This window comes from Staphylococcus saccharolyticus (assembly GCF_900458815.1).
Lineage (GTDB): Bacteria > Bacillota > Bacilli > Staphylococcales > Staphylococcaceae > Staphylococcus > Staphylococcus saccharolyticus.
Map to the genome: position 1 here is coordinate 230,686 of NZ_UHDZ01000001.1, position 57,671 is coordinate 288,356.

Annotated in this window: 33 protein-coding genes, 1 tRNA gene and 20 pseudogenes (2 of these 54 only partly in view); 34 read left to right on the top strand and 20 right to left on the bottom strand. The window is 31.3% G+C overall.

All coding sequences use genetic code 11. The features are described 5' to 3' along the window. From hisA to hisIE, 3 genes and pseudogenes are all read left to right on the top strand, one after another. A protein-coding gene (gene hisA / locus DYE57_RS00950) for a 1-(5-phosphoribosyl)-5-((5-phosphoribosylamino)methylideneamino)imidazole-4-carboxamide isomerase (protein ID WP_115312539.1) crosses the window boundary here: on the top strand, positions 1–36 show its final stretch. The gene continues 669 nt to the left of window position 1, outside the view; 36 of the gene's 705 nt are visible here — the last part of the coding sequence; its start codon lies off the left edge, out of view; it ends in the stop codon at positions 34–36. Continuing rightward, positions 33–656 (top strand): annotated as a pseudogene (gene hisF / locus DYE57_RS00955) (imidazole glycerol phosphate synthase subunit HisF); the annotation flags it as partial. The gene hisA and the pseudogene hisF, both read left to right, overlap by 4 nt. Positions 657–704: 48 nt before the next feature. Continuing rightward, a pseudogene (hisIE, locus tag DYE57_RS00960) lies at positions 705–1,340 on the top strand (bifunctional phosphoribosyl-AMP cyclohydrolase/phosphoribosyl-ATP diphosphatase HisIE). A gap of 105 nt (positions 1,341–1,445) precedes the next feature. Here hisIE and DYE57_RS00965 read toward each other — a convergent pair. After that, positions 1,446–2,106 (bottom strand): annotated as a pseudogene (locus DYE57_RS00965) (arylamine N-acetyltransferase); the annotation flags it as partial. A gap of 447 nt (positions 2,107–2,553) precedes the next feature. On the opposite strand from DYE57_RS00965, the gene lip reads away from it, so the two are divergent. Next, positions 2,554–4,689: a YSIRK-targeted triacylglycerol lipase gene (gene lip / locus DYE57_RS00970; protein WP_115312540.1), complete on the top strand. Its 2,136-nt coding sequence runs from the start codon at positions 2,554–2,556 to the stop codon at positions 4,687–4,689. 202 nt (positions 4,690–4,891) lie between these two features. Here the strand turns inward: lip and icaC are convergent, their stop codons facing one another. The 4 genes and pseudogenes from icaC to icaA all read right to left on the bottom strand — a co-directional run bounded on the left by icaC (position 4,892) and on the right by icaA (position 8,260). Further along, on the bottom strand, positions 4,892–5,962 hold the full coding sequence (icaC, locus tag DYE57_RS00975; RefSeq protein ID WP_115312541.1) for a polysaccharide intercellular adhesin biosynthesis/export protein IcaC: 1,071 nt from the start codon (positions 5,960–5,962) through the stop codon (positions 4,892–4,894). Beyond that, positions 5,949–6,819 (bottom strand): annotated as a pseudogene (gene icaB / locus DYE57_RS00980) (intercellular adhesin biosynthesis polysaccharide N-deacetylase). The gene icaC and the pseudogene icaB overlap by 14 nt, the downstream one beginning before the upstream one ends. Before the next feature lie 3 nt (positions 6,820–6,822). Continuing rightward, positions 6,823–7,122: an intracellular adhesion protein IcaD gene (gene icaD, locus DYE57_RS00985; protein ID WP_115312542.1), complete on the bottom strand. Its 300-nt coding sequence runs from the start codon at positions 7,120–7,122 to the stop codon at positions 6,823–6,825. After that, positions 7,086–8,260 (bottom strand): annotated as a pseudogene (icaA, locus tag DYE57_RS00990) (poly-beta-1,6 N-acetyl-D-glucosamine synthase IcaA). The gene icaD and the pseudogene icaA overlap by 37 nt, the downstream one beginning before the upstream one ends. 184 nt (positions 8,261–8,444) lie before the next feature. On the opposite strand from icaA, the gene icaR reads away from it, so the two are divergent. Next, entirely contained in the window at positions 8,445–9,002 is a 558-nt protein-coding gene (gene icaR / locus DYE57_RS00995; protein ID WP_115312543.1) for an ica operon transcriptional regulator IcaR, read from the top strand. Positions 9,003–9,494: 492 nt separating this feature from the next. Beyond that, on the top strand, positions 9,495–9,884 hold the full coding sequence (locus DYE57_RS01000; protein WP_232619706.1) for a cell surface protein: 390 nt from the start codon (positions 9,495–9,497) through the stop codon (positions 9,882–9,884). Between the two features lie 221 nt (positions 9,885–10,105). Here the strand turns inward: DYE57_RS01000 and DYE57_RS01005 are convergent. Next, positions 10,106–11,745 (bottom strand): annotated as a pseudogene (locus DYE57_RS01005) (IS1182 family transposase). Between the two features lie 221 nt (positions 11,746–11,966). Beyond that, a tRNA-Thr gene (locus tag DYE57_RS11780) sits at positions 11,967–12,056 on the bottom strand. Positions 12,057–12,634: 578 nt separating this feature from the next. On the opposite strand from DYE57_RS11780, the gene DYE57_RS01015 reads away from it, so the two are divergent. After that, positions 12,635–13,804 carry an MFS transporter gene (locus tag DYE57_RS01015; RefSeq protein ID WP_115312544.1) on the top strand — a complete coding sequence of 390 codons (1,170 nt, stop codon included), beginning with the start codon at positions 12,635–12,637 and terminating at the stop codon, positions 13,802–13,804. Between the two features lie 125 nt (positions 13,805–13,929). Here DYE57_RS01015 and DYE57_RS01020 read toward each other — a convergent pair. After that, positions 13,930–14,211, bottom strand: a pseudogene (locus tag DYE57_RS01020) (5'-nucleotidase C-terminal domain-containing protein); the annotation flags it as partial. Here DYE57_RS01020 and DYE57_RS01025 point away from each other — a divergent pair. The 6 genes and pseudogenes from DYE57_RS01025 to DYE57_RS01050 all read left to right on the top strand — a co-directional run. Next, positions 14,201–14,944: pseudogene (locus DYE57_RS01025) on the top strand (accessory Sec system translocase SecA2); the annotation flags it as partial. The pseudogenes DYE57_RS01020 and DYE57_RS01025 sit on opposite strands and share 11 nt — an antisense overlap. 19 nt (positions 14,945–14,963) lie before the next feature. Then, positions 14,964–16,458 (top strand): annotated as a pseudogene (gene gtfA / locus DYE57_RS01030) (accessory Sec system glycosyltransferase GtfA). Further along, positions 16,451–17,790 (top strand): annotated as a pseudogene (gene gtfB, locus DYE57_RS01035) (accessory Sec system glycosylation chaperone GtfB). Before gtfA ends, gtfB begins: the two co-directional pseudogenes overlap by 8 nt. Positions 17,791–17,890: 100 nt before the next feature. After that, on the top strand, positions 17,891–18,238 hold the full coding sequence (locus DYE57_RS01040) for a magnetosome magnetite crystal formation protein family (protein ID WP_115312546.1): 348 nt from the start codon (positions 17,891–17,893) through the stop codon (positions 18,236–18,238). Positions 18,239–18,480: 242 nt separating this feature from the next. Further along, complete coding sequence (locus DYE57_RS01045) at positions 18,481–18,828, top strand: hypothetical protein (protein ID WP_115312547.1); 348 nt, start codon at positions 18,481–18,483, stop codon at positions 18,826–18,828. A gap of 164 nt (positions 18,829–18,992) precedes the next feature. Next, a pseudogene (locus DYE57_RS01050) lies at positions 18,993–19,451 on the top strand (peptide-methionine (S)-S-oxide reductase). A gap of 107 nt (positions 19,452–19,558) precedes the next feature. On the opposite strand, the gene DYE57_RS01055 reads toward DYE57_RS01050, so the two are convergent. Continuing rightward, positions 19,559–19,915: a hypothetical protein gene (locus DYE57_RS01055; protein WP_115312548.1), complete on the bottom strand. Its 357-nt coding sequence runs from the start codon at positions 19,913–19,915 to the stop codon at positions 19,559–19,561. A 13-nt stretch (positions 19,916–19,928) separates the two neighbouring features. Continuing rightward, positions 19,929–20,971 (bottom strand): annotated as a pseudogene (locus DYE57_RS12670) (LLM class flavin-dependent oxidoreductase). 281 nt (positions 20,972–21,252) lie between these two features. Between DYE57_RS12670 and DYE57_RS01065 the strand changes: the two are divergent. The 4 genes and pseudogenes from DYE57_RS01065 (at position 21,253) to DYE57_RS01080 (ending at position 25,135) form a co-directional block, all read left to right on the top strand. Further along, the gene (locus tag DYE57_RS01065) at positions 21,253–22,428 is read left to right on the top strand and encodes an MFS transporter (RefSeq protein ID WP_115312549.1); all 1,176 of its coding nucleotides are present in this window, start codon (positions 21,253–21,255) and stop codon (positions 22,426–22,428) included. Between the two features lie 156 nt (positions 22,429–22,584). Further along, a pseudogene (locus DYE57_RS01070) lies at positions 22,585–23,259 on the top strand (flavin reductase family protein). Between the two features lie 222 nt (positions 23,260–23,481). Next, a pseudogene (locus DYE57_RS01075) lies at positions 23,482–24,426 on the top strand (NADP-dependent oxidoreductase). 19 nt (positions 24,427–24,445) lie between these two features. After that, positions 24,446–25,135 (top strand): annotated as a pseudogene (locus DYE57_RS01080) (type 1 glutamine amidotransferase domain-containing protein). 258 nt (positions 25,136–25,393) lie between these two features. Here the strand turns inward: DYE57_RS01080 and DYE57_RS11785 are convergent. The 3 genes and pseudogenes from DYE57_RS11785 to DYE57_RS01090 form a co-directional block, all read right to left on the bottom strand. Next, positions 25,394–25,570 carry a hypothetical protein gene (locus tag DYE57_RS11785; RefSeq protein ID WP_165417839.1) on the bottom strand — a complete coding sequence of 59 codons (177 nt, stop codon included), beginning with the start codon at positions 25,568–25,570 and terminating at the stop codon, positions 25,394–25,396. Between the two features lie 291 nt (positions 25,571–25,861). Continuing rightward, complete coding sequence (locus tag DYE57_RS01085; protein ID WP_256728371.1) at positions 25,862–26,140, bottom strand: LysR substrate-binding domain-containing protein; 279 nt, start codon at positions 26,138–26,140, stop codon at positions 25,862–25,864. 485 nt (positions 26,141–26,625) lie between these two features. Continuing rightward, positions 26,626–26,925 (bottom strand): annotated as a pseudogene (locus DYE57_RS01090) (OsmC family protein); the annotation flags it as partial. A gap of 237 nt (positions 26,926–27,162) precedes the next feature. Here DYE57_RS01090 and DYE57_RS01095 point away from each other — a divergent pair. Further along, entirely contained in the window at positions 27,163–29,196 is a 2,034-nt protein-coding gene (locus DYE57_RS01095) for an LPXTG cell wall anchor domain-containing protein (protein ID WP_115312551.1), read from the top strand. 144 nt (positions 29,197–29,340) lie between these two features. Here the strand turns inward: DYE57_RS01095 and DYE57_RS01100 are convergent, their stop codons facing one another. Continuing rightward, complete coding sequence (locus DYE57_RS01100) at positions 29,341–31,323, bottom strand: amidase domain-containing protein (protein ID WP_115312552.1); 1,983 nt, start codon at positions 31,321–31,323, stop codon at positions 29,341–29,343. Between the two features lie 285 nt (positions 31,324–31,608). Here DYE57_RS01100 and DYE57_RS01105 point away from each other — a divergent pair, with 285 nt between their 5' ends. Next, the gene (locus DYE57_RS01105; RefSeq protein WP_115312553.1) at positions 31,609–34,467 is read left to right on the top strand and encodes a YhgE/Pip domain-containing protein; all 2,859 of its coding nucleotides are present in this window, start codon (positions 31,609–31,611) and stop codon (positions 34,465–34,467) included. A gap of 253 nt (positions 34,468–34,720) precedes the next feature. On the opposite strand, the gene manA is transcribed toward DYE57_RS01105, so the two are convergent. The 3 genes from manA to DYE57_RS01120 all read right to left on the bottom strand — a co-directional run bounded on the left by manA (position 34,721) and on the right by DYE57_RS01120 (position 39,571). Then, a complete protein-coding gene (gene manA / locus DYE57_RS01110; RefSeq protein WP_115312554.1) occupies positions 34,721–35,656 on the bottom strand; it encodes a mannose-6-phosphate isomerase, class I in 936 nt (311 codons plus the stop codon). A gap of 16 nt (positions 35,657–35,672) precedes the next feature. Next, a complete protein-coding gene (locus tag DYE57_RS01115; protein WP_115312555.1) occupies positions 35,673–37,616 on the bottom strand; it encodes a fructose-specific PTS transporter subunit EIIC in 1,944 nt (647 codons plus the stop codon). An 83-nt stretch (positions 37,617–37,699) separates the two neighbouring features. Further along, a complete protein-coding gene (locus DYE57_RS01120) occupies positions 37,700–39,571 on the bottom strand; it encodes a BglG family transcription antiterminator (protein ID WP_115312556.1) in 1,872 nt (623 codons plus the stop codon). Positions 39,572–39,933: 362 nt separating this feature from the next. Here DYE57_RS01120 and DYE57_RS01125 point away from each other — a divergent pair. Next, positions 39,934–41,911 (top strand): annotated as a pseudogene (locus DYE57_RS01125) (type I restriction endonuclease subunit R, EcoR124 family); the annotation flags it as partial. Positions 41,912–42,045: 134 nt separating this feature from the next. Here DYE57_RS01125 and DYE57_RS01130 read toward each other — a convergent pair. Further along, positions 42,046–42,180 (bottom strand): beta-class phenol-soluble modulin, encoded by a 135-nt coding sequence (locus DYE57_RS01130; RefSeq protein WP_115312557.1) that lies wholly within the window; start codon positions 42,178–42,180, stop codon positions 42,046–42,048. A gap of 293 nt (positions 42,181–42,473) precedes the next feature. On the opposite strand from DYE57_RS01130, the gene DYE57_RS01135 reads away from it, so the two are divergent. Next, entirely contained in the window at positions 42,474–43,253 is a 780-nt protein-coding gene (locus DYE57_RS01135) for a (S)-acetoin forming diacetyl reductase (protein ID WP_165417838.1), read from the top strand. A 215-nt stretch (positions 43,254–43,468) separates the two neighbouring features. Here DYE57_RS01135 and DYE57_RS01140 read toward each other — a convergent pair whose 3' ends face one another. After that, positions 43,469–43,822, bottom strand: a complete 354-nt coding sequence (locus DYE57_RS01140) for a hypothetical protein (RefSeq protein ID WP_115312559.1) — start codon at positions 43,820–43,822, stop codon at positions 43,469–43,471. Positions 43,823–43,918: 96 nt separating this feature from the next. Here DYE57_RS01140 and DYE57_RS12765 point away from each other — a divergent pair, with 96 nt between their 5' ends. Next, entirely contained in the window at positions 43,919–44,032 is a 114-nt protein-coding gene (locus tag DYE57_RS12765) for a Csa1 family protein (RefSeq protein ID WP_115314104.1), read from the top strand. A gap of 324 nt (positions 44,033–44,356) precedes the next feature. After that, entirely contained in the window at positions 44,357–44,521 is a 165-nt protein-coding gene (locus DYE57_RS12675) for a Csa1 family protein (RefSeq protein WP_130547813.1), read from the top strand. A gap of 305 nt (positions 44,522–44,826) precedes the next feature. On the opposite strand, the gene DYE57_RS01155 is transcribed toward DYE57_RS12675, so the two are convergent. Continuing rightward, complete coding sequence (locus DYE57_RS01155) at positions 44,827–45,330, bottom strand: chromate transporter (protein WP_115312560.1); 504 nt, start codon at positions 45,328–45,330, stop codon at positions 44,827–44,829. Between the two features lie 268 nt (positions 45,331–45,598). Here DYE57_RS01155 and isaB point away from each other — a divergent pair, with 268 nt between their 5' ends. From isaB to DYE57_RS01210, 11 genes and pseudogenes are all read left to right on the top strand, one after another. Further along, complete coding sequence (gene isaB / locus DYE57_RS01160) at positions 45,599–46,081, top strand: immunodominant staphylococcal antigen IsaB family protein (protein WP_115312561.1); 483 nt, start codon at positions 45,599–45,601, stop codon at positions 46,079–46,081. A gap of 593 nt (positions 46,082–46,674) precedes the next feature. After that, positions 46,675–47,621: pseudogene (locus DYE57_RS01165) on the top strand (M20/M25/M40 family metallo-hydrolase). A gap of 629 nt (positions 47,622–48,250) precedes the next feature. Next, positions 48,251–49,732: pseudogene (locus DYE57_RS01170) on the top strand (M4 family metallopeptidase). 592 nt (positions 49,733–50,324) lie between these two features. Then, on the top strand, positions 50,325–50,786 hold the full coding sequence (locus tag DYE57_RS01175; RefSeq protein WP_115312562.1) for an arginine repressor: 462 nt from the start codon (positions 50,325–50,327) through the stop codon (positions 50,784–50,786). 338 nt (positions 50,787–51,124) lie between these two features. Next, positions 51,125–52,360 (top strand): arginine deiminase, encoded by a 1,236-nt coding sequence (gene arcA / locus DYE57_RS01180; protein ID WP_115312563.1) that lies wholly within the window; start codon positions 51,125–51,127, stop codon positions 52,358–52,360. Positions 52,361–52,473: 113 nt separating this feature from the next. Then, complete coding sequence (argF, locus tag DYE57_RS01185) at positions 52,474–53,481, top strand: ornithine carbamoyltransferase (protein ID WP_115312564.1); 1,008 nt, start codon at positions 52,474–52,476, stop codon at positions 53,479–53,481. 306 nt (positions 53,482–53,787) lie between these two features. Then, positions 53,788–55,218 (top strand): arginine-ornithine antiporter, encoded by a 1,431-nt coding sequence (arcD, locus tag DYE57_RS01190; protein ID WP_115312565.1) that lies wholly within the window; start codon positions 53,788–53,790, stop codon positions 55,216–55,218. A gap of 409 nt (positions 55,219–55,627) precedes the next feature. Further along, positions 55,628–56,314 (top strand): Crp/Fnr family transcriptional regulator, encoded by a 687-nt coding sequence (locus DYE57_RS01195; RefSeq protein WP_115312566.1) that lies wholly within the window; start codon positions 55,628–55,630, stop codon positions 56,312–56,314. Positions 56,315–56,559: 245 nt separating this feature from the next. Then, a pseudogene (locus tag DYE57_RS12770) lies at positions 56,560–56,691 on the top strand (YSIRK-type signal peptide-containing protein); the annotation flags it as partial. 229 nt (positions 56,692–56,920) lie between these two features. Continuing rightward, positions 56,921–57,232, top strand: a complete 312-nt coding sequence (locus DYE57_RS01205; protein ID WP_115312567.1) for a hypothetical protein — start codon at positions 56,921–56,923, stop codon at positions 57,230–57,232. Positions 57,233–57,339: 107 nt separating this feature from the next. Continuing rightward, a protein-coding gene (locus DYE57_RS01210) for an Ig-like domain-containing protein (RefSeq protein WP_115312568.1) crosses the window boundary here: on the top strand, positions 57,340–57,671 show its beginning. Its footprint extends 436 nt past the window's final position; the window shows 332 of its 768 coding nt (coding positions 1–332); the start codon lies at positions 57,340–57,342; its stop codon lies beyond the right edge, outside the window.

Below are 57,671 nucleotides of genomic sequence, written 5' to 3' on the forward strand. Positions count from 1 at the left end.
ATACATCAGAATGCATTTTGGGAGGGATTATCTTGATTAAGAAGAGAGTCATTCCATGTTTAGATGTTAAAGATGGACGTGTAGTAAAAGGCATCCAATTTAAGTCATTAAGGGATATTGGCAACCCTGTTGATTTAGCTCTTTATTATAATGTTACCGGTGCTGATGAATTAGTCTTTCTTGATATTTCAAAGATAGAGACTGGGCATGACCTTATGTTAGAAGTGATTGAAAGAACGGCAAAACAATTATTTATTCCTTTAACAGTTGGTGGAGGTATTCAGACTTTAAATGATATTACACAACTATTAAATCACGGTGCAGATAAAGTATCATTGAATTCTAGTGCTCTAAAGCATCCAGAATTAATTCGACAAGCAAGTGAAAAGTTTGGTAGTCAATGTATTTGTACAGCCATTGATAGTTTTTATGATGAACAACGAGATGATTATTTTTGTACGACGCATGGTGGTAAAAGGTTAACCAATGTACGCGTGTATGATTGAGTTCAAGAGGTAGAACGTTTAGGTGCAGGAGAATTACTTATAACGAGTATGCATCATGATGGAATGAAACAAGGTTTTGACATCGATCATTTAGCAGAAATTAAGCAATTAGTAAATATTCCAATCATTGCTTCAGGATCAAGAAACAACTGTGGCAATAATTAAAGAAAAAATGCATAAAGGAGGGATACCTGTAAGATGAGTGAACGTATTGACTTTTTAAAAGGATTAGTACCTGTCATCTTACAACATAATCAAACGGATGACGTATTAATGTTGGGTTATATGAATGAAGAAGCTTATCAAAAAACGCTCGAAGAAGGTAAAGTTACGTTCTACTCCAGATCTAAACAACGCTTATGGACTAAAGGTGAAACGTCTGGACATTTACAAAATGTGGTGAGTGTGCACGCAGATTGTGACCAAGATACAATATTAATGAGAGTAATTCCACAAGGACCTACTTGTCATACTGGAAATCAAAGTTGTTTTAATAATGAAAGGGCACATCATTTCAAAGTACAAAATTTACAATAAACGATTTATCAAAGTGCTAATTCGAATAAATCTAATTCCTATACACAATATTTACTTAAAGAAGATATTGATAAAATATCGAAAAAATTTGGCGAAGAAGCGTTCGAAGTTGTGATAGGTGCATTAAAAGATAATCGTGAAGAAGTAATCAGTGAGACGGCAGATGTAATGTACCACTTTTTCGTATTATTGCATAGTCTTGATATACAGTTCACAGAAGTAGAACAAGTATTAGCACAACGCCATCAAAAAAGTAATAATTTTAAAGGTGAACGTAAAGACATTAAAGAATGGTAAACATGGATGATACATGATATATAATGAATAATGAAGCTATATTCTACTCACCGTCTCAGTGATTTTGATAAGTTGTGAAAATAATAGAGTCAAAGTTAAACATTTTTAGTACAATTTATTTTCAAAAGGATTAATCTTCACATCTAAACTAAAAAACTTTTTCAAAAAGTGTTTGTAGTTATCGGTTGTGACGTTATACTTACGTTTATTAATATCATTACTTAAAGTTAAAGTGTGATAAGTCATTGTGGCACGTCCAAAAAACTGTGGTTGAGTAATAAGTAATTGTTGAACAAAGGGTGATGTTCGTTGTAGTTGATTTTATCTTCAAAGTCTTCAATATATTGAGGTTGTAAATGTGCTACATAGAGTGTTACCCATTTGTTTTGTATTTGCTTTTGCAAGTCATATTGATTGTCTTTGCTCAAAATAGCGCGGTAAACGCCGTTTCTATCATGAGTTGATATGAATTGATTTTAGAACCCAGCTCTATTGCGCTTAAAGGTACATCTCCAAATCCAACATCAGTAATATAAAATGTCCCATTGATATTGACGTAAAGTGACATATGCGAACCTTCAGGGTTTCGACCGCCATCTGAAGTGTGAACTGTTGAAGAAGTACGCGTAACATGACCCCCTTTACATTCTAAATACGTAACAAATAAATGATTTAATTCATAGCAAAAGCCACCACGCTGTTGATTGACTATTTTGTCATAAAGATTGTCTATACCTATAGAAATAGGTACTTTATTTTGTACATTGAAGTATTTATGTTAAGGTAACATTCAAAATCAATGTTCATTTAAACTACTCCTTTAATTAGAAAGTTTTGAATAATTAGTATTTTATACTATTAATAAACATAAGTAATTTCTTTTGATTATAGATTATTATAACGCGTAATTAAATTGCATATAATTGTTGACAAAATGTGAAAATCCACGTAACATAATATATAAATAATACCGAAAAAGATAAGTGATTTATATCTTGTTTGAATTTTTAAAATTGTATTACAAATTTCAAAAAATTTTATAAGATATTGGAAGCGCTTACTTAAGGTGGAAAGGAGTTCATTATGGAAGCTATCAAAATATTTTTCAACAAAGTTTTTGAATTTTTGCCACGTGTAATTATCAATTTGTTCATTTAATTGCTAGACATTTAGAAGTTCATTTTTAAAAAATAAATAGATAGAGGTGCTAACTTTGAAAACAAGACAAAATAAGTATAGTATACGTAAGTTTAGTGTAGGCGCGTCATCAATTCTAATAGCAGCATTGTTATTTATGGGTGGTGCTTCAGCGCAAGCAGCAGAACAACATCAGGAACAGGGAACTCCTGATAACGGGATAGCGCAATCTATTGGGGATGAAAATGGAAAAATAAGTGAACAATCAGTGACTCAAAATCATCAACAAGTTGAGCCACGAGAGCAAAATGCTGACAATCAAAATAACATCAATTCTAATGATGAACAATCAAGCTTACATAATGAAAAACAACGTAGCAAAGAGGATTCAAACACTGAAAAAGCATTACAAGAAAAACCTCAAACTAATCAAACACAAACTGCAGTAGAGCATTATGAGGGTCAAGAAAGTCATAAAGAGGTGCCAGTTCAGGACGTTTCTCAAGATAAACCACAACAAGAACAAGTACAACAAAATAACAATATTAAAGCAGAGGATCAAGCTTCACACGCTAAAGCAGTGCGAGCTAATGAAGATGTAAAGACTAAAATGACTAAAGACAATGATTCTAGTGCCTCACAGTCAACAACTAAACAAGCACAAGGCGTTGAAAAGAATACCGAATCAACAAAGGCATCTATACCAACAGAGCTATCTCAACAGGATAAAGAGGCAACTCACAATCAACAACAGGTAGAACAAGTAACAAATGATAAGGTCAACTCATCAGAAACACATAAAGATATAAATAAAGAAGTTAATGAAAATACTCAACGGGTGACAGCTAAAGATGATGCAACGTATAGTTTGACTGCAAAAGATTCTAAAGACGAGCCTTTAAAAGTAAGTAAAAAGGCAAATCAAGTTTCTGATAAAGAGTCATCTTCTAAAGATGGTTTAGGTGCTTTGAAAAGTAATGCAGTAGCTACAACGAATAAACAAACTGCACAACAACTGACTAAGAACGATAAAGATCAAACAAATAAAGTAGCAAAACAACATCAATACAAAAATCATGATCCGATTATCCTAGTACATGGGTTTAATGGATTTACAGATGATATCAATCCAGCAGTATTAACGCATTACTGGGGTGGCGATAAAATGAATATTCGCCAAGATTTAGAAGAAAATGGTTATGAAGCATATGAGGCAAGCATTAGTGCTTTCGGTAGTAACTATGATCGTGCAGTAGAGTTGTATTACTACATTAAAGGCGGTCGTGTAGATTACGGTGCGGCACATGCGGCTAAATATGGTCATGAACGTTATGGAAAAACTTATGAAGGCGTTTATAAAGACTGGAAACCAGGTCAAAAAGTTCATTTAGTAGGACATAGCATGGGTGGTCAAACAATTCGTCAATTAGAAGAATTACTTAGACACGGTAGTCCTGAAGAAATCGAATATCAAAAGGAACATGGTGGCGAAATTTCTCCATTATTCCAAGGTGGCCATGACAACATGGTTTCTTCTATAACTACACTTGGTACGCCGCATAATGGTACACATGCATCTGATTTATTTGGTAATGAAGCATTAGTTCGCCAAATGGTATTTGATTTAGGTAAAAAATTTGGTAACAAAGATTCTCGTGTAGACTTCGGTTTATCACAATGGGGGTTAAAACAAAAACCTGGTGAATCTTACATTGATTATGTTAAACGTGTACAAAACTCTAAATTATGGAAATCTAAAGATAATGGTTTCAATGATTTAACACGTGATGGAGCAACAGATTTAAATCGCAAAACATCGTTAAATCCTAATATTGTCTATAAAACTTATACAGGTGAAGCAACTCATAAAACACTATCAGGTAGACAAAAAGCTGATTTCAATTTATTCCTTCCATTTGCTTTAACTGCAAATTTAATAGGTAAAGCTACAGAACAGGAATGGAGAGAAAATGATGGACTTGTATCAGTTATTTCTTCACAACATCCATTCAACCAAAAATATGTTGAAGCAACAGATAAAAATCAAAAAGGTATATGGCAAGTAACACCAGTAAAACATGGTTGGGATCATGTTGATTTAGTAGGACAAGATAGTTCTGATACAGCACGTACTAGAGAAGAATTACAACAATTTTGGCATGAGTTAGCAGATGATTTAGTACAAAGTGAACAATTAACATCAACAAATTAAAAAATTCATATATTGGGTATATAAATTCTGACTACAATAGAGATAGGGGTGAATCTAATGACAGGTGATGTCTTCCAATTAATCGGTTCTTTATTTAGAATCTTAAAAAATTTATTCAAATAAAATTGAATAGTTAACACCAAGCGCCCTCGTTCGAGATAAAATTTATGTGTCAATCTTGAACGAGAGGCGCTTTCTCGCATTAGCATGACTTCCAGCTAGGTTGGTAATGATTAAGCTGTAGCTTATACGGTTGTTTGCCAATAACGAACCTGAAAATATAAAATTCACGTAACATCATACCAAAACCAATGCAGATTCCGAGAATCATCAACAATGATATCGCTAAAAAGACAATAGTGCTATCTTCAAAAATATTAGTGTAAGCAAAGAGTGAATCTAAAATAATAGGGTGCAATAAGTAAATAAAGAATGAAAATGCACTAATTGCTTTAATAGTATTTAATAGCATTGTTTTAAAATGCATGCAAATACCAACTAATACAAAGAACATAAGACTATTGTAAAGTGTCAAAGTATAAGTAAAACTTGTAACATTCCAATAATCTTCACCAGAAATAGAAATAAATAAAACATATGCACCAAGCGCTAACATAATAACGATAATTAAATACTTTTCCAAGAAAGATAAAATACTTTCATAATTATAACCAATATATCCACCTAAAAAGAAATAAAAAATCCAACCTAAGAACATCGTATTTTCACTTAATGGATAATAATGTGTCACCAATTTGTGAAAATAATCATTATAAATAAAATGATATAAATAACTTTGTTGAACAATCAAGGACGATAACAATAGAAGCTTGCTATTAAATAATTTGTAATTCACTTTATATATTAAATATGATAAGACGAAGAACTGCATGATAATAATGAAATAACCATACCACTGTCCCAAAACGACATTTTCAATGAATTGTTTTTTAAAAGAGGAAGCGGTTAATAACGATTCGCTATAACAATAAAAAACACCTACTAAAAGATAGGGGATAAAAATATATTTAAATCGCGATATTAAGTAATGTTTGCTTACCTTTTTATAATTTAATGTAGTTAATAATTGTGATAATACAATAAAATTTGGAGTTCCAAAAATAACAATATTACGGATATAATATTGTAATATTAAAGAGCTACCCGATAAGTTTTTGTGCTCTAGTGTGATTTGTGTCAATAAGTGCGTCACAATTATAATGACACAAATAAACGCACGTAAATATATTAATTCAAGTCTAATTTTCTTCATCGAATCCATCCCATTTCTTAACTAAAGTTTCAAATGCATCATTACTTACTAAAATGCGTGAGATTTTGTAATTATCGACATTTGGTGTGACTGCTTTTTCTTGAAGTGTAAAACCATATTTCATATGAGCATTCTTAATCGCTTGAATTTTATCACCATTAATTAATCCATAAGGGTAAGCTATGGCTTGTTCATTTTTACCATATTTAGAAATTAAATTTTTATTACTTTTTTAATATCTTTTGTAGCAATAACGTTAGATACTTCAATAAACTTAGATTTATTTCCTTTTTTAGTGAATGCAAATCATTTGTATGAGATTCGAAATCCCATAGACCCGTCTCATGCATTTTATCTAACTCTGATTGAGTAATCATATCTAAGTTATGAAAATTTTTTCTCCTATGTGTCCGGTAATTAAAAATCCAGTTGCTGGTATTTTATATTTTTTAACACAGGAAAAGCATTATCATAAATAGTTTTATCCATATCATCAAAATTAATCCAAACACTTTTTTTGGGGAATTTTCCTTTTCCTTTTTCTTTGTAGGTAATAAATTCTTGCATAGTGAGGAATCTAGCATTATGAGCTTTTAGCCATTTAATTTGTGACTGAAACTCATGATCTGTCACACTATAATTTTTAATTTCTTTGCTACTTGAAAATATTGTAATAAGTCATTTAGTGCATCTTTTTTTCTCACTCTGTGATAGTTTAACGCTAAAGCGCTATTCTTTTTAAACTTTAACTTCTTGTGATTTTCATCAGCTTGAGCATAATGATGATAAATAGGTTTAGCATTCGTCATTATTAACAACATTATTAAGCTAATGAAGATGAATTTGAAAGGTTTCATGCTTCACGACCTTTCATACAATTTTTCGGAAATGATACTTATAGTAAAAAAGATAAAAATAATAAATGTAAAGATACCCATTAGACCAAATATATTATAAATTTCTGTATTTTCTACGTTTAAAGTGATACGAATTGTAATGACACTTTCAATTTGTGAATTAATAAGTATACCAATATATACGACCATGGCGACAATACAATAAATCCAAAACGTACAAGATATCGCAATGAACAAGCTCTCCCTAACTAGATTCAATGACGATTTTACTGTTGGATATTTCCTCTGTCTGGGCTTGACCATGTAGCATAGCCAATAATGCTTTAGGAAACACTACAATGACAACAGCAGTGTTGATAATCCAATAAATGGTTGGATACCAACTTACAAAAATCAACCCAACTGTATTTTTCTTTTCTTAGCGACTGTCTATAAATAAAGCAACTGTAAATTGAATTATATTAATAAATGTCATAGTAAATGATGAAAAGAAGAAAATTGAAAAACTATATTTCAAGTATGTGTAATCTAAAAAGTTGGCTGTTACTAATAAAAATGCTAGATAAATAAGAACGACATAAACCCAAGTAATTGAAATAATTTGTTCAAACATGAGTAAATAGAGTGGTATTTTTCTAGATTTCATTGTTACCCAAAAATCTCTTAGTAGGACTTCGCGTCCCCCTTGAGCCCACCTTACACGTTGCTTCCATAAGCCTCCAATAGTTTCAGGTACGAGCATCCAGCACAAAGCACGTGGCTCATATTTAATTTGAAATCCTGATAAATGTAATTTCCAAGAAACAGTAATATCTTCAGTAATCATATCAGTATCCCAATGATCAACTTCTTTGAGGGCACTTTTCTTGAATAATGTGAAAACACCAGAAATTGTATTGACCGCACCAGCAAGTGATTGACTATGTTTAATACAACCAATGAGACTTGAGTATTCTATTGTTTGAATTTTTCCTAATATAGAACTCTTATTACGGATACGAGGATTTCCTGTTACAGCACCTAGTTTTGGATTCTTTTTAAAGTTAAGGTGCATCATCATCAACCATAGTATCTGCATCAAGACACATGACATAGTAATAAGAGGCATGTTTAACACCTTGGTTTAATGCATTAGTTTTACCTCGATTCACTTGCAAATCCAAGAATTTAAAGTCGTAACTTTTTTTCATGTCTTAAATAATCTCTGCAGTGTTATCAGAACTACCATCATTGATGATGATAATTTCTTTTTTAGTGTAGTTTAAAGATAATACGCTTTTGAGAGTGTCTCTTATACTGTTTCACTTTCGTTGTATTATGCCAGTAAAAACGTAACACCCTCAATGTTTTGTTGGTTACCTTTTACTAATTTCTTTCTGTTAAATGGTTTTTCCTTAATGAAAAAGTAATAAATTAATCCTACTATCCAATAAATTGACATAAAAACAGGATAAAAAAGTAAAAGTAGCAATTTATATACCTACCTTTCGTTAGTTAGGTTGTATCGCATATACTAATCGAAAGTATTTCAATTTGCAATAGAATGTTGTTATACTTGAACGGTAATACTTGTAATTTTAACTTAATTTTTCTGAAATATAATGAATAAGGGGGAGATTTTAGAATTGAAAGATAAGATTATTGATAATGCAATAACCTTATTTTCTGAAAAGGGGTACGACGGTACAACGCTTGATGACATCTCAAGAAGCGTTAATATTAAAAAAGCCAGTCTTTATTATCATTATACAAATAAAGAAGAGATATATCGCAAAAGTGTAGAAAACTGTTTTAACTACTTTTTAACTTTTATTCTCAAGAATCGTGACGATAATTACTCAATTGATGGACTTTATCAGTTTTTATTTAAGTTTATATTTGATGTCGATGAAAGGTATATCAAATTATATGTTCAATTATCCAATGCACCAGAAGCATTGTCTTCAGAGATTAATGACTATCTCAAAGAAGTAAATGAAACAATAAATAGTGAAATTATAAAATATTATGATCCCTCCTATATATCTATGGATAAAGAAGATTTTAAAAATTTGATTTTCCTTTTTCTTGAGAGTTGGTATTTACGAGCCTCTTTTTCACAGAGATACGGGGGTATTGAAGATAGTAAGAATAACTTCAAAGATGAAGTGTGTTCGTTGTTAAATGTATTTTTAAAAAAATAAATTTTGTAACTAGTATGTAATAAATTTCTTATTTTTTTAAGGATTTTCGTTGCATATTTTTTTAAATCAAAAAAATAGTTGACAATATTTATTAAACTTGTGATTCTTAAGTTAGCAATTAATTTTTTGTATTTTGCACAATTTCATAGAGTTATGAATAATTCAATTTAAATAATAATTAACCGAAAATTTGATTTAATTGTGACTATATTTATTTAATTAGTTAGATTTATTTTTGAGAATTGGTTTTAACAACTATTGTAAATAAAGTTATGTCATTCAATTTAATCTTTCAACAATTAAAATAGACTACTATTATGCACAACCATAAAATTTAGGTAACACTTACAATTGCCCAGTTGTAAGTGTTTATTTTTTTACTGAAGGTAAAATTTAATTTAATGGGTATGTTAATAAGTAGCATACGTAAAATAGCGGTAAAGTTTTTGTAATGTAAATTATTTTATTATTTTGAAATGGGGTTATATGAAAATGAAGAAAATTACTTTAGTTGGTAGAGCAGTATTAGCAGGTACAATTGCTTTATCAGGAGTCGCAAGTATTGCAAGTGCAAACGAAATGCATCAAACTAGCACTTCTACTTACCAACAAAAGGTGGATGCGCTTAATCATCTTAAAAGTAAAAAACAAATTAGCAATAAAGAATATCAAAAGAGAATGGAAGCTTTAAAAGAGTATGATAAACATGGACGTACAAATATGGGCATGAGACCTTATGGTGGTTTTCCACCTAAAGGTATGACAAATCATCAATATGTTGAACTAGAGAAAAAAGTTGATAATGATTATACAATGTCTACAAAAGAATTTGAAAAAAAGTCGATAAAGAAACACAAAATATTGCAAATAAATATGGCGTAACAATTTATGCACCACAAAAAACATTCAAATCAGAAAATAATAATTAATGAACATATCCTATAAGTGATTAAGATATACGAGATTAACTAATTTTTTTAATAATCACTTATAGGGTATTTTTTCATGGAGATATTTGTAATACTCGAAATTTTCTTGGTTGAGCATGAATGAGCAAGAGTGAAGAGATATAAAAAAAGAGTCTGGGACATAAAGTTCTTAGACTAGTAAAAAAAGACAATTTCTATTGAAATAATATAGAAACTGTCTTTTTTATAATTATTCAAACCATATTTAGCTCGTTGAGCTGCTATTTTTCTTATATTAAGTGCTATTAGTACAAATCCTATTTCTCTTTTGACTTTATTTATGCCTCGAACCGACATTTGAGTGAAACCCAAAATAGCCTTCATAAATCCGAAAACAGGTTCTACATCAATTTTTCTTTGACTGTAAATGTTTTTTGTTTCCAGTTCAGAAAGCTTCTTACTGATTTGGGCTTTAAAATATTCCCAGTTATAATTTTTCATTATTTTTTTATTTGTTTTTGAGTAGAATTTCATACACTGATTTTTCAGAAGACATTCTGAAAAATCATCACATTCATATAATTTGAAGTTTCGCTTAAATCCGTACTTATCATGACGATAGGCATATCTCTTAACCCAGTCGTTTATTGTTCGGACAAATGAATTCGTCATTCATTTCGTCGTATTCCCAATTTTGAGTGTTAAAGATGTCACTTTTATATTTTTTAGTTTTATCTTTAATAAACATACCGTAGGTTATAAGCGGTGTTCGATTAAAATCATCTATAATTGCTATATAGTTTGGTTCGCTGCCATAACCTGCGTCAGCTACAATATATTCAGGTAATTGACCATAGGTCTTTTGAATTAAATTTAAGAATGGAATCATCGTTCTCATATCTGTTGGATTTTGATATGCATTATAAGATAAAACAAATTGAGAATTTGTTGCTATTTGTAAATTATACCCTGCCTTGAGTTGTCCATTTTTCATATGATCTTCTTTCATTCTCATAAATGTTGTATCATGGTCTGTTTTAGTGTAACTATTTCTATCATTTAAAATAGATTTTTGAATTTCGTATTTAGACTTTCGCTTAGAGTAATCATTAATTTGTCTTTCGTATTTTTTTGATTTTAGTTCGCTTGAGACGTATTGCTTTTCTTATCCTAGTACATGCTTCATTGTTGATTTGTTGGTTTAAATCTTCGATTTCTTTATCTAAATGACTGCCAATTAGATTAATTTCTTCTTTAGTTAATTCATTATCGTGATCTTCTTTAATCTCAGGTATGATTTTATTTTTTATTAATTCACGATAGAGTGCTTTAGAATCTTTATTCATTTTTGATTCATGGTTATGAATGTTCTTTTTCAATACAAATGTATATCGATTGGCATTTGCCTCAACTTTTGTACCATCAATAAAAATAGCTTTATCATCTATAAGATTTTGTTTCAAACACTGACTATGAAATTAAATAAATAAAGATTCTAATAAAGTATCTACTTAGGGATTTACTCTAAAGCGATGAATCGTTTTATAAGAAGGTGTTTGATTTTGTGACAGCCACATCATTCGAATACTATCATTAAGCAATTTTTCTATTTTTTGACCAGAAAATACAGATTGTGCGTAAGCATATAGCACTACTTTTAACATCATTTTAGGATGGTATGACGTTGCACCACGATAATGTTTGAATTCATCGAATTTAGTATAGGGAATTGTTTCAACAATATCATTCACATATCTTGAAATATCGTTTATGGGGATAAGTACTGAAGTTTCTATTGGTAGAGTAAGTTGAGTCATGTTAGAATCTTCATACATAAGGCACCTCGTTAATTTAGTTTAGTGATGTTTATTAAATTATACGAAAATGCCTTGTTTTTCTAAGAATTATGTCCCAGACTCTTTTTAAATATTGGCAGTTGATGACTGAGTCAAAAAGGGAGTGATATCAAGTTTTTTCAACTCTATACCTCATTGATGGGGTGGACAACGAATTCAATATGAATTCTGTCTCACTCCCAATATCAATATATTATTAGCGGAGGGAGAAGGATTAGAACCAACGCGAGCAAAAAGCTCCTACCAATCACGAATGATTAGCCTCTTAAACCAGACTTGAGTATCCATCCAAAATCAGAACAATTGATATCTTATAATATATAGAACAATCTGTAAAGAGAAAGTTTATTTTTTATTATAAACATGTAAATCTTCTTCAATGATCAACTTAAAATAGAGATATTATAAATAGTATTAATAATATCTAATCTCATATCAATAATGCTTTAATATCATTAGTGTTTATCTTATTTAACCATTATTTATCCCCAGTCATAGTGTTAATCCTATACATTAATTTGAATTTTAAAGTTAATAATTAATGAATTTTTTGAAAAAAATATACTTTATTACAATCAAATAGGGAAAAGAATACGTATCATAATAGAGTTTCGTCAAAAAATTGACATCATTTCATGAATATTCAATTTTATTTATCAATATAAAATTGGTCCAACAAGTCTTATTTAGACATGTGCTTAATATCATGGCATCATAAATTGTCTTAATTTTATTACATGAAAACTTATGAGGGTAGCATCTAAAGAGGATGTGGATTTAAAAATTCATACTTCACATTGCGTCGATTTTTTTATAATATAGCATTCATATTGATTTTTTTGAAACTAAGAAAAAGGAGGAAGCAGTCATGAAAGATAACAAGATGATGTTCGTAATTTTTATGATAGGAACATTTACAGTAGGGATGGCGGAATATGTAGTAACAGGTTTACTTACTCAAATAGCTGGAGACATGAAAGTATCTATTTCAAGTGCAGGTTTACTTATTAGTGTTTATGCCATCAGTGTCGCATTAATAGGTCCTTTAATGAGAATTTTCACTATGAAAGTTCATGCACATCGTTTGTTACCGATTTTAGTTGCAATTTTTATAGTAAGTAATCTAGTAGGTATGTTAGCACCAAATTTCAATGTATTATTATTATCAAGACTAATGTCTGCAGCAATGCATGCACCATTCTTTGGAGTTTGTATGAGTGTTGCGGCAGCTGTTGCTCCTCCTGCTAAGAAACCACAAGCCATCGCGCTTGTTCAATCAGGTTTAACAATCGCAGTAATGGTAGGTGTACCATTTGGCTCATTTTTAGGTGGATTTGCAAATTGGAGAGTTGTCTTTGGTGTTATGACAGTGTTAGCAATCATCACTATGTTGGGAATGATAAAGTTTGTCTCACACGTTTCTTTAAGTGCAGAGGCAAATATTTCTAAAGAATTAACAGTATTTAAGAACCCACATATTTTAATTGTGATTGCAATCATTGTTTTTGGCTACTCAGGTGTATTTACAACTTATACATTTATGGAGCCAATGATACGAGATTTTTCACCGTTTAAGACTGTAGGTCTAACTGCTTGTTTATTTATGTTTGGTTTAGGTGGAGTAATAGGAAATTTAATTACTGGTAGTGTGCCAGAACATAAATTAACTAAGAATTTATATCTAACGTTTTTACTATTATTGGTAACAATCGTTCTATTTGTAACTGTTGTTCAGAGTTCAATATTAGCACTAATCATTTGCTTTTTATTCGGCTTCGGTACGTTTGGTACCACACCATTACTAAATAGTAAAATTATTTTAAGTGCAAAAGAAGCGCCTCTTCTTGCAAGTACATTAGCAGCTTCTATCTTTAACGTTGCTAATTTCCTTGGTGCAATTATTGGCTCTATACTGTTATCAATAGGTTTGCCATATATACAAATTACATTAATATCTGGTGGAATCATAGTATTTGGTATGATTCTTAATCTTATTAATCATCTTTATGAAAAGAGACATATTACATTCAATAACTAAATAATGATTATTCATTACTATTTAAAAATGTCCCTATAAGGTTATATTTTCGAGTTAACTTTATAGAGACATTAATTTATAAAATGTACTTTTTTAAATCAATGACATTTTAATAAATCAAGCTATCACTTAACGACTTTAAAATCGACGACTTGTGAGATTTGAGATAAATAATCTATTAACAATTGAGCGCCCTCGATTTGAATATCTTTTACGACAGGTTTATTAGCATACATATTATAATTACCACCGCTAACTGCTTTATAATTATTCACACATATTGTATATAATTGTTCTTCTTGTAGTGGCGTGCCGTTAAAATATAAATAACTGACTCGCTCGCCATAAGGACGATTAACGTGAATAGTATATTGAATGCCGGTAAATATATCATAGTTGAAATGTTGGAATCATTCTAATTTAGTGAATAATAAAAACATTCAATCAATGGACGCTTCAAAATTAGAAAATAGTGTTCTTTTTCAAAAGCGTGTCAAATCAATTGTTAAAAAAGCTCAACGTTTTTCAGAAGAAACAGCAATGGTTAATAGAGAAATGGCTAATGAATTTGAAAAAAGTATAAGCATTCAGCGAGAAAAAATATATACAGAAAGAAACTAAATATTAGAAACGACAGATTTTAAAAATTTCAACTTTGAACAACTTGCATATGATGTCTTCGCCAAAGATATTAAAAATAATCAATTAAATAATGAAAGTGCACTCGTTAATTATATATATCAAAACTTGAGTTTTGTATTTAACGAAGATGTATCTACTATAGATATGAATAATTATGAAGAAATCATACAATTTTTAACACAACAATTCGTACATCAACTTCATAGTAACTTTGAGGTTGTATCAGATCCATATTTAAAACTTCGCTTTTTACAAAAATCTGTTTTAAAAGCAATCGATAGTGAATGGATAGAGCAAGTTGATAATTTACAACAACTAAAATCTAGTGTAAATAATCGCCAAAATGGACAGCGTAATGTTGTTTTTGAATACCATAAAGTTGTACTTGAAACTTATGAATATATGTCTGAAGACATTAAAAGAAATATTATAAGAAATCTATGTTTAAGTATTCTTACATTTGATCAATCTGGCGACATAGTGATTTATTTTCCATAAACGAAGAGGTGTAATTCGCATGACAATATATAATATAAATTTCGGGATTGGGTGGGCGAGTAGTGATGTAGAATATGCGCAAGCATATAAAGCACAATTATTACGCGAACTTAATTATCCGATAAAATTTGTATTTTTAGACTTTATTCAATCTGAAAATATTCAAACACTTACAAGTAACATTGGATTTAAAGATGATGAAGTGATATGGCTCTATCAATATTTTAGTGATATTAAGATTGCCCCTACAACATATACATTAGATGATTTGATGTCAGAGTTAGGTAATGAAGTCACTCGACAAGAGCATGATGATAAAGTTTTACGTTTGTATTTAAACAATAACCAAACCGTTGTTACTTAAAGAATTCGTACGATAATATCGCCGATCGTGCAGAATTTGTAGTTAATGGTATGTTAATTCGTAAGGATTTTTATAGCTATGTAAGAACATTTTCAGAATATTATGCATCGTATGATAATAAAGCTAAGTTGTACATGCGTCAATTTTATAATGAAGATGGCTCTATTGTTTACAATGAATACATTGACGAAGATGAGCATGTATATGTTTTTGATGACACTATAGTAAGCAGGAATTCATAGCATACTTTATACGTCAGCTTAAGTTATCTAAAAATGATATCATTATCATTGATCGTGCTACTGACGTTGGACAGGCCATTTTAGAAAATAAAGCCTATAGCAAGGTTGGAGTGGTGGTACATGCAGAACATTTTAGCGCGCATTCAACAGACGGAACACATATTTTATGGAATAATTACTACGAGTACCAGTTTGAAAATGCGAAATATATCGATTTCTTTATTACCGCTACTGACTTACAAAATAAAATTTTAACGCAACAATTTGAAATCTATACTGATGATTCACCCCGAATTAGAACGATTCCTGTGGGCAGTCTAAAAATGTTAAACAATCCTCAAGAATCGAGAAAGCCATACTCTATAATGATTGCATCGCGTTTAGTTAATGAAAAGCATGTAGACTGGATTGCACTTGCAGTTATAAAATCAAAGCAACGACTCCCACAGTTAAATTTTGATATTTATAGCGATGGACCTGAACAAGAAAGGATTGAAAGGGTCATTAAAGAACATCAAGCAGAAGATTACATCCATCTAAAAGGATATGTGAATCTTCAAAATATCTATAAAAAGTATGAACTGTTTATGACAGCTTCACAAAGTGAAGGTTTTGGTCTTACTTTAAAGGAAGCGATAGGCTCTGGTTTGGGAATGATTGGTTTTAATGTTAATTATGGTAGTCCAACGTTTATTCGACACAATCAAAATGGTTACTTAGTACCTATTGATTTAGATAATCAATCAATAGAAGAGGTGACTACTGAAATGGCAGAAAAGATTGTGCGATATTTTGAAGAAGGACCAAAACAACCACATGAGGTTTCATATGAAATAGCAGAATCATTTATAACACCGCGCATTGTAGATAAATGGAAACAATTAATAGAAGAGGTGCTACATGATTAACTTATTTGAAACATATGATCAAAACACTCGTGAACTACATCAATCTCTAAAAATCGCTGGCTATAATCATTTTACAATCGTCATGGATGATGATGGATTTTTACCCGATGAAGTGACATCTCCATATCAATATTTTGCAGCTTACCAAATTTTTGATAATGGTAAGCCTGCTTTTTTCAACGATGTTAAAACACCACTTTTTGGGAAATAAAAGGTGATGCGACGATGGCAACAATTACTGACATGGGAGAACTTAGAGGTAAAATTTTTTATAGAAAGAACTATCAAACACGAGTGGTTAGCTTTGTAGAATGGTTAGATAAAAAGCAACGTTTACGTTCAGTTGATCATTATACTAAAGAAGGATTCAAATATGCTGAGACAGTGTATGATTTAACAGGGTATGCTATATTTAAAAAGTATATGACTCGTGAAAATAAAGAAGTCATGTATGAGAATTATGTAACTCGTGATGTCGTAGTAAATTATAATGGAAAGTCATATTTCTTTGATTCAAAAACAGAATTCATTAAGTTTTACTTAAATGAAATAAATATCAATCTTGAACAAGTCATATTCAATAATTTATCTACGCCATTTTTATCATTATACGATTTACCTCAATTACAAAAGGGAATTCTTTTTTGGCAAGAACGAACACAAAATGATGTTCCAGGAAATATGAAGTTGATATTAGACGAAAATCGCCACAATCAATTTGCTATAATAATTCCTAATCAAAAAGAATATAGAGACATCAATAGGCAGTTAACAGCAGAAGAACAGCAGTCTGTTTATCCTTCAGGTTATGTTTATCACAAAGTGAAAGAAAATCACTTTTCTAAAAATATTTTAATTCTTACCAACTCGGATCAAATACCTCATTTAGAAACATTGATTAATGATAATGAAGAATTTCAATTTTACATTGGCGCTAAAACTGAGATGTCATCAAAGTTATTAGATATGGCGCAATATAAAAACGTGAAATTATATCCAATTATTAAGGAAGATGTGGTTGAAATGTTGTATCAACACTGTGATATTTACTTAGATATTAATGAAGGTAACGAAATTTTTAATGCAGTTCGAACGGCTTTTAATCATAACATGTTGATTTTAGGTTATAAAGACATTGTGTACAACTCAGTAGTTACAGCTAATCATAATCAATGTTCTGTACAAGATGCAGACTATTTAAATCGTATGCTCAAAGATATTGTACGCAGTCAATACTATTTTAAAGAGAAATTAAATGATCAATTAAGACATGCTAATGAAGTATCAATTTCCTTATTTAAAAAAGGACTTGAAAAAGCACTACAGTCATAATAAATAAAAAGTGTCGAATCTTACGATATTGTAATTGTGGCTACAATCGCTTAAATTGAGCGCGATATTATGTTTGTATATTAATTGAGGTGATAAATATATGGAAAACTATGATGAAAGATATAGTGATAAAACAAGTAATGTATTAGGCGCTTTAAGTTATCTCAGTGTTTTCTTTGCGCCTGTATTATTTCCACTAATCGTATGGATTGTGTCACAACCTCCAGCATCAAATTATTCAAGAAACGCATTATTTAATCATATTTTTAGTTGGGTGTTTGTAGCATTAGGATTTGTATCCCTTTTAATTGGGACTTCAATGGGTGATTCGGCAAATTTTGCTATTGGAATAACGATATGGATTATAGTAGCTGTACTCTTCTTTATATGGTCGCTGGTACTATTTATTATAAATATTGTACGAGGAATTAAATTGTTGATAATTTAAATAGAGAAGCGAGTTAGAACTTTGGTTTTAGCTCGCTTTTTTACATTCAATAAAATTAATTGAGATTTTAGAAATAATTTTAATATATTCTTGATTTTGCAGATAAGTGTTATAAAATTAATATGTATTTGTCTATTTTAAAAAATTCGAATACATGCTAAGTAGTTTTAAATTGTCTTACATAATTTTTATACCATTCTTTTTTAACTGCTTTAATAAATAGATAGAAAGGAGGAGAGTCTATGAATGAAATTCAAAATAATAAACCAACTAGTAGAGTTGCAGAAATGATTTTAGGTATTATGGGAAGTATTTTTGGCATCTTAGGTGGTCTGTTTGCCATAATGGTAGATGGAATAGGATCAGAGTTTGATGCTCAAACAAGTGGAGTAGGAGGACTAGGTGCCGCAGTTATTTTAACATGCATTATCACTTTAGTTCTAAGTTGTATTATTAATAAAAAAAGGGGTCTAATAGGAATTCTTTTAGTTATCGGTGGTATTCTTAATTTTGTATTTATAAGTTTCTTTAGTATTTTATCAGGAATTTTAATATTAGTGGCTGGAATACTAGCTTTAGTAAGAAAGTAGTATCTTTCATAAGAGCGGAACAAGAAGTTTTTGTTCTACTCTTATTTTTTATTTTGCATATTGAATATAATCTATCTATTTGAAATTTATAATCAGCATCTCATATGATTAATCATGAAAGTAGAAGAAGTTTTGATAGTTATAGGTGATAGGGTGGAAACAGTGTGCTTTGCAGGTGGCTTTGCGGGACACAAGCCTTTTTTAACTCGATACCACGAGTAATTATCACTGAGGCAGGAAGAGTTAATGGTCTTCCTAATTATTTAGATGATTCTTACGATGGCTATGCAGAGTGTGTAAAAGTTCAATTCAATCCTAAAGACATTACAATTAATGACCTTATGAGCTATTTGTTCGAAATAATTGATCCTTATAGTTTGAATCAGCAAGGTCAAGATAAAGGTAAAAAATATCGGACAGGTTTGTATAGTGATAATGTTAAGCATTTAGAAGAAGCATAACAGTTTATTAATAGTAGGGACGATGTTGTTCGAATTAAAGTAGAAGTACAGCCCTTAAATAATTATGTTAGAAGTACAGAAGAGCACCAAAATCATCTTGAAAAGTATCCTGAAGATTATTATTTATGTCACGTTTCACGAGAATTATTGAATAAATATTAAAAGTAATAATAATTGATATAATTTTAAACACATGTAAAAATGCCGACAATATAACTCTTTGTCGACATTGTGAGTTCTTTTATATTTAACTTTTCTAAAAATAATAATTATTTTTTTGAAGTAAATGTATCTAATAAGCTTAATGTAGCTAATCCTAGTAAATCAAGCGCATGTTGAGCACCTTTTTTACCATGACCAACTTCAAAGTGTTTATAAGCAGCTACACTTAATACTGAAATGGTAGCTAATGAACCTAAACGAGAGATATTTTTGTTTAAAAAACTTACAGCGAATAAACCAGTAGCTGCAATTTCAACACTACCTGCTAATTTAACTGATTTTTCAGGTAATCCAAACACATTAGTAAAAGTGTCAACCATATCTTGGTCACCTTGTAGTTTTGGTTTACTTGCATCATATAGTTCTTTAGCAAGTTTTAAATTTGTAGCATAACGTAAAATCATAAATCTATTCCTCCTATTTATTTGCAAAATATTTATCTACTATAGGTTTAACCTTTTCCCCAAAAAGACGAATTGAATGCATAATATGCTCATGAGGCGTAGAACCGACAGGAGTATGGAGCATAAAACGGTTAATTCCTAAAGTTTCAATGGTATGAATAATCTTTTGAGCTACGGTTTCGGGGCTTCCTAAATATATAGCACCTTGAGAACCTATTTCTTTTTCAAATGAATTTTCATCGAAAGGTGGCCAACCGCGTTCTTTACTTAGAGTATCTTGATGTGCTTTTAGTGAAGGGAAGAATTCATGCTTAGCTTGCTCGTTAGTTTCAGCAACATATCCCCATGAGTGCACGCCAATAGGAAGGTGTTTTGGTTGTATCCATTCGATTCAGCTAAGGCTCGATATTACGTGTAAATCGCCTAGGATTATCTCCAATAATGGCATACGTAATAAGTAACCCATATGCACCAGCTCTCAGTGATGATTCAGGGGTTCCTCCAGTAGGCTATCCAAATTGGCAATTTACCGTGCTCAATTCGTGGATAAATACCAGTGTTCTAAACTAGGTCGTAACTTTCCTTCCCAACTCATCATTTCATGTTTATTGATTTTAAGCAACATTTGAAGTTTTTCATTAAATAAATCTTCATAGTCATTTAAGTTATAGCCAAATAACGGGAATGATTCAATAAAAGAACTGCGTCCTACTATTATTTCTGCTCTGCCACGAGATACTGCATCTAAAGTTGAAAATTGCTCATAGACTCTCACAGGATCATTGGAAGATAAAACCGTCACTGCTCTGATGAGAGTTTAATATGATGAGTACGAGTAGCAGCAGCGCTGAGTACTGTTACAGGATCTGATACTGCATAATCTTTTCTATGATGTTCATTTAAACCATAAAAATCTAACCAGAGTTGATCAGCCAATTCTATCTCTTCTATGATGTCTCTGATACGTTGAGCATGACTAATGGGTTGACGCTTACCGTCTGGCATGTAAATGGTGCTATTTTCTGCAAATAATGTTAAGCCTAACTCTATTTTCATCCATAACACATCCTTGATATAAAAAACATACTAGATATAATAAGCCCATCTACACGTATATGTCAATATTTAAATTTTTGAGATAACTTTGAAATAATGATGGACTGATATTACTAGTTTATTAACTTGAAAATTGATTCAGTTTTTCGTCAACTCATAGTAAACAGATAGTTGAATTTATTATTTTAATTTTTCGTCAATTTAAATACCTCTTTAGGAATGATTGGCAAACTGTCATAATAGTAACGTTGATTAAAATTTTGAAAGGAGTATGAAATTCGATGAAGGAAAGTAAAAATTACAATCTCATCACAACAATTATGTTTTTATCAGGCATTATAGTAATGGGAAGTTTATATACAGCTTTACCGCTTACCGCAGCGTTCGCAGAAGACTTTCATGTTCCTGAATCGATAGCAACACTTAATGGAGTCATTTTCTCGTTAACTTATTCTTTAAGTTGTCTTTTTTATGGAACTATTTCTGAAAAGTTCGGTAGAATAAAAACAATTTTAGTCGGTATGAGTGCTCTTGTTGTTATTTGTCTGGTTATTGGGTTTGTTCATTCATTTATTATCTTGCTTATCATGCGTGCATTGCAAGGTGTGTTTGCAGCATCATTTTCTCCGGCAGCTATGACATATACAACCGAAACATATCCACCCGTTAAGCGTGTGACAGCAATTAGTTTTATTAGCACAAGTTTCATGTTATCTGGAGTGTTAGGTCAAAATATGAGTGAGATGATTGTAAGTCACTTTAATTGGCAGTGGATATACTTTATCTTAACTCTACTTTATTTAATATTAGCATTTGTTATTTTGAAAAATGTACCAGAAAGTTCTCACAAAAATCCCGATATTAAACTACTTAAATTTTTTAATAACTTTAAAGATTTTAAAGAGAACTTGAAAGTTTTTTATTGTTTATTTATCTCACTCACACTCCTAATTATGTTTATTAGCATGTACAGTATTTTGAATTCTTACATTACTTCAAGTCAAGTAGCCGGAGATATGTCTGCCGCATCTATAGTTAAACTTTTTGGTGTAATAGGGATGTTGTTATCATTATTAGCTGGACGCTTAAGTAGTCGATTAGGTATGAAACGAGTACTTTCTATTGCACTTGCAACGTCTGTCGTGTCGCTTATTTTAATTGGGACTTTTACTAATATTGTAGTGATTACAATTTTTAGTGTGACATTTGTTGCAGGTATAGCATTCTCTATACCAACAGTTATTTCCAAAATTGGTGTCGTTGTTAACAGTAACCAAGGTTTCTTCTTATCTGTAAACACAGTTATTCTGTTTTTAGGTACAGCTATTGCTCCAATATTAATGATTTACGTAGAGCAACTTACAAATTTTTTCATACAATTTGCCGTTATCGCGTTGATTGGACTTATGTCTTTAATCGTCTCATTCTTTATGCCGAGCGATCAACGTTCATATTAAGTTGAAGATCTCTATCTTTTATAAAAATAAATAATTACAAACTTAAATATCTATAACTTTTATCTATAAATAAATTACTTTTTATTATTAGACATGAACAGAGAGTGTCATGTAACCTTAAGATAATAAATCTTTAAGCGATAGAGGTGGAGTGCTATGAATTATTCTCCAAAGCAAGGTGTTAGAAGTCATGGTTTACCACATGATCCGTTCAAGAGTAGTATAGTAGCAAGACCTATTGGGTGGATTTCAACCGTGTCAAAAGATTGTAAAGATAATTTAGCACCGTATAGTCAATATCAAAATCTTACGTGGGATCCTCCAATGGTTATGTTTGCTGCAAACTAATCAGTACTTGGAGATCATGAGCGTAAAGATACAGTGAAGAATGCTGAAGAAACAGGTTGGTTCGTATGGAATATGGCAACATGTGACTTACGTAAAGCGGTAAATTTATCATCAAAAGCATAACCACCCGAAGATGATGAATTTGAATTTGCGGGTGTCACAAAAGAAGCGTGTATCGAAGCACCAGGTTATAGAGTGAAAGAAGCACCGGTTCATTTTGAGTGTGAATATGTACAAACGGTAAGAATTTCGATCGGCGATCCTGTCTCTAATGTAGATATTGTTATTGGGCGAGTAGCACAAGTGCACATTGATGATAAGTTAATTATGGACAATGGTAAATTAGATATTAAATCTATACGCCCTATTGCACGTCTTGGTTATTATGATTATACTGTCGTAGATAAAATATTTGAAATGAAAGCACCATCAGCATCGACAGAAGAACTTGCAGGTCTTGAAGGTCGCAACTTTGATAATTAAAACGAAGAATAAAATGATTAAAGTAGGTGCATGTCGCTAAAATTGTGACATGCACTTTTCTTGTTTAATTTACATACAAGCAGTATGCTAAGTGAAATATCAAGGCATTAAAAATATGGTCTTTCGAAATTTATAAGTAAAATTAATGTAATAGTGGGGGAATTATTATGCAAACAAACATGCAAGCATCACTATGGTAAAGGTCCAGTATCATTAGAAAAGATGCCTCTACCAAGTATGAGCCCTTATGAAGTTAGAGTGAAAATCAAAGCAGCGAATATAAATCCAATAGATTTTAAAATTCGAGATGGGGGATTAAAAATGTTTCTGACATACCAATTTCCAATAATCTTAGGTAATGATTTTGCGGGAGAAATAGTTGAAGTTGGGAATAAAGTGACAGATTTTAAGGTGGGTGACAACGTATACGGGCCCCCCGTAAGTCTAAAATTGGGACATTTGCCGAGTATATTTCTATTAATACCGAAGAAATAGCGCTAATGCCTCAAGGACTCTCATATGAAGAAGCAGCAAGTATTCCTTTAGTGGGATTAACGTCTTATCAAGCTATTAATGAAGTGATACAAGCTCGACCAGGTGATAAGTTATTGATTCAGGCTGGTTCTGGTGGCGTAGGAAGTTTTGCAATTCAATATGCAAAGGCGATGGGAATTCATGTTGCAACAACTGGAAGTAATAGAGGTAAAGCGCTTATAGAATCACTTAAACCTGATGAATTTATTAATTATCAAGAACAAGATTTCTCAAAGGTATTAAAAGATTATGATGGTATATTTGATACACTTGGAGGAGTTAACTTAGATAAATCATTTCAAATTCTTAAACCTAAAGGTGTTATTGCATCAATTTCTGGTTTTCCTACAGAAAAAATGCACGAGAGTTAGGGAGGAATATTTTTAAACAAGTATTATTTAAAGCTGCATCATTAAAGTATCAACGTTTAGCAAGAAAATACGATGTTAATTATGATTTTTGTTTATGCATCCAAGCGGCCAACAATTAAGAGATATAACGACGATGATTGAGGCTGGAAAAATTAAACCAATTATAGATAAAGTGTTTGATTTCAAAGAAACGCAACAAGCAATTGAATCTTCAGAAAGCGGAAGAGCAAAAGGAAAAATTATTGTTAAAATGAAAGATTAAAAATAAAGAGGTGAGATTAATGACTAAAATAATGATAGTAAATACTAGTATTGATTACTTTGGAAATAGTGAGGCACCTACTGGTTTATGGCTAAGTGAACTTGTACACTTCTATGATGAATTTAAAAATACAAATGTTAAGATTGATATATTTAATATAACTGGAGGACAAACACCTATAGATCCTGTAAGCTTAAATCTTTTAATGTTAGATAAAATGACAAAGATGTACTATAGAAATGAGCGCTTTATGGATTTACTTCATTATTGCCAGCCCATTGATCAAGCACAACCTGAGAATTATGATACTATTTATTTTACTGGTGGGCATGGTGTAATGTATGATTTCCCAGAAAATAAGTACATACAAAATGCAGTGAATATAATATATAATAAAGGTGGCATTGTTTCAGCTGTTTGTCATGGTATTGCAGCGTTACTTAATGTAATAGATACAAATGGGAACTATTTTCTTCAAAACAAAAAATCACTGGGTTTTCAAATATTGAAGAAGTTTTGGCAAGACGAGACAGTTTAGTTCCTTTTCATTTACAAAATACAAAACGAAATAATATAACGAGGAGCGATATACCACTTTAACCGAATTCCTTTTACTCCTAACCTTGAAGTAGAAGGTCGACTTATTACTGGACAGAATCCTCAATCACCTTCTAAAGTTGCTAAAGCTGTAAGAAAACATTTATTATAACTTAAAGTAAAAAGTACGTAAATTCTCTGATTTTGTCTGTTAGGAAATATACGTACTTTTTTATTGATTATAAAAATAAAGTAACGATAATTTTATTTTTAATGCAGCCTAAAAGTTATCGCGTATAACAACGGTATAATATTTTATCCAACAAATATGTAGTTGCATGAATACCAGACATTTATGCCTAACGTTAAGATAAATAACGGAGAGTATAAATGTTAGAATTATTTAAAATTAAGAGCGTTTTAAACAAGTCTATACTGAAGCATTAACGAAATAGCCAATTAAACAGAAAGCTCCAATAAGTAGGAGGCAAACACCAGGAATAAACATTTTTTCTTTAACATCTTTGGCTTTTGAATGATAGATGATATGACTTAATATAATAAGCACTATACCTATAATCATAGCGACGATTGATACTATAAACATATTTAGTCCTCCTTATTTAATAATTGACACTATATTAATGAAGAAAAACGAACATATTTGTTATTACTATTCCCATTTTAAAACTTTCTAGTTCATTTGTGGGAAGATTTTTAAAAAAGTGTGAAAATTATTAACTTTATATGTATAAAGTTAGTGAAAATCTATATTGATAGCGATAAAGTAGTGAAAGATAATCATCATATAACACAGTGTACTTAAAGATTTAGGTTCTGAGGATAATGACGATACAATATTTGGATGATGTCAAACACTCAATTTATTTAAATCATATTACATTTTATAATGTTGTATTGTCTCTAAAATACTACTTAAGCTATTTGCATGCATGCGTATATTAAGAAAAATCAAATTATCATGACACCATTCATTAATACTTTCTCTTGTAGAACCGCTAATATGTATGACAAAGTCATATTGTTTCATATTAGCGAATGTTAAAGTTAAATAATGCGCAAGAGGGTGATGTTGAATCATGGCTACCATGAGTTCATTTTCCATAAAACACTTGACCTTTAAATCGTTATTGTAAAATCTTTTTTCGAAAATCACAGTAATTTCAATTTAGGTTAAAAAAGGATTGTATTCATATTGAACATGGTCATGTTGATATAGGTGCTGGAGCAGGACATAATCAATCAATATTTAACTTTATTAGATTTAACGCATCAAAGAAAATATTCAATAAACGTTAGTAAAAGGAATGACAACATTCATCAATGACGAGTGATAAAATAATTTATTACCAGATAATTGATAAACAAAGAGAGCGAAAGCTTATAACAGCGATGGTGGTTATGGTGAGAAGAATGTGGAACTGAGTTCATTATCCCAGCCCAGTGTAACTCTCAACTTATATTGTTTGTAGAATTTCTGTACGAAATTCTCTATATTGAAGCTAGGACTATAGTTGAAAAATTTAATATAAACGTATTTTCAATTTAGTCATCGACACCAATACGTAAAAACAACCTGAGATAATGATTAATGTCTCAAGTTCTTCTTGTAATATTGTGCTATTGAGTAATAACTTCCAAGATATCTGCCCCAAGTTTAAAACCATTGTCTATATCATCTTTGATAAGTTCAATAGTAATTTCAACTTCTGGATTTGCATTGTTTACTTTATTTTGAGACAAAATAAGTGATGTGATAGCGTACTATTAAAGCAAGCGCTGTAACTAACTGCTAAGAGCTGTTCAGAGTTTGTATCAATACCCCCCCTTGACTACCCATTTCTTTTGCTGTTGCGAGATTGTGTACAAATGTATAATCAGGACTAGACCATCACGAACACCATTTGAAATCATCGTTGTAAAGTAAAGAGGTTCAGTCATAAAAAACTCCTAACTTTTAGATTACACTTAATTTAGTATAAATGTTAAATAATTAAGTGTTTAATGCCAAGTAACTTCTTTTTACAAGAAGTTTGTTTTTAGATTTAATTAAATTGATTACACTATCTACAAATCTATGAAAATATGTATTATAATGAGATGTGTATATCTTTGTTTAAATGTTGTAAAATCGTTTAAAGAATAATATTGGTAACTTTTATAAAGGAGTATATGTAAATGAAGAGAACAGATAAAATAGGTGTGTATCTAAAACTTTCATGTTCGGCATTGTTACTCAGTGGTTCATTAGTAGGGTATGGATTCACGAAAGATGTTTTTGCAGATTCACAAAGCCAGTCCTCAAATGTTGAAAATACTTCTGACAGTCAAACTATCGCAGAACGCGTAAAGCAAGCTAAAGATGATATTAAAAATTTACAAGCACTTTCAGATTCTGATATCAAAAGTTTTGGGGAACGTTTAGATAAAGCTAAAGATCAATCGAGTATTGATGATATTATTAAAGATGCTAAAGATAAAAATAATCAGTTAAAAGATAACCAATCTAAGTCCTCTTCATCAAATGATGATAATACGAAAGAGTTAGATAAACTGCTAGATGATTTAGATTTAATTGCCAAAAATGTTGATACTCATCAACAAAAAAGCGATAATACATCAAGCACACAATCTGACAATAGAGATTGGAATAATGCTAAAGAAAATAGTACGAGTAATGAGAAACAAGATGACAGTTCTAGCGACAATACTACTACTTCTGAAGATTCAGGTAAGACAATTGTAGACAAATTAGATAGCGTTAATAAAGATCTTGTAGATGATAAAGCAAGTTATCAATCAAGTGATAGTGATATGAATACATCATCATCTAGTACAACACAATCGAAAGATGATGCTAATCAAGATACATCAACTCAATCATCAAGTGACACTTCAGACTTAAACGATAATAAAGATAAAAGTGATGACACTCAATCAGTTAGAGAGCATGTTGCATCTGACCTTAATCAAATCAGAGATACGGATGAACAAGAAACTTCAGATCCTAAAGATGATTTAGGAGCAATTTCAACATCTTTAAAAGGTAGTGACAAAATAGATCACGCACTAGCTAAAGTACAAGATGCTAAGAATTTAAATGCTGAAAATTATGTGAATAATAAATTAGAAGATTTAAAAGCTTTAGATGATAAAGTTAATGAAGATAAAAAACTTTCAGAAGATAAAAAGCAAGAACTGAACCAACAATTAGACAAAACGAAAAAAAGTATCAATCGTCAACATGATACTATTTTGAATCAACTGGTTGATTCAAATAATAAAGCACAAGCAACTGAAGATATATTAAACAGAGTCTATAGTAAGAATGAAGCTAGCTATATTATGAAACATATTAAAACTAAAGGACATAATGATCAAGATATTGCTAATCAGATTGCTAAACAGCTAGATGGATTATCATTAACTTCTGGTGAGGATATCTTAAAATCAATGTTAGATCAATCTAAAGATAAAGAGAAATTAATTAAAGAACTACTATCTACTCGTTTAGGAAATAATAAAGCATCAAAAATTGCTAAGAATTTACTCGATAAACATCTATCTAATTCGCAAATTGTTGATGAATTGAAACATCATTTCAATACTCAAGGTAAAGCGACTGCAGATGATATACTCAATGGAATTATTAATGATGCTAAGGATAAGAAAAAAGCTATTGAAACCATATTAAGAACACGTATTAATAAAGATAAAGCTAGATTATTAGCTGGTATTATTGCACGTGTCCAAACTGATAAAGCAGATATCATGGATTTAATTAATTCAGCTCTCGAAGGAAAAGCTAACGATTTATTGCAATTAGAAAAACGCGTAAAACAAGCTAAAAAGGATATTAATCATATTTTAGAACCAATTAAAGATAGACCATCTCTATTAGATCGAATTCATAATGGAAGTAGTGGTTTAGATTCGTTATTAAATGAACCAAGTTTGTTAGATAAATTAAATTCTGGGGGATCTTTACTGGATAAGTTAGGAAACTCAGGCATTCCTTTACCTGAAGATAATTTATCTTTAGGTTCAGATGATGGTTTATTAAGTGGATTATTTGATGATGATGGTAACATTTCACTACCTTCTACTGGTGAAGTAATCAAACAACATTGGATTTCTCTTGCTATCGTTATGATGTCTTTAGGTGGTGTACTTATTTGGCTATCTCGTAGAAAGAAACATCAAGGGAATTAAATATTAATTTAATTAACCTCAACGAGCCAACGATTACGAATTCATACTGGATTCTGTTCCACTTCCGTTGAGGTTTTTACATATCAAAACAGCCGGCAAAGTAATGAACTTTGTCGGCTGTTTATTTGATGATATTATTTATAGTTATTTACCTTGAATGTAATCTAAATCAGAAGCATCATCAGCATCTATAGTTCTGTATGAAATAACACCTAACCCTTTAACGTTAGATTCAGAAATGACAATCGAGCCATCGTCGTTTACTTTTTCAACAAAGGCTACATGACCATATTGCATGTCAGCACCAAGTTGACCTGCCTCAAAGACTACTACTGTATGATTTTTAGGAGAATGAGTCACTTTGTAACCTTTGCTTTCAGCCCGATTATTCCAGTTGTGAGCATCACCTAAATCACCAGAAATAGAAGAATCATATTGATTCATACGATTATATACGTACCAAGTACATTGACCGTGTGGATATGGTGAAGTACTAGTGCTTTCAACAAACGGTTTAAAGTCGCTACCAGATGCATCTGTTCCTATTGATTGATTATATTTCTTCAAGTTAGGCATTTTCTTTTTATCAAATGCTGTTAAATGATAATGCTTAATAATACTATTTAACTTTTTAGCATAATTAGGGTCAGTAGCATAAGAATACGATAAATGTGATGTTGCATCTTTGTATGTTAGAGTTTCACTTTTCCAAGTTGGTTTATAGATTGATAGATTACCATCGATGCCATGTTTAATTAAATCGGCATAATCTTCTAAAGATTCCTTTGTACTAGGGTATTTGCGGAAACTAGCTTGAATATTAAACATATTATTACCACTATCTGCCTCTAGTGTATTAAATGTCACAGATTGACCATTATAAGCACCTTTCACACCGAATAAATTGTAGTTTGGAGATTGTGCTAAAGCACTTTTTCCTGAATCAGATTCAAGAATTGCTTGCGCCATCATTACAGAAGCATAAATATCTTGTTCTTTACCAATTTTATGTGCATCTTTAGCAATAGATTTGATAAAGTCACGTGTATCTTTACTATCTACAACATTGAATGAGTCTGAAGAAACCTCACCATTGTCAATTTGTGGTAGTTGTTGGAACAGACTAGTTGAACGTGTATTCGATTGTTTAACATCATTTTCGAAGGATTGAACAGGTTTGGATTTGTGCTTCAATTCATCTAATGATGGTAATTGTGGATTCTTCTGGTTCTTATATTGTGTCTTTGATTTAGCATCATTAGTTGAAGATTTATGATGGTAATCTTTCTGAGTTTTCTTAGCATCTTCACTATATTCATCTAAGATTGAATCTAAAGCAGAATCTGTAACGCTTGAATATTTTTTGTCAGACGGCTGTTTATGATTATCATTTGGTTGATTTGTTGTAGATGATTGTTGCTTTGAAGTATTTTCTTTATTGCTGTCATCCTTATTCAATTCTCCAAGTTTGTCACTTATATTAGCGTCATCTCCGTCTGAAGTTTGTTGGTCATCGCTTGAATTATCAATTGAAACATGTTGGGAAGCATGGTCTTGTTGAGAAGTAGATGGTTGCTCTTCTTTATTACTTTGAGATGATTGTTGTGAACTATTGTTGGGATTTGTAGTATTTTTATCTTGATCTTGAGATTGTTCGTAATCTGAAATATCAGAGTCAAAATTAAATAAATTTTGGATAAGTGAAGTTAAGCTAAAGCTATCGTCATATTTATCTGATTTCCAATACTTCGAAAGATTGGTTTGGTTTCGATTAAAACTATTATAAATATGATTCACTAAATTATTATTTTTAGCTTTATAATTTTGGTCAGTTACATCTGTCGTTGTTTGATTCTTAGAATTAGTACCATTCTCCTTAGAAGAATGACTAGATGTTTTGTCTGAATCTTTTTTATCATGATTATCATTTGATTGCTTGTTGTCTTCTTTGTCGGAGTGTGATTTTAAACTTTGAGCACTGTCTTTAGTTTGAGTCTGATGCCGTTCAACTTTGTCTTGATTTTTATTTTTATGTGATGAATCATCTGCATGTGCAGTTTGTGTGACGAAAGTTGGCGTGATAAGTGCAGTTGACAGTAAATATACTAAAATCTTGTTTTTCATCATCTCATCTTTTCTCCCTTGAAATTTATTTTTAGTTATTGTAATAATAAATGAGGATTTGATATAATAAACGTTATGGTTTATAAAGTTGACAAGTATCAACAAAATGAAATTACGCCTTAATACAAACATTATACTAACCAACACTAAAAAAATAAATCCATTTAAACAAATTTTAATAAAATACAACTAAAGACTTTACAAAATAACTCATATATAGAGTATGATAATTTTAAAGTCATAAACATGCTGAAATATATTACAATGAATATAAATAGGAGTGTGACAATGAAAAACGCACTGAAACTATTTATCACGGACTTGAAAAGAGTTGCTAAAACACCAGGTGTGTGGGTCATCTTAGCTGGTTTAGCAATTCTTCCCTCGTTCTATGCGTGGTTTAATCTTTGGGCGATGTGGGATCCATATGGAAATACTGGTCATATTAAAGTAGCGGTAGTTAACGAAGATAAAGGTGATAAAGTTCGTGGTAAAAAAATTAACGTCGGTAATAAAATGGCCGATACACTAAAGAAAAATGATAGTTTTGACTGGCAATTTGTGAGTAGAGAAAAGGCGAACCACGAGATCAAGATGGGTAAATATTACGCTGGTATTTATATACCTAAGAAATTCACTCATGAAATTACAGGTACGCTAAGAAAGCATCCTCAAAAAGCAGATGTAGATTTTAAAGTTAACCAAAAAATTAACGCTGTTGCAGCTAAATTAACAGACACCGGCTCATCATTTGTTGTAGATAAAGCAAACAAACAATTTAATAAGACGGTGGCAACAGCATTACTTTCAGAAGCGAATAAAGTTGGTCTATCGATTGAAGATAATGTGCCAACCATTAATAAAATTAAAGATGCCGTTTATCAAGCAAATAATTCATTACCTAAGATTAATCAATTTGCGAATAAAATCATTGAACTTAACAAACATCAAGATGATTTAGATGCTTATGCAGATAAATTTAGAGGTCTAGGTAAATATAAAGGGAATGTCCTAGATGCTCAAGAAAAGCTTAATGCTGCAAACGCAACAATACCAACACTTAACAAGAAGGCAAAATTAATACTTGCGCTTAATGATTACATGCCTGATATAGAACGTATTTTAAACGTAGCTGCTAACGATGTTCCTGCTAAATTTCCTAAAATTAATAAAGGTGTCGATATAGCGAGTGAAGGTATTGATGTTGCAAGTAGTCAACTCAACGATGCGAAAGGATTTCTTGCCCAAGCTAAAGCAAGAGTGGGAGATTATCAAGAAGCAGCAGGTCGTGCACAATCTGCGAATAATAGAGTAAATCAAGATTTAAGAAATCAATCAGCAAAATCTCAACAAAGTGCAAGTCAGTTAGGTAAAAGTGAAGGTAGAAGTTACTTAAATTATAAAACGACGCAAATGAGTACTAATGGGGAAGATACTTCAAATAATGGTAATGCAATACTTTCTCAAAATGATGTCAAGTCAATGAATTCAGCTTTAACTGAAGCGTTATTATCCTTATCAAATCAAACAGATAAACAAGTTCTAGCTACGCAACAAGATGTCAGAGCTTTGAAAAACATATCATATGGTGTTATCGCTTCAGATAAGCCATCAGAATTTAAAGAACCATTAAATAATGTTAAATCTCGACTAGAAAATGCATCTAAATATAACCAACAATTCATAGATATCTTGTCAGAGCTAGAAAAAAGTGAAAATGTTGATTTATCACATGAAATCAAACAAGTGAAAAAAGCGAATAATCGTATCAATGACAATTTACGTAACGTAAATCAATTAATTGATGCTTTATCAAATGGAGGCTCAGGCCAATCAGAAGCTGTTAAAGTTTTACGTGGTTTACCTGATTTAAATGATAGCTTGGATTCACTATGTAAATATATTAAGAATGAATTAAATCGTAACTTGTTAGCAATTTCTAATGAAATTACTGATCAACTTAATAAAGGTCAAAGTACATTATCAACGATTCAAACGAAATTGAATACGATTAATCGAGTCATTGATGCGGGCCAAGATATATTAAGTAGTGGTAAAAACCGATTGGAAACAATTCAAACAGCACTACCAAGTATAGAACAAGCATATATTAGAGCGATGCAAACAGCTCAAGATTACTTCCCAACTGCAAAGAAAGATGTTGCGAAAGCAGCTAATTTTGTTCGCAATGATCTTCCAGGTTTAGAGAAAGAATTAGCGAATGTAACACAATCAGTTAACCAAAGTATTCCATCATTATTTAGCCGTTATGATAATGCGGTCAATTTATTAAACGAGAAACAGCCACAAGCGAAAGAAGCACTTGCATTACTTGCAGATTTCTCTGAGAATAAATTGCCAGATGTTGAAAAAGACTTGAAGAAAGCCAATAGAATCTTCAAAAAGCTAGACAAAGATGATGCAGTCGATAAGTTAATTGATACGTTGAAAAACGACTTGAAAAAACAAGCGGATATCATTGCGAATCCGATTAATAAGAAAACAACAGATGTCTTCCCAGTAAAAGATTATGGTTCAGGAATGACACCGTTTTATACAGCACTATCTATATGGGTAGGTGGCCTGTTAATGGTGAGTCTATTGTCTGTTGATAATAAACATGAACACTTACAATCTATTCTTACAAAGAGACAAGTTTATCTTGGTAAATCGGGATTTTTCTTCTTACTTGGAGTGATACAAGCATTGATTGTTTCAATAGGTGATTTAGTGATATTAAAAGCATCTATAGAATCACCAATCCTGTTTGTTTCTATTGCAGTCTTTAGTTCACTTGTATTTAATGCCATTATTTATACATCAGTTGCGTTATTAGGAAACCCAGGTAAAGCCGTAGCGATTATCTTATTAGTTTTACAAATCGCAGGTGGTGGAGGAACATTCCCTATACAAACAACACCGAAATTCTTCCAAACCATTTCACCATATTTACCGTTTACGTATTCAATAGATGCGTTACGTGAGACAGTTGGAGGAATCGTTCCAGAAATTCTAATTACCAAAGTGATTATATTGGCACTATTTGGATTAGGATTCATAGTCATAGGATACTGTTTAAAACCTGTAACAGATCCAATTATCCGTAAAATTGCAGAAAAAGCCGATGAAAGTAGAGTAACTGAATAATAGTATGGATTGGGAAAGAATTCGTTGACCTCTATCGGCTTAACCCTAACTTGTATTGTCTGTATTGAAGTTCTTTATGTTGGGAGTACGGATTATAGTTTAAAAAGTTTGATATAAGCGCATTATTAATTCAGTCATCGACTACCAATGAACATAAAACTCCCTCGAATGAGACAAAATCATTCGAGGGAGTTTTATGTTCATTGTCAACTTTAATTGCTCAGGAGACAACGTAATAAGTTGAAGTGTATATTTATGGATGACTCACAATCACTTCCATAGTACCGTTAAATTCAATTATCTGATCTTCAGAAGTTAAGATAAAATGATCCCCTTTTTGAATCTTGTAATCATCATCATTAATGATGATTGTTCCATTCCCCTTAATGATGGATATTAGACAATAAACATGTGGCTTATTAAAGTCTAATTTGTTATTGATAGACCATTTTTCAACAGTAAAGAATTGATTAGACACGAATTGAGTATATTGGTTACCATTAACTGTTTTCGTATGAGAAGTCGTATTTGATTGTTGAGTCGAAATATCGATGACTTCTTTACTTTGTTTTAAATGTAGGTCACGTAATTTACCGCTTTTATCTTGTCTGTCGTAATCGTAAATACGATATGTTGTATCAGACGATTGTTGCGTTTCTAAAATAAGTATACCTGAACCAATGGCATGAACTGTACCTGCAGGAACATAAAAGAAGTCGCCTGACTGGACTGGAACATGCTTAAATAAGTGATCAAAATCGCGTTGATCAATCATATGTGCGAGTTCTTCTTTACTTTGAGCGTTGATACCATAGATGATTTCAGCACCTGGTTTAGCATCTAAAATGTACCAACATTCGGTTTTCCCATATTCACCTTCATTTTTAAGTGCATAGTCATTATCTGGATGTACTTGGACTGATAATTGATCATGTGCATCTAGAATTTTTGTGAGAAGAGGAAAATGTGCGCTCGTATCATCGCCAAATAACGCTCTCTTTTCATCCCATACTTGATTTAAAGTTTGACCTTTGTGCTTACCATTAAGAATGATGTTTGGGCCATTTTTATGAGCCGAAATCGCCCAACATTCTCCAGTCGAGTCACTAGGAATATCGTACCCAAATTGAGTAAGATTAGTGCCACCCCAAATTCTTTCTTGAAATACCGGCTTTAAAAAGAGTACCATGTCTCATACATCTCCTTTATATCTCTTTTAAAATATCGTAGATTTCATTTCGATTTTGAGCATGAATCAGTTCATCGCGTGTATTGTCTTGCATTAATGATCTAGATAAACGTTGTAATAATCTTAAATGCGTATCATTACTGTCATTAGGTACTGCAATTAGAAATACGAGGTGAGGTAGGGAACCATCGAGACTTTCCCACTCAATACCTTTTTTATGACTCATAACGGCAACAACAGGTCGTTTAACAGCCTTAGATTTAGCGTGAGGTATTGCGACACTCATACCAATAGCTGTCGTAGATTCAGCTTCACGTTGAAGAATCGCGTTTTTAACTGTTTCTTTGTTTGTTATATAATGTTGTTCAACGAGTTTTGCCAGTAAGGTATCGATGGCTTGATCCCTATTCATATCTGCTTTTGTTATCTTAATAAGTTCTTTATCAAAGACATCACTTTGTGCAAATTCAGTTTTTGGAGTTGTTGTTTGACTGTCTGTACTTGGTTTATCATTTTTCAAGGCTGAATCATTCACAGCATTGATTTTGGTTGTGACGAGTGTGTGTCGTTTGAAAAGTAAAATTGTAAACATAGTCACTAAGCTACCTATAATGACAGCGATAAAGAACCATAGAATATGAGTAATACCTCCCAATACCGCAACAACTGGTCCACCATGAGCAACTCTATCTCCTACACCACCTAATGCGGCAATCACTGAAGCAATCATTGCACCTATCATGTTGGCAGGAATAATTCTAAATGGATCTTGTGCAGCAAAAGGAATTGCACCCTCTGTAATACCAAATAGTCCCATTGTAAATGAGACTTTACCCATTTCTTGTTCAGCTTTATTGAATCGATGTTTTCTTACAAAAGTAGCTAATCCTAGTCCAATAGGAGGTGTACATACTGCAACAGCAACCATACCCATGACTGCATAATTGCCATCAGCAATGAGTGCTGAACCAAAGAGGAATGCAACTTTATTGACAGGTCCTCCCATATCAAAAGCAATCATTGCACCAATAATGAGTGCTAGAATAATAATATTTGCCCCTTGCATACCTTTTAACCAAGTTGTCAGAGCGACAAATATGCTAGAAATAGGTGCACCAATGATGAAAATGAAAATTAAACCAACGATTAATGAAGCAAGAATAGGAATGATGATAATTGGCATGATAGGAGCCATCGCTTTAGGAACTTTAATTTGTTTAATCCATTTAGCTACATATCCTGCTAAGAAACCTGCAACAATACCACCTAAAAATCCAGCTCCAGCTATACTGCCGTATAAGCTACCATCTGCAGCAATTGCACCACCAATCATCCCAGGGACAAGACCAGGTTTATCAGCAATACTTACTGAGATATATCCTGCTAGAATTGGTACAATAAATTTAAAGGATAGACTTCCAATATTTTCTATTGATTTCCAAAATGAATGTTCAGGAATCACTAAACCTTTAGGTGTGGCATGCCCGCCAACGGTTAAAGCTATAGCTATAAGCAAACCTCCAACAACAATAAAAGGAACCATGAAAGACACACCGTTCATTAAATGTTGATAAACCATTTGCATACCACTTTTGTGTTCTTCATCAATTTCTGTTGATACCGATAGAGAAGAATCTTTCTTATCATGATAAGTATGTGCATCTTGATCTATAATGCGTTGTATTAATTCTTTAGGTCGGTGGATACCTTCACGGACGTTTTCATTGATTAGACGTTTACCATTAAATCTTGATAAATCGACCTGTCTATCGGCAGCAATGATAATTCCATCTGCCTCTTTAATTTCTTTAGCCGTGAGTATATTTTCTGCGCCCACACCACCTTGTGTTTCAATCTTGATGTCAACGCCCATTTCTTCGGCTGCTTGTTCTAATTTTTCTTGAGCCATATATGTATGAGCAATGCCATTAGGGCATGATGTAATTGCAAGTATTTTCATAGCTTTCACACTCCTTTTCTTCATATTTATTGTAAGCGCATGCAAAAAGATAAAAAAAGAATAATTGCCGTAATTAGTGGCAATTATTCTCTAAAACGTTTTATAAGTGTGAGTTTGAGTTGTGTATCTTCTAAAAGACATAATTCATTAATATCATCCTCTTCTAATTGAGCAATAGCTTGAATCATTTTTCTATTTATCAGTGAATCCTTTTTAGCGATAGCTAAGAAGAATACAAGTTTAACATTGTGTTGTTTCCAGGGGATGGGTTGTGGAGCTTTAAATATGATGACATGTGACTTTAGAACTTTTTCAGGATTACCATGTGGAATGGCTATGCCATTTCCAATAAATGTTGAAGATTGTCTTTCACGTTCCATGGCACTCTCGATATAACCTTTCAAAGTTGCATGATGTTGTTGCAAAATTTCTTCCGTTCTATTAAATATTGAAAGAATGTCAGTTAAATTTTTAAGTTTAAAGTCCGACTCGATACTAAATTGAATGGGTGATAAATCGTTTTTATGAGACATAGGATTTTGAATGACTTTTAAGAATGATTCGATATGTTTTGCATCATCGTCTGAAAACAAAGGAGATACTTGAATCACTTTAGGTAAATTAGAAATATTGCTTACATTAAAGTCATGAGTTGTGATTAACAAATCAATACTTTTAAAATCATAACTTTGTAGTTCTTCTAACTTTAAGGTATCAACAATGGATATGGCATTGTTTAATTTTTTAATTTTTTCAGCGAGTAAAGTTGATACACCAATACCATAATAGCATGCAATAATGACGTTAATTTGAGTAGGTTTAGTACGTTCAATAGATGATTGAAAATGTATCGTTAAGAAAGCAATTTCATCTTCACTGAGTTGAATATCTGTATCTTGAGATAATTGATGTATTGCTTCATATAAAGTGTTAAATATGAAAGGATACAGTTTTTTTATTTGCGCAGTTAATGGGTTATTAAGATATACATTACGCATAATTCTTAAATAGGTTCGACTAAAGTGGACGTTCATATTATGTTTTAAAATTGCATCTCGTGAGAACGCAAAACCAATTTTTTCATCCATAAGTTGTATTAAACGATCAATATAACTTTGAATAAATAACTGTTGTACCCCTAAATCGAACTTATTAAAGTGATAACTGATAAAAAAGGAAAAGAGTTCACTCGTTTCATCGTTAAGTTGATATCCAAGTGAATGATTAATATCTTGGATACATTTTTTTGCAATAGCTAAAGACTCTACATCTGCTTTCCAATCGAGACAATCAGGTTGTGTACGTTTAATTAGTAAGATTAGATGAACAAGCAATTGTTGAACTTTATTATCAGATGCTTGAAGTCTAAAGTGCTGTAAATTTTGGTTAATAATTTGTCTCATTTTCTGAGTATGCGCCTTGGGGAGTTCTTGTACAATAAGATCTTCAACTTTAAAGTCATAATTTGAAAGTTGATTGAGATGAAGGACAGCGTTATTGATATTAGTTGTAGTCGCATCAATGATGATGCCTTGTTTCTTTTTCAAAGATACAGCTACATCAAATTTTGTAGCCCAATTTTGAATACGTGTTAAACAATCCATCACTTCAGTTTTCGATAAATGATATAGTGATTCAATCTCATGAAGGGTATATGTGTGATGCTCCATAAATAATTTATAAGCGATGGTAATTAGTAGATTGTTTTCCCGAGACATTCGTTCATCTAATAATGATTCTATCTCTTTGGTTGCATAAATATTCGTGTTTAATTGGTACCCTTTAGATTGAGTACTTATAATTAAATCTTCTAGAAATGTGGCATTAATCGTCTTGATATCATTACGAACAGTTCTATTTGAGACATTAAGGAATGTAGCGACCTCTTGACCGTTTAAATAGGTTTCTACATTATTAAGTAGTAGTTGAATTAATTTTATCTGTCTGTGAATCATGATTTATCTCTCTTCTCTTGAAAAGTTAATTAAGAAAACGCTTTACTTATACTCTTTGATTGTAATATTAAAATTAATCACAATCAATAATGAGGTGACTCTACATCATTAGATTAAAATCATGTGTTTAATAGTTACTACGCTTTATAAAATTTCAACTAGATATTTTTCACCATCATTCTATGAAACGAATTTAATAAATATGATATATTTTAATAAAATTATTTAAAAGGTGATGATATGGGATATCAAAGCGAATATGCATTAGAAGAAGAGGTCATCAAGCAGTTAGTCAAGCAGGGGTATGAAAGGATAAAAATACGCGATGACGCGCAGTTAGTTAATCATTTTCGGAAAATATTAATGGATACATTTGGCATACGACAGGGAGCGGTAAAACACTGATATCATTTAAGACAAGTCAAATTTTGTCTCGTGAACCTAACATAAATAAAGTTATTTTCCTTGTTGACCGTAAAGATCTAGACAGCCAAACACTTGCTGAATTTAATAAATTTGAAAATGATTCTGTCGATCTTACTAATCATACTCGTAAATTACTTCAACAACTTGAAGATCCTACATAGAAACTGGTTGTCACTACCATACAAAAGATGGCTAATGCAATTAAAACTGGTCACTGTGTGATTGACCGTTTTAAAGGAGGTAAAGTAATTTTCATTATTGCTGAATGTCATCGTACACAATTTGGTGAGATGCATCGTTTGATTAAACAACATTTTAAAAATGCACTATACTTTGGCTTTACAGGTACCCCACGTTTTGAAGAGAATGCCAGTCAAGACGGTCGTGTGACAGCAGATTTGGTAAATGTCTTCATACATATCTTATTAAAGATGCTATACGTGATGGTAATGTGCTTGGCTTTTCAGTTGAATATTTAAATACATTTGAAACATTAAAGAAAGATATAGAGGAAGCGTATGTAAACCAAATTGATGAGAATGAGATTTGGATGGCTGATGATCGACTTAATAAAATAGCGAAACATTTAATAGCTAATCATTCTAAAAAGTCACGTAATCAAATGTATACAGCGATATTTATTGTTCAAAGTATCCCCATGGCGATTAAATACTATAAGATTTTCAAAGCATTGAAGGAAAAAATAATCATACGTTAAATGTGTCGACAATCTTTTCATATCAAGCAAATGAAGATTACTATGAAAACGATAAACATGTTCATTTGCGTGAGGAACTTGAATGTGTTATCAAAGATTATAACCTGATGTTTAATAAAAATTTTTCCACAGAAACGTTTGATGCATTTTTCAATGTTGTATTACAACGTGTTAAAAAGGGTCTGCCATGTGAGCGGCTTGATATATTAATCATTGTAGATATGTTTTTAACAGGTTTTGATAGCAAAAAGGTAAATACGTTATACGTTGATAGAAATCTACAACATCATACATTAATACAAGCGTATTCACGTACCAATCGTGTTGAGAAAGAGACTAAACCATATGGTAATATCGTCTGTTATAGAAATTTAAAGTATCATACTGATCAAGCCATTGAGCTGTTTTCACAAACTAAAAATATTGATGCTGTGCTTAGTCTTTCATTCGATGAATATTTAACAAAATTTAAGCAACAGTTATGCAATTTATATCAAATTGCAGATAATCCTGAGCAAGTTGATTGTTTGGAGCGCGAAGACGACATCAAATCATTTGTCATTACATTTCGTGAATTGGCACGTCTCGTACAAATGCTTAAAACATTTGATGAATTTAAGTTTGATAGAGTAGGCATAGCAGAACAAACATTTAATGACTTTAGAAGTAAATATTTAAATCTATATAATGCTGTGCGTAAAAAAAATCTAATGTTGAAAAGGTTTCTGTATTAAATGATATAGACTTTGAATTTGAAATTCTAAGGAATGATTTAATCAATGTTCAATACATTTTAGATTTACTACATCAAATTGATTTAACTGATATACACTCAACTGAACAGGCGCGACAACAGATTCATCAATTACTTAATCATGCAGATGATGATAAATTAAGGTTGAAGGCAGACTGATAGTGTCATACCACAATTAGATGAAGGGATAGCAATTAATGAAGCCTATTATGACTATGAAGAAAAATTAAAAGAACATGAAATTCAAGATTTTGCGAAGAATCAAACATATCCACTTGAGTTATTGAAATTACTCGTCAATGAATATGAATATAGTGGTCGCTTGGACAATCATTTAGTAGAAAAAGGCGTATTGGGTGGTCTACTCGTACGGACAAAGAAAATTGATGATATTAAATCATTTGTTCAGGAAACAGTTGAAAAATATGGTACAGTTAATTAATTGAAGGCCTTAGAGACTTTAACAAATTCACCTATATAGGATTTTGGTCTGAAATTGTTTCCAAGGAATACATGCCCATAAAAAAACTGTCGACAATCTGAAACAGCTCCTTAGAGCTGTTTTTTATTTGGAAATTAAACAAATTTTAAAACTTGGTCTACAATTTTAGCAATTGTATCTACAATACCGAATCCCATGTCTACCCAATCTTGTTTTACATGTAAACCTGAGTTTACAGCGTTATGTAATGATTCAACGATACCTGACATATTTATTCACTCCCTTGTATAAAATATAATTAATACGCTTACATATATACTTAACATGTCTTATCAAAAACGCAATTTAAGGTATTTTTACAAATTATTTATTTTTAAAATATTATCAAGAGTGATAAATTATAAATATCATTTAATAGAACATAATAAATTTTTTATTTATCGAACTACTATAACTTAAAAGTTAATAAAATTGTGCATTTATTCACATTATATACACAACAATTAGGATTTAATATGATAATTTAAATATGTAATCTATTAAATATTGAGGAGTGGTTATGTTGAGTAACTCTAAAAAAGTAGCCGTTGTAACTGGTGCAGCACAAGGAATAGGTTTAAAAATTGCTGAGCGCCTATTTGAAGATGGATATAGTATTGCACTAGTAGACTTTAATGAAGCTGTAGCTAAAGAATCGGCTGCAAAATTATTAAAAGAAGGACAAGAAGCAGTTGCTTTTAAAGCAGATGTTTCAGATCGTGATCAAGTATTCAGCGTTTTAAATCAAGTCGTTGAACACTTTGGCGATTTAAATGTCCTTGTTAATAACGCTGGTCTTGGACCAATGACACCTATTGAATCAGTAAGACCTGATCAATTCAACAAAGTTGTTGGTGTCAATGTCGGAGGTGTATTCTGGGGTATTCAAGCTGCAATTGAACAATTTGACAAATTAGGACATGGCGGTAAAATTATCAACGCAACATCACAAGCGGGTGTAGAAGGTAACAAAGGCCTATCTTTATATAGTAGTACAAAATTTGCTGTTAGAGGACTAACTCAAGTAGCTGCACGTGATTTAGCTGAGAAAAATATTACAGTTAATGCATTTGCACCTGGTATTGTTGAAACACCAATGATGAAAGGTATAGCCGAAAAACTTGCTGAAGAAAATAACCAACCAATGGAATGGGGTTGGAAACAATTTACAGATCAAATTGCTTTAAAACGTTTATCTAAACCAGAAGATGTTGCAAACGTTGTAAGCTTTTTAGCAAGTAGCGATTCAGATTATATTACAGGTCAAACAATCATCGTTGACGGTGGAATGAGATTCCACTAATTTTAATGGCAATTAAATATAAGAAGTTTTTTAAAGCTAATTCTAGTGATTTTTAAATCTCTAGAATTAGCTTTTTTAATTATTGAGCATCATCGTTCTTCGTTTTGTTGCTAATATTTAGTTATAAATAGTGACATAAAGAGAGTAAGGTATTTGAGATATATTATCTGATTATAAAAATATCCATCCTCATCCTAATCAATAAATTTTTGAATTTATGATGCGATATTTTGTTGCATATCGTTTACAATCGGTATTAGTTCAGAAAAATAATCATTTGCAAATCCGGAAATGATTTGAAATCTAACAATCGGGGATATTAGAGAGTCTTTGGGTAAATTATTATCAATAATAGCACTTAAGTCTCTAAATTTTATATCGCTCGAGTCATGATCAGATACATATTTTGAGAATTGAACCATAGTTTTTTCGAAAAATCTTATTCCGTAATTCATTTGTAAGCATAATAAACTTACAGATTTTGTTTCAAATTGATTTTCTCCTATCATTCCTGATAATTCACTTACAGATTGGATAAGTAAGTTAAAATTATCTTCATTTAATTTCATTTCAATTCTCCTTTTTATTTATTTTCATAAGTTTTATTTCGAACTTCACTTATTAACATTAACGTAATCATCTAAATCTCTAAATGAATTTATTAAATAAAGAAAGATTATAGAGATGATGAATTCGAAAAAGGTGTTAAAGGTACTTGGATACTTAGAACAGATATAGCAATACAACAAAATGACGGAGGACTCTTTCAGAAGGTATGAGAAGGTATGCTATTAAAACTTAATAGAAATACAAAAAAAGGTAAAAGGATATTTTTATAATTAGATATAGTAATAATGCAGATAAATATGATCATGGAAAAGTTAAGAAGTAACCAGTCGTAATGAAAAACAACAAATTTTATGTAACTAAAAAATTAATGATAAAAGGTTAGAAAAAAACTTTAAGTTTTTCTCACAATATGCCAATTTCAAAGAATTAGATAAGTATAAAAACTAGGATATTTCTTACAATCTCGAAGTACCTAGTTATTCAGTTGAATATCGTTTAGATAATAGTGATTTCAATGTTAAAAAATAAGACAAATGTACGATATACCCACCAATAAAGTGCCTAAACTGGTGTTAAAAGGAGACGAACAATTAAGCGGTAGTTCTATTGGTGATAAAGATGTGGAGTACCTTTTTCTAAGAAATAAGAATATCGTAATAAAATTTTCGGATTGTGTAAGCTATCGATTAACATATTAATAAAAAAAGCGATACTAATGGTAGATATCAGTTTTCTCATGATACACCTCAATATAAGATTAGTTACTTTCATTTTAACTTAATTTATAAATTATATAAATAGAATTTATAAAAGAATTAATAAAATATAATTAATTTTACATTTTAGTTTTTGTTAAAAATATTAATTTTAATTAATATAAAATATAATAGCACATTAAAAAGCCTATGCAGGGTAATCTGACGTGTACCCCAAAAGATAGAGTCAAAATCTAAATTGATGGGGAAATATTAATTATTTAACATGCATAAGCTTTTTAACTTAATTAATGATTTACGTTTTGGTTATTACTAGCTCCATTACTTTGAGTCGAAGGCTTGCCATTAGAATTACCGCTATGTTGTGCACCTAACTGATAACTATTAGACTGTGATGGATTTTGCTGAAATGGTTGTTGTGTTGTTGATTGTGACGGCTGGCTTCCTGATTGACTAGGTTTATTACTACCTGAATGTTGGCTACTGTTGTTATTCGATGAAGTGTTGCCATTGGTACCTGATTGCTGATTTTTATTTTGCGATTGGTTGTAGTTCGGTTGTTGTGCCGAATTATTATAATTGGAAGGATTGCTATTGTTATAACCGCTACTTAAATGTTCTGATTGAGCGTTTTCTTGATTGTTGTTTACGTCACTATTTTGATTATTATTTGTTTTCTTATCATCTTCTTTAGAGACAGAGTTACTTTTAAGGTTAACTGCTGCATAAATTGAAAAGCTTAATGCAACGATAAGAATAATAACGACAAAAATTGCTAATACTTTTTTCAAAAGAATGTCCTCCCACTTTTATTGAACTTTTACGTTTTCTATTATAATCGTTTTCACAGGTTAAGTAGAACTATTTTACTACATTTAATAAATGATAACGTAAATTTTATTGTTGATCTTATTAAGATATTGTTAAATGTAATCAAAAACTATATGTAAAATATTGCATTATTAGTAATATCGTTGTAATATTGTAATCGAATCGTAACATCTTCTTTGTTTTACATACTTTTACGATTCAATGTATATATAAAGGAGAGATTTGTTTATGAAAAAATCTACAAAAGTTATTTTATCGTCAATGTTAACAGTAGGAACAATGTTTGGAGTTGGAGTTGCAGCAGATTCACCACAAGTTAATCAAGCACATGCCGCAACTACACCTTATTATAATTACCATGGATATGCAGGTAATCATGCATCATTTGTATTAGACAAACAATTTATCAAATCACTTAAGTACAATAACTTCAGAATGAATGGTGTGCATATTACATCAACGTATGCTACTAAAACAGTTAAAAAATATGATCAAACATTCCATGGTGTAACTAAAAGTGGTAAAAGTGCCAACTCAGTCACTTTCGACGTTACTAGTAAACTTACACTTCAACAACTTAAACAAGCATATGGTAAAAATTTAATTGCACATGGTAACAATTTCTATATTTACAAACCAGGTAATGATAAACCAGGTATCATGTTTATTTTGAAAAATGAAAAAGTAACTTCAATTTCAATTGGATTCTAAAGTACAAGATTTTATTTAGCTTAACATATGCTGTTTACATGTAATTTCAAAAAATGAACTATACACTATGTAAAACGGCAATATTAATTACTTCAACATTTAGTACTTTATATAGATTTAAAATTAAATATAACAACTTAGAATATTCTAAGATGAATACTTGGAATATTACATTATTAAGCGCCTGGGACATAATGTCTCAGGCGTTTTACGTATTGGCAGTCAAAAAATGAATCTATACTAAGATTTTTTCAACTATAGGGGCTCCAACATAAAGAATTTCATCAGAAATTCAGCATACAAAGCAAGTTGGGGTTTGGGGCTGAGACAACGAATTCAATATAAATTCTGTCTACTCACTTTAAAAATAATCATATTATGGAAAATTGCTATAATACTATTAGGGTGAACATCATAGATATAGACTTGAGTCATACCCATTTCTAATTTTTAAAGCTATACTGAAACTGTGTGTTTTCTTATTAATGATGTTTTTTGTTTTAATCAATTATTTTTAACATGTTAGATTAATGATTGGATAATTCATTTTCAAAGTAGAAGGGTATAGCATTTTTGAAAGGTGGTATATTTTTATGGGTGTATTAACTAAAGAGGAAAAAGTTAAAATTCTGTCAGACATTGTTGCAATTGAAACGGTTAACGACAATGAATTAGAAGTCGCAGAGTACTTACAAACATGGTTTGATAAATATGATATTGACTCACATATAGATGAGGCATCAGATAGTCGGGCTAACTTAATTGCTACTATTGGTTCAGGGCAACCAGTTATTGGTATTTCAGGACATATGGATGTCGTAGCAGAGGGGAATCATGAAGATTGGGCTTATGAGCCTTTTAAACTAACTGAAGATCATGGCTACTTATATGGTCGGGGTGCTGCTGATATGAAATCTGGATTAGCGGCTTTAGCTATAGCGCTTATCGAAATTAAAGAGAGTGGTCAGCTAAGAGTAATTCTTTAGATTTTAGTAATATGGTTAATAAATTAGAGGATAAACTTCCTGAACATATTACTAAGGCACAAGCTAAAGAGTTGATTGAAGGACTAGTCATGACTAACAGTATTGTTAAAGGAGGTACTCAAGTAAACTCATTACCTGACTTTGCTACTGCTGAATTTAATGTACGCACGATACCTGAATATAATAATGAAAAAGTAAAAGAATTATTTAACAACTATTTACAACAGGCTAATGAAAATGGTGCAACTTTAACTCAAGAGATTTATCTTGAGTTAGAACCAGTTGTCACTACTGGCAAAAATCGTTTAGTAGAACTTGGGCTAGAGAAGGCACAACAACATTTTTCTAAGGAAACAGGCTTGATAACTACGCCTACAGTAGCAGTTACTGATGTTTCAAATTTATTACGTGGTAAGGATGAACATTTTCCATTTTTAATGTTTGGACCAGGTGTAGGCCCACATCAAATTGATGAATATGTAGACAAGCAAAATTATCTAGACTTTATAGATTATTATATTGATTTTCTGACATCATATACTACCGAAGTTTAAATATATTTACAATAGAAGATATTAGTTTGGCACTCCACTTTAAATACAAGTGGGGTGTTTTTATTATATAGGTTTAACTATCTTATAGAAAAGTTTAAATACATCTAAATATGGTAAGAGTAAAATAATAGTTATAAAGTATGTACAATTAAGTTTGACATGAGCTCTGATTCTTTGAAATGCAAAATGATTGGAGTAGTTTTAGTCCTTTGAAAACTGTATACAGTACAATAAGAACTGAAAATTAAATAAATTGCTTTCCGTTTATGTACTCTGTAAGAATTTATTTTTTTATGATTACAAATAATAAATATTATTTTAATTCAATCAATTATAATTTGATAATATCTCTTGAGAACCTCTTAATTAATTCTAAGGGGTTTATTATTTTATTTAAAGTCCTTGTAGATAAAGCGATTGGATATAATTGAATTACACCAAATAATATTAAACATAATATAATTATTAATTTTACTACAAATTCATTAATAAAAATAATTTATATAAAAATATTTAAATTTAAATAATAAAATAATTAGTTGCAATAATTAAAAACTTATTTATACAAAAAATTATAATTGATAATTATGTTAATAAAATGAAAATTCCATTTACTTTCTAAAAAATATATTACAGTTGCAAGTTCCTTAGTTAATATGGATACAAATGCTAAGGAGAAGGTATCAGCTACTTAAGACATTGATGCGAAAGTGACTCAACAAACGCAAGCCCCTACTGCATTAAAAGAGTTACCTAATTCGCAAAATGTTAAGAATCTCTACAAAGATTATGCAGTTACTGATACTAAAAAGGATAGTAAAGGTTTTACTCACTACACTTTACAACCTAAAGTAGAAAACACTTTTGCTACTGACAAAGAAGTGAAAGTCCATACTAACAAAGATGGTAAAGTTGTACTTATTAATGGTGACACAGACGCTAAAAAAGTGAAACCAACGAACAAAGTATCATTAAGCAAAGATGATGCGGCTAACAAAGCCTTTGAAGCGGTAAATCTTAATCGTGATAAAGCTAAAAACATTAAGAGCGATGTCATCAAACAAAACAAAGTTGAGATTGACGGAGAGAAGAATAAATACGCATACAACGTTGAAATCATTACAACTTCACCAAAAATTACACATTGGAACGTCAAAATTGATGCTCAATCAGGTAAAGTAGTTGATAAACTTAACATGTTAAATGAAGCAGCTACAACTGGTACTGGAAAAGGAGTGCTAGGAGATACAAAACAAATTAATATTAACAGTATTAATGGAGGATATGCTCTTCAGGATTTAACTCATCAAGGTCAGCTCTCTGCTTATGATTACAATGACAGCACAGGTCAAGCATATCTTATGCAAGATAATGACGAGAACTTTGTTGATGACGATCAACGTGCAGGTGTAGACGCGAACTATTATGCTAAAGAAACTTATGATTACTATAAAAATACATTTGGAAGAGAGTCTTATGATGATCACGGTAGCCCAATCATCTCATTAGCTCACGTTAATAACTTCCACGGTCAAAATAATAGAAACAATGCAGCATGGATCGGCGACAAAATGATTTACGGTGATGGAGATGGACGCACATTTACTGCGCTATCTGGTGCAAATGATGTTGCTGCACATGAAATCACTCATGGTGTTACACAACAAACTGCTAATTTAGTGTATCGTATCCAATCAGGAGCATTAAATGAAAGTTTCTCTGATGTCTTCGGATACTTTGTAGATGATGAAGATTTCTTAATGGGTGAAGATGTGTATACTACAGGTCGTTATGGAGATGCTTTAAGAAGTATATCTAATCCAGAACAATTTGGTCAACCATCTCATATGGATGACTACGTTTACACTAATTCAGACAACGGTGGTGTGCATACTAACTCAAGTATTCCAAACAAAGCTGCATATAATACAATTCGTACGGTAGGTGAACAACGTTCAGAACAAATTTACTACAGAGCTTTAACAGAATACTTAACATCTAATGCAGATTTTAAAGATGCTAAGGTTGCATTACAACAAGCGGCACAAGACTTATATGGCGACGGTGTTGCTCAACAAGTTGGACAAGCTTGGGACAGCGTTGGTGTCTAAACCAAAAAATATCAATATTCAATAAACAAGAAGTAAATTAGTATCAATAAATTGAAATGACAAACGCCTTAATTAAACAAGAATTAATGTTAAACATTTACAATGTCAATCGCCTTATTTAAACTAAATCCTTGATTAGACATTATTAACCTCACGAGCCCTTTACTCATGCCTTGGAGTAAGGGGCTTATATATATTAAGGCAGACTACGGTTTTTCTATCCGAAGAAAGATGATTTACTAAAAAATATTAGTTGATAGTGCGTGCAATGTAAGTTTTCGCTTCATTCAATGTAAGATGAAAATTAAATGAGCTTTTTTCAGTTGAAATATAGGAAGTATCATAAATTATCAATCCTATATCTGTTATTTCAGTATCAATATAAATCTGGCTCATCAACGAAAATAAGTTAATAATACTCTAAACGTATAACAATTTATTTGTGCTAAAATAACATTACATATTCTGTCACAAAGTCTTGCATATTTTCTCATAAACTTTTAACAATAAAATGATAAAATATTTTTAAATAAAAAGATAAATTAAAATATAACTCAATATAAATTAGATGTATAGAGGAGTTTATCATTAAATGAAAAAGAGTAAACGACAAGATTTAGTAACCATGATTGTTAAACAAAATCACATCTATAAAAAAGCAGATATTATTGATTATATCTATGATCACTTTGGTATTCGTTATAGTATGACAACAATCGCAAGAGATCTTAGAGAACTAAATATTTTCCGGCTTCCAGCTAGCGCAAATCAATTTGAATACAAAATACTCAATAATCAATCGCAAATTGACGCTAAGTTAAAGCTAGATGATTACCTTGAAACAGAAATTATTAGCACTATCATCAAAGAATCGTATATACTAATAAAGACGTCACCAGGATTTGCACAGAGCATTAATTATTACATTGATCAATTGCAACTGAAAGAAATAGTTGGAACAATCAGTGGTAATGATACAATTATGATTCTCGCACATTCACAAGCAGTGGCTGAGTATGTTTATTATAAAATATTTAATCATAATTATTCATAAAAATTTATAATTATTTAGATTTATCTTTAGACCTGGTAAACGCATTCATCCGTTTATTAGATCGTTTTATTTTTCTAAAACATTGTACTTTTTAATGACTAACTATTCATTTAAGTGAATAAAAAACTTTTTATCTAAATGTTTATGATTCTATTATAAGCCAATTATTCATTTTCCAAGCGGAAACACCAAATCTTAATGTATATTCACTCATATTTATGTATTGAATAACCAAATTGTACAAAACTTTCTACATTGGTCTTGTGAGTTTAATCACATATTGTTTAAATAATACGCAATATACTTAGGATGTAGTTAAAGAAAAGGAGGAAATGAATATGGCAAATGGACCTATTCAAGTTAACAGTGAAATTGGGAAACTTAAAACTGTATTGCTCAAACGTCCAGGAAAAGAATTAGAAAATTTAGTTCCTGACTATTTGGATGGCTTACTTTTCGATGACATTCCTTTCTTGAAAGTTGCGCAACAAGAGCATGACCGGTTCGCTAAAGTCTTACAAGATGAAGGAGTAGAAGTATTATATCTTGAGAAACTTGCTGCTGAGAGTATTAAAGAACCAGAAATTAGAGAGCAATTCATCAATGATGTACTCGCAGAATCTCGCAAAACAATTCTTGGTCATGAGAAAGAAATAAAAAAATTATTCTCTACACTATCTAACCAAGAGTTAATCAATAAAGTTATGGCTGGTGTGCGTAAAGAAGAAATACAATTAGAATCCACACACCTTGTAGAATATATGGATGATAAATATCCTTTCTATTTAGATCCAATGCCAAACTTATATTTCACTCGCGATCCTCAAGCTTCAATAGGACTAGGTATGACAGTAAATCGCATGTTTTGGAGAGCTAGACGAAGAGAATCTATCTTCATTTCATATATCTTAAAACATCACCCTAGATTTAAAGATGCAGAAGTACCAGTGTGGTTAGATCGTGATTGTCCATTTAATATCGAGGGTGGAGATGAACTTGTCCTTTCTAAAGAAGTACTTGCAATTGGTATTTCAGAACGTACGTCAGCGCAAGCAATCGAACGCTTAGCACGCCGTATTTTCCAATCCCCTTTATCAACTTTTAAAAAAGTTGTAGCAATTGAAATTCCAACAAGTCGTACTTTCATGCATTTAGATACAGTTTGCACGATGATTGATTTTGATAAGTTTACGACTCACTCAGCGATACTTAAATCAGAAGGTAATATGAACATCTTTATTATCGAACAAGATGAAGATAAAAATGACATTAAGATTAAGCATTCAAGTCATCTTAAACAAACATTAGAAGAAGTACTTGGCGTCGATAATATTGAGTTGATTCCAACTGGTAATGGCGATGTCATAGATGGAGCGCGTGAACAATGGAATGATGGATCAAATACACTATGTATTCGACCTGGAGTAGTAGTTACTTATGACCGCAACTACGTTTCTAATGAACTGTTAAGAAAACGAGGAATTAAAGTTATTGAAATTCCAGGAAGCGAACTTGTTCGCGGACGTGGGGGCCCAAGATGTATGAGCCAACCACTATTTAGAGAAGATTTATAATTAATGATATATAACTTGGGAGTGTTCACATAGAAATAGATCGACCTCACAGTGATATTCATCAAAAGTTAATTAATTTTACAGCGACTTAATTAATGAAAGGGGCGTATATTATGGAAAAAATCCGGAAACCGTTCAATTTAAAAGGTAGGTCATTACTTAAAGAAAGTGATTTTACCAATGAAGAGTTTGAAGGTTTAATCGATTTTGCCATGACGTTAAAAATGTATAAACAACAAGGCACACCACATCGTTATTTAGAAGGAAAAAACATTGCGTTACTCTTTGAAAAAACGTCAACACGTACACGTGCCGCATTCACAGTCGCATCTATCGATCTAGGTGCACACCCAGAATTTTTAGGTAAAAATGATATTCAATTAGGAAAAAAAGAATCTGTTGAAGATACTGCAAAAGTACTTGGAAGAATGTTCGATGGTATAGAATTTAGAGGATTCTCTCAAAAGACAGTTGAAGAATTAGCAGAATTCTCTGGAGTACCTGTATGGAATGGGTTGACTGATGACTGGCATCCTACCCAAATGCTAGCTGACTTTATGACCATTAAAGAGAACTTTGGTTATTTAGAAGGCATCCATCTTACTTATGTCGGAGATGGCCGCAATAATATTGCACATTCATTAATGGTAGCAGGAGCCATGCTTGGTGTTAATGTGAAAATATGTACACCTCAATTATTAAAACCTAATGAAACATATTTAAATATTGCTAAAGATCAAGCGTCTAAATATGGAGGTTCAGTTCAAGTGACTGATCAAATTAACGTTGCAGTTAAAGATGCAGACGTAATTTATACCGATGTGTGGGTATCTATGGGTGAAGAAAGTGAATTTGAAGAACGAATTAATCTATTGAAGGATTATCAGGTCAATAGAAAAATGTTCAACTTAACCGGTAAACATAGCACAATTTTTTTGCACTGTTTGCCAGCTTTTCATGATACAAAAACACAATATGGGCAAGAAATTTTTGAAAACCATGGCTTAACTGAGATGGAAGTTACAGACGAAATCTTTAGAAGTGAACATTCTAGAGTATTTGACCAAGCTGAAAATCGCATGCATACGATTAAAGCTGTGATGGCAGCTACTTTAGGCTAGTTTATTAAAAAACTAAAATACTTTGCGAAAGAACATTTGAACCATTTGTATTATAAATGAAACGACGTATACAAATGATGACACATCTTTAAATAATTCAAATATAGTGATTTGATGACGATGAAGGCCTCAATCTTACTATAACAATTAAAAATCGTCACGATTTTCACACCTTTCCACCATACCTTGAAAACTATCAGACACTTATTTGAAAGAATTTAAATCAATGACATTACCATCCATGAAAAAAATAGAAAGATGTGAAGTGGGATTACGCAAATCCCTACTTCTAAAGGAGAAATGAATATGAGTGAATCAGGAGATAAAAAGTTAAGTCGATCATCGTTAATAGGTATAGTTATTGGTTCAATGATTGGTGGCGGTGCATTCAATATTATGTCAGATATGGGGGGGCATGCAGGTGGTCTCGCAGTTATTATTGGATGGATAATCACAGCTATAGGTATGATTTCAATAGCATTTGTATTTCAAAATTTAACCAATGAGCGACCAGATTTAGATGGTGGTATTTATAGTTATGCACAAGCAGGTTTTGGTGATTTCATAGGTTTTGCAAGTGCTTGGGGATATTGGTTTTCAGCATTTTTAGGTAATGTCGCTTATGCAACGCTACTCATGTCAGCAATAGGGAATTTCTTCCCTATATTTAAAGGTGGTAATACTATACCTAGTATTATAGTAGCCTCCATTTTATTATGGGGAGTCCACTTTCTTATACTTAAAGGTGTTGAAACCGCAGCCTTTATTAATAGTATTGTGACTGTTGCTAAATTAATTCCAATATTATTAGTAATTATATGTATGTTAGTTGCTTTTAATTTTGAGACTTTTAAAACTGGATTCTTTGGTATGGATGCCCATGGAGCATTACCATTTAATTTCGGAGATACTATGTCTCAAGTTAAGAGTACAATGCTTGTAACAGTATGGGTATTCATAGGAATAGAAGGTGCCGTTGTCTTTTCAAGTCGAGCTAAACATAAAAAAGACGTTGGTAGTGCGACAGTGATAGGTTTAATTTCAGTGCTATTAATTTATTTTTTATTAACTGTACTAGCACAAGGTATTATTATACAAAACCATATTTCAAAACTCGGTGCTCCATCCATGGCACATGTGTTAGCCTATATCGTTGGTGATTGGGGTTCTACATTAGTCAATATTGGACTCATTATATCTGTATTAGGTGCTTGGTTAGGATGGACGTTACTAGCTGGTGAATTACCATTTATCGTTGCTAAAGATGGACTATTTCCTAAATGGTTTGCTAAAGAAAATAACAATGGTGCACCTGTTAATTCATTATTAATTACTAACATATTAGTACAAATTTTCTTAATTAGTATGGTATTCACTCAAAGTGCATATCAATTTGCATTCTCTCTAGCAGCAAGCGCTATACTTTATCCATACATGTTTAGTGCCTTTTACCAAGTAAAATATACAATTGAGCACAAACAAGCAGCTACACCTAAACAATGGATAATTGGTATTCTCGCCTCTGTTTACGCAATATGGCTCGTTTATGCGTCGGGAATAGATTATTTATTACTTACAATGTTACTTTATATTCCAGGACTTATTGTTTATGCAAATGTTCAGAAAAACAATAAAACACGTCTGACTCGTGTCGATTACATCTTCTTTATCATCATTGTTATCTTAGCAGTGATTGGTCTAATAAGATTATGCAGTGGAGCCATTAACGTGTTCTAAAGATTATAGACAAAGATTTAACTTATAAGGCATCAAAAGGTTATGCTATAAAATGATCTGGTACAGACTCATTTATATCATCATTGAAAGTTTAAATGATAATTAAATGTGATGCCGTAAATACGCTCATTAATAAATAATAAATTTCTAACAAGACAAAATAGTAGTGAAAATATTAAACAGGTAATCATTCATTAAAGTACGTAGCAAACGTTCAAAGAGCAAGTAGTACGTAACTAAATGTAAATGTTGAAGCTTGAGTTATTGGTGTGACAAGAACGATGGCCCCCTAATCAACAAGAGACATTACTCAAACAGTTATCCTTGGACACTTTAATTAACTTTGTAATGAGAGATGTTTCAGAGTTCCCCATTGCCAGTAGCCTAAGGTAGTAAGGAGTTTATTTTTATGGCTGGAAATCAAATCTTTTGTAGAGAAAATGAACTTGATGAAAGTTTTAAACAATTAGCATCGTTCATTCATATTCCTGTAGGTGTCTTACTTCCATTTAAAAGTCAGTGTTTCGTAAGACATTATAGCAAAGGACAAATTGTATACTATTCATCAGATGAAACAACACATGTTTACTTATTACTCAATGGAAATATTATGAGAGAAAATTTTAATTTGAATGGCGATGTTTATCGTTATTTAAATAGAGAGAAAGTACTGTTTCCTTTGAATAATTTGTTTCAAGATAAAGTGCCAAATGAAATGTGTACCGCTTTGACAGATTGTAAAGTTATTGGTATTCCTCGTGATTTAATTGAATATTTATGTAAAAATCATGAAGATATTTTCGTAAGATTGTTCGAATTACTAAGTGAAACCCAGTGCCAACATATTGAATATAATATGGCATTAACAAGCAAACTTGCGAAAGAACGCGTGACTAAGATATTACGTTATCTATGTCATACAGTAGGGTACGACAATGAGGAATTCTATGAAATTAAACAGTTTATGACAATACAATTACTCAGCGATATGGCTGGAATTTCTAGAGAGACAACAAGTCATATCGTTAATGAACTTCGTGAAGAGAAAATCTTATTTAAAAGTAATAAAAATTGGTTGATTAGCAAAGAGTTATAAATTATACCAACTATTGATAATCCAACCAGCTTATTTAAAATATTAAGTCATTATAAATATTCTAATGACAAATGTTAAACTTACCTTAATTTTCATAATACATTAACTAAAATAATCAAGTTACTAATACTACAATGACTTACACTTGATTCTTATAAAATATTATTTAAGCGATAGTTAATTTACTTTCAACCGAAATAATTTAGCTATCGCTTTTTTAGGGAGTGATATATTTGAAAAAAAGAATGGATTTTTTACCTAATAGACAAAACAAGTATTCTATAAGGAGATTTACAATAGGAACGGCTTCGATATTAGTTGGCACAACTTTAGTCTTCGGAATTAATCATCATGAAGCGAAGAAAGCGGAGAATACGACTGATGCATCTGTGACTATAACTGATCATCTTAACGCTGAAAATGAAACTGTTAATCAAGCAGGTCAGGTCAAGATTTAAAAAAGGACCAATCCACACAAAACAATAATGATGTGCAAGATAAAGTCAATTTAGCACATGACTTAAGCACAACTGATGAAACATCAAACAAAGCCCAAACAATGTTAAATCAACAAGTCATAATACCAACACACGTAATATAAATGAAATGTCAGATGAGTCTAGTTCAACTGATAGCAACCAAGAAACACTTCGGAATAATATGGTAATAGCGATTCAAGATAAAGCGACTGAAACAGATAACGACGACAAGAAAGTAAATGAGACAACCCTAACTCACAATAGTGCAACAACTATATCAGATAATGATTCAGAACCGCTTTCTGATAATACAGATTTATTTAAAAATGACGATTTAATAAAAGATAAGGAATCAATTGAATCACCTAAGAACCAAGAGATATTATCTCAAGTCCTCGACTCTCATCAACGAATTCATCTTCACTACAGCCACGTTTAACTTCAGAACAACATCAAAAATCAAAGGACCAATTACCACATACTTTAACACCACAAGATGCTACATCATTAAATACATCAGTATTAAAATCTGAAAAAAATATAGAAATGCCAAATGAATTAAAAGCAAGCACATTTACAAGAACACTTTTAAATTCACCATCGAATGATAATGCAAATCAAAGTGAAACTAAAGAAGTACAAGCCACACCTAGAACAATTTCTAGATTTGCGCATCCAGTGAATACTTCAGCAACTAATAGTGCTGAGACTGAACAACAAGGAGCTCATGTTAACAATCAAGTTAATATTGATAATTTTAATGTAACAAACAAAACATTTGATCCTAACCAAAGTGGTTATTCAAATCTAAATGCAGATTTTACTGTGAATGGTAAAGTTAAAGAAGGAGACTATTTTACCGTACAATATCCAGAACA

What these genes read in the sequence shown, in the direction of transcription:
- DYE57_RS01015 (WP_115312544.1), top strand. Translation starts at nt 12,635, where the DNA reads ATGAAAGATAACAAGATGATGTTCGTAATTTTTATGATAGGAACATTT.
- DYE57_RS01045 (WP_115312547.1), top strand. Translation starts at nt 18,481, where the DNA reads ATGAATGAAATTCAAAATAATAAACCAACTAGTAGAGTTGCAGAAATG.
- isaB (WP_115312561.1), top strand. Translation starts at nt 45,599, where the DNA reads ATGAAAAAATCTACAAAAGTTATTTTATCGTCAATGTTAACAGTAGGA.
- arcA (WP_115312563.1), top strand. Translation starts at nt 51,125, where the DNA reads ATGGCAAATGGACCTATTCAAGTTAACAGTGAAATTGGGAAACTTAAA.
- DYE57_RS01205 (WP_115312567.1), top strand. Translation starts at nt 56,921, where the DNA reads ATGTCAGATGAGTCTAGTTCAACTGATAGCAACCAAGAAACACTTCGG.
- icaD (WP_115312542.1), bottom strand. Translation starts at nt 7,122, where the DNA reads ATGGTCAAGCCCAGACAGAGGAAATATCCAACAGTAAAATCGTCATTG.
- DYE57_RS01105 (WP_115312553.1), top strand. Translation starts at nt 31,609, where the DNA reads ATGAAAAACGCACTGAAACTATTTATCACGGACTTGAAAAGAGTTGCT.
- argF (WP_115312564.1), top strand. Translation starts at nt 52,474, where the DNA reads ATGGAAAAAATCCGGAAACCGTTCAATTTAAAAGGTAGGTCATTACTT.
- DYE57_RS12675 (WP_130547813.1), top strand. Translation starts at nt 44,357, where the DNA reads ATGTACGATATACCCACCAATAAAGTGCCTAAACTGGTGTTAAAAGGA.
- DYE57_RS01055 (WP_115312548.1), bottom strand. Translation starts at nt 19,915, where the DNA reads ATGATTTTACGTTATGCTACAAATTTAAAACTTGCTAAAGAACTATAT.
- DYE57_RS01130 (WP_115312557.1), bottom strand. Translation starts at nt 42,180, where the DNA reads ATGTCAGGTATCGTTGAATCATTACATAACGCTGTAAACTCAGGTTTA.
- DYE57_RS01065 (WP_115312549.1), top strand. Translation starts at nt 21,253, where the DNA reads ATGAAGGAAAGTAAAAATTACAATCTCATCACAACAATTATGTTTTTA.
- DYE57_RS01000 (WP_232619706.1), top strand. Translation starts at nt 9,495, where the DNA reads ATGAAGAAAATTACTTTAGTTGGTAGAGCAGTATTAGCAGGTACAATT.
- DYE57_RS01115 (WP_115312555.1), bottom strand. Translation starts at nt 37,616, where the DNA reads ATGAAAATACTTGCAATTACATCATGCCCTAATGGCATTGCTCATACA.
- manA (WP_115312554.1), bottom strand. Translation starts at nt 35,656, where the DNA reads ATGGTACTCTTTTTAAAGCCGGTATTTCAAGAAAGAATTTGGGGTGGC.
- DYE57_RS01195 (WP_115312566.1), top strand. Translation starts at nt 55,628, where the DNA reads ATGGCTGGAAATCAAATCTTTTGTAGAGAAAATGAACTTGATGAAAGT.
- DYE57_RS01040 (WP_115312546.1), top strand. Translation starts at nt 17,891, where the DNA reads ATGGAAAACTATGATGAAAGATATAGTGATAAAACAAGTAATGTATTA.
- DYE57_RS11785 (WP_165417839.1), bottom strand. Translation starts at nt 25,570, where the DNA reads ATGTTTATAGTATCAATCGTCGCTATGATTATAGGTATAGTGCTTATT.
- DYE57_RS01175 (WP_115312562.1), top strand. Translation starts at nt 50,325, where the DNA reads ATGAAAAAGAGTAAACGACAAGATTTAGTAACCATGATTGTTAAACAA.
- icaC (WP_115312541.1), bottom strand. Translation starts at nt 5,962, where the DNA reads ATGAAGAAAATTAGACTTGAATTAATATATTTACGTGCGTTTATTTGT.
- DYE57_RS01100 (WP_115312552.1), bottom strand. Translation starts at nt 31,323, where the DNA reads ATGATGAAAAACAAGATTTTAGTATATTTACTGTCAACTGCACTTATC.
- DYE57_RS01095 (WP_115312551.1), top strand. Translation starts at nt 27,163, where the DNA reads ATGAAGAGAACAGATAAAATAGGTGTGTATCTAAAACTTTCATGTTCG.
- DYE57_RS01120 (WP_115312556.1), bottom strand. Translation starts at nt 39,571, where the DNA reads ATGATTCACAGACAGATAAAATTAATTCAACTACTACTTAATAATGTA.
- arcD (WP_115312565.1), top strand. Translation starts at nt 53,788, where the DNA reads ATGAGTGAATCAGGAGATAAAAAGTTAAGTCGATCATCGTTAATAGGT.
- DYE57_RS01140 (WP_115312559.1), bottom strand. Translation starts at nt 43,822, where the DNA reads ATGAAATTAAATGAAGATAATTTTAACTTACTTATCCAATCTGTAAGT.